Source organism: Rhodopila globiformis, assembly GCF_002937115.1.
In the GTDB taxonomy this organism is placed as follows: domain Bacteria; phylum Pseudomonadota; class Alphaproteobacteria; order Acetobacterales; family Acetobacteraceae; genus Rhodopila; species Rhodopila globiformis.
The window spans coordinates 1-49476 of sequence record NZ_NHRY01000156.1; the positions used below are offsets into that span (position 1 = coordinate 1).

The following is a 49476-nucleotide window of genomic DNA, read 5'->3' on the forward strand; positions in this document are numbered from 1 at the left end:
GCGGTGGCGGCTCGGTGGGCTGCGGCTTCGGCGGCTGGGTCACCGGCGGCGCGGGCGGCGCGGCCTCCTGCGACGGCGCGGGCTTCGGCGCAGGATTGGGCGCGCGCGTCGTCGGCCCGGTCTCGTTCTGAAAGACCATCGCCACAGTGGCTTCCGGCGGTTCCTCGTCCTTGGGCGGGCGCGTGGGCAGGCCGAACAGCAGCACCAGCAGGATCGTAACGTGCAGCGCCACCGAGATGATCAACCCGGTGCGCAGGCGGCGGTTCATGCCGGATGTGGACCGGCTGAGGGATTCCAGGCCGCGGGAAAGGTACTGCAGCACGGGCGGGTCACCGGCAGGGAAGGAAGGGTGGAACGGCCAGGGCAGGCGTGGCAGGAGGGCGTCGCGGCGTCATGGTCAGGTACCGTCGTATCGTCGTGGCCGGCCATGCGGGGAGAATGGCGCCCGGCCATGACGATAACGTGGCAGCAAGGTGGCAGCGCGACCTCGGCCCATGGTCCCGGGCTCCTTACTTGTGCGGCGTGGCGGCGGGCCTGGCCGCGGCGGGCGCCGGCTGCGCCGCGGTCTGTTCCGCCAGCAGCGCCACCTTGGTGAAGCCGCCGTCGGTGATCGTGCTCATCACCTCCATGATCCGGCCATAGGCCAGGTCCTTGTCGCCGCGCACGAATATCCGCCGTTCGGCATTGTTCTTCGAAAGTGCCTGCAGCTTCGCCACCAGGTCGGTCAGGTCGACCCCCTGGTCCTGCAGGAAGATCGTGCCGTCCGCCTTGATGGTGACCGTCAGCGGCTCACTGTCACTGTTCAGCGGCTGCGCGTTGGCCTTCGGCAGATCGACCGACACGCCGGAGGTCATCAGCGGCGCGGTCACCATGAAGATGATCAGCAGCACCAGCATCACGTCGACCAGCGGCGTGACGTTGATCTCGGCCAGCGGGCGATAGCGGCCGCGCCGCCCTCGACCGCCCCCGGTGTGCATGGCCATGGCCATCGGTCAGGCCCGCTCTTCGCTCTGGCGCGACAGGATGGCGCTGAATTCGGTGCCGAACGCCTCCATCCGCGCGGCAAAGCGGGCCAGGCTGGTGCTGATCTGGTTGTAGGCCAGCACCGCCGGGATCGCCGCGACCAGGCCGATGGCGGTGGCGAACAGCGCCTCGGCGATGCCGGGGGCAACGACGGCCAGGTTGGTGTTGTGCATGGCGGCGATGGCCGAGAACGAGTGCATGATGCCCCACACCGTGCCGAACAGGCCGATGAACGGCGCGGTGGCGCCGATGCTGGCCAGAAACACCATCCAGCGCTCCATCCGGTCCATCTCGCGCTGCACCGTCACGGTGATGGCGCGGTCGATGCGGTCGGTGACGCTGGTGTGGCTGATGTCGGCGCCGGCGACGCGCAGCGAGCGCCGCCACTCGCCCATGGCGGCGGCAAAGACCGAGGCCATCGGATGGTTCGGGCTGGTGCCTTCGCGGTCGTACAGGTCATCCAGGCTGCCGCCGGACCAGAAGCGGTCCTCGAACGAGTCGGCTTCGCGGTTGGCCTTGCGCAGCGTGCTCCATTTCTCGAACACGATGGCCCAGACCCAGATGCTGGCGCCCAGCAGGCCGATCATGACAAGCTTGACGACGATATCGGCTTGCATGAACAGGCCCCACAGCGACAGGTCGCCGCCGGTTGTTCCCAGGTTTATCGCATCCACTGCTCGATCCACTGCCCTAACCCCCTGTCATTCCATCCGCCGTTGACGTCTCTCCGGCCCGCCCGGCCGTGATTGCCGGCGGTTCAGCACGCATGGCCGCCAGCGCGTCCCGCCACCGGGGCGGAATGCGTGCCGGCCTATTCCCTCCGATTGCGACGCAGGCGAGCTTGATCCGCAATGCCGCGCAGATCCCGTCCGGGCCGCGCACCACCTGGCGCAAGACAACGGTTGCGCCCCGTACGTCCAGTGTTTCCGTCTCGACCACCAGATGGTCGTCGAGCGAAGCCGGCCGCACATAGTCTATTTCGGCGCGATGCACCATGAACATCACATTGCACCGTTCGACCAGTTCGGCATGTGGGATTCCCGCATCACGCAGGGCTTCGGTCCGGGCCCGCTCGGCATAGCGGAGGTAAGTGGCGTGATAGACGACGCCGCCGGCATCGGTGTCTTCATAATAGACGCGGACGGGGAAGCGGTGAATGGAGGGCGGGTGAGGATTCATTCATGAACCATAACGATGGCGGCGTGGGGCCGTCGTCCTCTCCTGGCGGGGCGCGCCGCCATGCCCGCCGGGAGCGGGAGACGGGCGAGGCCAGGTCGTCGTCCCCGCGTCATGGCCAGGCGTGTCCCCATGCGCATCAGGATAGGCGGAGCGGCGGAGCCAGGTCGTCTCCCTGTCGTCATGGCCGGGCGTGTCCCGGCCATCTGCGCTTCGACGGCGAGGGGTGGATGGCCGGGACACGCCCGGCCATGACGGAGAGAGCATGGTGCGGCCGTGACGGTGCAGTACATCCCCCCGCTCATTCCTCCGGCCCCAGCACATCGAGCAGCGGCATCGGCGCGCGCGGCGGCTTCAGGCCGAGGTGGCGCCAACCGGGTTCGCCCAGCATGCGGCCGCGGCTGGTGCGCAGGACCAAGCCCTCTTGGATCAGGTAGGGCTCGACCACATCCTCCAGCGTATCGCGCGCCTCGGCCAGGCCAGCGGCCAGGGTCTCGACGCCGACGGGGCCGCCGTCGTGGTGCTCGGCGATGCGGCGCAGGTAGCGGCGGTCCATGGCGTCCAGGCCCAGACGGTCCACCTCCAGCCGCAGCAGCGCCGCGTCGGCAACGGCGCGATCAACCGGATGGGCGCCCTGCACCGCGGCAATGTCGCGCACCCGGCGCAGCAGCCGCCCGGCGATGCGCGGAGTCCCGCGGGAGCGGCGGGCAATCTCGGCGGCGCCGTCCTCGGTCAGGGCGAACGCCAGCAGCCGGGCGCCGCGGCGGATGATCTGCAGCAGTTCCTCGGGCGTGTAGAACACCAGCCGCAGCGGGATGCCGAAGCGGTCGCGCAGCGGCGTTGCCAGTAGGCCAGCGCGGGTGGTCGCCCCCACCAGGGTGAACGGCGGCAGGTCGATGCGCACGCTGCGCGCGGCGGGGCCCGAGCCGATGATCAGGTCGAGCTGGAAATCCTCCATCGCCGGATACAGCACTTCCTCGATCGCCGGCTGCAGGCGGTGGATCTCGTCGATGAACAGCACGTCGCGCGGCTGCAGGTTGGTAAGAATCGCAGCGAGGTCGCCGGCCTTGGCGATCACCGGGCCGGAGGTGGCGCGGAAGCCGACGCCCAGTTCCCGCGCGACGATCTGCGCCAGCGTGGTCTTGCCCAGGCCGGGCGGGCCGTGCAGCAGCACGTGGTCCAGCGCCTCGGCGCGGGCGCGGGCGGCCTGGATGAAAATGCCCAGGTTCTCGCGCGACGCCGCCTGGCCGGTGAAGTCGGCCAGGGTCTGTGGCCGCAGCGAGGCCTCGGCGGCGTCGTCGGGCTGGCGGGCGGCGGACACCGCCCGGTCATCTGGCCGGTCCTCTGGCCGGTCCTCTGGGTCGCTCATCCGGCAGCCCTTTGCGCCAGTTCCTTCAGGCTGTCACGAATCAGGGCGTCGAGCGAGGCGGAATCCCCCAGCCGCTCAAGCACACGTGCGACCGCCTGCTGCGCCTCCGGCCGGCGGTAGCCCAGGTTGACCAGGGCGGAGATCGCGTCATCCGCCGGCGTAGCCGGGGCGGCGACCGGGGTGTAGGACACGCCGGGCGAGGACGGCATGGTGCCGGTCTTGTCGCGCAGCTCGGTCAGCAGGCGGACGGCGAGGCGCGGGCCGACGCCGGGGGCGCGAGTCAGGCTGGCCTTGTCGCCGGCGGCGATGGCGCTGATCAGGTCGCGCGGCGACAGCGCCGACAGGATGGCCAGCGCCACCTTGCCGCCGACGCCCTGCACCGTGGTCAGCAGGCGGAACCAGTCGCGCTCGGCGGTGTCGGCGAAGCCGTACAGGATGATGGCGTCCTCGCGGACATGGGTCTCGATCAGCAGCTTCGTCGTCGCCGGGGCTTGCGGCAGGGCGGACAGGGTGCGCGCGGACGCCTGCACCAGATAGCCGACGCCGCCCACGTCGAGGACGCAGGCGCCATCGGACAGAGCCTCCACGCGTCCGGTGAGTTGGGCGATCATACTGGTCCGGTCCCGGGTCCTGCCCGCGAATCGGGCGAGAGCGGCGAATTATACGCGATGCGTGGCAAGAAAAAGTACTTGCTGTGCCGAAAACGGCATCGTCATGCGCATGATGCAGGCCAGTAATGCCGATAGCGGATTTGAAACAAGCTTAAAACAGTCCGGTCGTGACAAGGCTTCGCCCGCACACCTCTGCGCCGGGCCGCCAGAGCCCGGGGCTGGCACCGTCCATTTGTGTTGGCGGATCTGCCCGATGACGGGCGCCGGCCGGTGAAGGTGGATCGCGCCACGCCGGCACGAAGCCGGTCACCGGTGCACTCCGTATCAAAACAGCTTGCCGCCGTTCGGCACCCGCAGGTCCGGGCGGACCAGCACCACGGCGCCGTCCTCGTCGGGCATGCCCAGCGTCAGCACCTCGCTGACGAACGGGCCGATCTGGCGCGGCGGGAAGTTGACGACGGCGCAGACCTGGCGGCCGATGAGCTGGTCGCACTTGTAGTGCACCGTCAGTTGCGCGCTGGATTTCCTGTGGCCGATGCCGGGGCCGAAGTCAATCGTCAGCTTGACTGCGGGCTTTTTCGCCTCCGGGAAAGGCTGCGCGCTGATGATCGTGCCGACGCGGATGTCGACGGCCTCGAAGTCGCTGATGGTAATCTGGTCCGGCATGTGAGTCTCCCCGCGTTTGGCCGGGCGGGCTGGCTGCGCTACCATCGGGTATTTCCAGCCGCGAGGATACCCCGATGCGCGATTTCCAGCTTCCCGGCCGCAGTCCCGTCTATGCCACTCATGGGATGGCGGCAACGTCCATGCCGGCGGCGACGCTGACGGCGCTGGATGTGCTGCGCGCCGGCGGCAACGCGCTGGACGCGGCGGTGGCGGCGGTGGCGGTGCAGTGCGTGATCGAGCCGCAATCCACCGGCATCGGCGGCGACTGCTTCTGCCTCTATGCGCCGTCCGGGACCGGGCGGGTGATCGCGCTGAACGGCTCCGGCCGCGCCCCGGCTGCCGCCGATATCGACTGGTATGAAGCCCATGGGATGCAGGCGCTGGAGAACACCTCGGCCCATGCGGTGACAGTCCCCGGCGCGATCGGCGCCTGGGAGACGCTGCTGAAGGCGCACGGCCGCAAGGGGCTGGACGAGTTGCTGCAGCCGGCGATCCGCATGGCCGCCGAGGGCTGGCCGGTGCATTCGAAAGTGTCCTGGGACTGGGGCCGCAGCGTGGACAAGCTGCGCAAGGGCGGCGCGACGCCGTTCCTGCCCAACGGCACGGCGCCGAAGGCCGGCGACCGGTTCGCCAACCCGGCGTTGGCGGAAACACTGCGGCTGGTCGCGAGGCACGGGGCGAAGGCGTTCTATGAAGGCCCCGTCGCCGCCGACATGGTGGGGACGCTGCGCGGGCGCGGCGGCCTGCACACCGAGCAGGATTTCGCCGAGGGCCTGGCCGCGGCTGAGTTCGTCGCGCCGATCACGCTGGCCTGGAAAGGCTACGACGTGTACCAGTGCCCGCCGAACGGCCAGGGCCTCCTGGTGCTGATGATCCTGGGCATGCTTGGCGGCCTGCCGCCCGCGCCGGACGGCGCCACCGGCGTGATCCGCGCGCACCGCCATATCGAGGCGGCACGCCTGGCCTATCGCGACCGCGACGCCTTCCTGGCGGATCCGCGGCATGCCGACGTTCCGGTGAAGAAGCTGCTCAGCGCGGAGTACCTGACGTCGCAGCGGGGGCTGATCACCGATGCCGGGGTGATCCGGGACCTGCCGACGGCCGGCGAGTCGGAACTGCCGCCGCACCGCGACACGGTCTATCTCTGTGTGGTCGACAAGGACGGCAATGCGTGCAGCTTCATCAACTCGCTGTACGAGAACTTCGGCAGCGGCATCCTGGCGCACGGCTCGGGGGTGATGCTGCACAACCGCGGCTGTGGGTTCCGCCTGCAGCGCGGCCACCGCAACTGCATCGCGCCCCGTAAGCGGCCGATGCACACGATCATCCCGGGCATGCTCATGAAAGACGGCCGGGCAGTGATGCCGTTCGGCGTGATGGGCGGGCATTACCAGCCGATGGGGCAGTCCTGGTTCCTGACCAATTTCCTGGAGTACGGGCTGGACATCCAGGAATCGCTCGACCTGTTCCGCGTCTTCCCGACCGGCGGCAAACTGCTGGTGGAGCGTGGCGTGCCGGACGAACTGGTGCGCGAACTGGCGGCGCTGGGGCACGTGCCGGAGGCGACCGAGCGGCCGCACGGCGGCGGGCAGGCGATCTGGATCGACCATGCGCGTGGCTGCCTGGTGGCCGGCTCCGAGCCACGCAAGGACGGCCTGGCGCTGGGGTACTGAGCCATGACCGAACCCTGCGACCTGGCCGCCGTCGAAGCCCGGCAGCTGATTGGCGCGAAGCAGCTGGCGCCGAGCGAGCTGCTGCAAAGCTGCATTGCCCGCATCGAGGCGGTGGACCACGCCGTCAACGCCATGGTCGCGCGCGACTTCACCCGCGCCCGGGCCACCGCCGCCGCGGCGGATGCGGCAGTGACGCGCGGCGACGACCTGCCGCCGCTGCACGGCCTGCCGATCGGCATCAAGGACCTGACCGCGGCCGAGGGACTGCGCACGACGCAAGGCTCGGTGCTGTTCGCGGATCATGTCCCGGCGGCGGATGATCCGCTGGTGGCGCGGCTGCGGCGGGCCGGGGCGAATGTCATCGGCAAGACCAACACGCCGGAGTTCGGCGCCGGCGCCAACACCCGCAATGCGGTGTATGGCGCCACCGGCAACCCGTTCGATCCGGCGAAATCCTGCGCCGGGTCCTCCGGCGGCGCCGCGGTGGCGCTGGCGACGGGGATGGCGCCGCTGTGCCAGGGCTCCGACACCGGCGGGTCATTGCGCAATCCGGCAGCGTTCTGCGGCATCGTCGGATTCCGCCCGACGCCGGGCATGGTGCCGTTTCTGGCCAGGGGCATGGGCTGGAGCGGACTGCCGGTGCTGGGGCCGATGGCGCGGACCGTGGCGGATACCGCCCTGCTGCTGGCGTCTATGGCCTCGGATGACGGCTACGACCCGCTGGCGACGACGATCCACGGGCGGACTGTGCGGCGGGCCGAGGACCTGTATCCGCCGGCGGCGCTGGATCTGGCGCGGCTGCGGGTGGCGCTGACGCCGGATTTCGGCTTCGCGCCGACCGAGCGGATGATCCGCGACACGTTCGCCGAGAAGACCGGGCTGTTCCGGCATGTCTTCGCGGTCGCCGAGGACGCCGCGCCGGATTGTTCCGGCACGGACGAAACATTCGAGGTGCTGCGGGCGGTGGCGTTCCTGGGCTCTCACGCGGACAAGGTGCGCGAGACGCCGGACCGCGTCGGCCCAAACGTGCGGGCCAACGTGGCGGAGGGGCTGCGCTATTCGGCCGCGGACGTGGCCCGGGCGATGACCGCGCAGACGGCGATCTACCGAAGCTGGCAGACGTTCTTTGAGCGCTACGACGTCATCCTGTCCCCGGCGATCACCGTCTCGCCGCGTTCCTGGCGGGAGCTGTATCCGGCCGAGATCGACGGCGCCGCGACGCGGACCTATTTCCACTGGCTGGCGCTGGCCTATGCCGTGACGGTTGTCGGCCATCCGGCGATCTCGCTGCCGGTGGGCCTGGACCGCGCGGGCATGCCGTTCGGGCTGCAGATCGTCGGACCGCGCGGCGGCGACGCGCTGGTGCTGCGGGTCGCGGCGGAACTGGAGGCGCTGCTGGCGGGGGATGCGCGGACCGCGCGGCCGGTGCCGGACATCGCGGCACTGAAGGCGGCGCCGGCGATCAGCGGGATGGAGGGGTTCCTGGGGTTCGGTTGACCGGTGCGCCGCGCGTGATACCGAGGCGCGATTCCTTGCCGTGACGCCGAACTGAGCCGCGCGCATGTGATGCCGGCGCGGGAACATCCCGCACATCTGCGATGTTAAGGCACCGTCAGCCCGACCGTATCACGAAGCGGTCCCGGGCCGATGAAATTGCGTGTGAAACATGAGCTGGAGCCGTTCCGCCCGGGGCGGAGAGGCTGCAGCCCGGCACAGCATCGCGCCGCGGGCTTCGCCTCCGGCACCGATCGTTCTGCGGAGCGTGCCATGTCCCTTGCCGTGGCGAACCGGCCAGCCGGACCAGAAGCGCCCCTGCCCCCGCGGGAGCCGCAAGCCGCAAGCCTGTCCGACCGGGCCTGGGTGACCGTGGTGACCGCAACCGATGCGGTGCTGCGCCGTATATACGGCGTGCAGACGTTCTCGGATCATCCGGCCTGCCTGCTGCGCATCGCGCGCGGCACCGCGCCGCACCGGATCACGCTGCGGGACGGCACCGCCGTGGCCGCCGGCGCGCCGATCGCGATGCTGCACTTCTGGAACGAGCATCTGCCCCATTTCCCGCCCGACGGACCGGATCTGGCCTGGGCCAGGTTGTTCCGGGAATGCATGGTGATCTCGTTGCAGGAGCTGTCTCATCATTTGCAGGCCACGCCGGCGTGGTACGACGTGCGGATCATCCATGCCTGCGTCAATTTCGGCAGCCGTCGCCGGCGCTGGCAGATTCAGCGCGCCGCCGCCCGCTTCGGCTTCGAGTTGCTGCCCACCGAGGTCCCGTGCGGCCTGCACGAATGGGGCGAGAACATGCTGATCTGGGCGTTCGTGCGCGCATTCAATCCGCCGGCCCTGCGGCGCCATGCGCTATGGCGCGACCGGACCGGGTTGTGGATATCGAAGGCAAGCCTGATCAGCCGCTACGGATGACGAACCGCCGCTCGCCGGTCGGGGGCTGGCCCATCGCAATCATCGGGATGGTGCTGCTTCTGCTTGTCTATACGCTGCGCTATGCGCTGATCCCGTTCCTGTTCGCCGGGATGTTCGGCTTCGTGCTGAATCCCGTCCTGCGCTGGCTGACGCCACGCATGGGCAACCGGCGCTGGCCCGGTGCTGTCGCGTTCAGCATCCTGATCATCGGCGGCGCCGGCTTCGCGCTCTACTGGGTCGGCAGCACGGCGTTCCAGGATGTGTCGCACCTGCTCGGGCGGTTGCCCGAGATGATCCGCACCGGCGTGGGATCGCTGGTCGGGCCTGACGGCATCCAGGTGTTCGGCACGCACTACAGCCCGCAGCAGGTTGCGAACAAGGTCATCGACGGCGCGACCAACCTGGGGAACGCGGCGCGGGTGCTGCTTGCCGTGAAGATCGGCGCCGGCCTGCTGGCCGAATTCTTCCTGACGATGGTGCTGATCCCCTATTTCCTGGTCTCCTGGCCGCGCCTGTCGGCTGGCGCCCTGTGGCTGCTTCCGCCCGAGCGGCGGGTCTCGGTGGAGCGGATGCTGCCCACGCTGGTGCCCATGCTGCGCCGCTACATGGTCGGCCTGATGTGCGTTGTCGTCTATACGACGACTGTTGCCTATATCGGCCTGGGCGCGATCTTCCATGTGCGGGGGGCGGCGCTGCTGTCCGTGGTGGTCGGGGTGCTGGAACTGGTGCCAGTGGTTGGGCCGATCAGTTCGATGCTGCTGATTGGCCTTGCCTCGGCGCAGCACGGGCTGTGGCACCTGCTGTCAGTCATGAGTTACGCGCTCGCGCTGCGGCTGTCGATCGACAACCTGGTGGGCCCGTTCGTGCTGGGGCGCGCCGCCACGATCCATCCGGTGATTGTAATCTTCGGCTTCGTGGTCGGGGTGATCCTGTTCGGCATTATCGGCCTGGTGCTGGCGGTGCCGACCGCGGCCTGCATCAAGCTGATCCTGGAGGAGTACTATGCCGAGCCGATCGCCCCGCGATCCCGCGCGCGATCGGGCGATCTCGGTCCGACCGAATCGTGAAGCGCGTTCAGGCGGATGAAATTTCACGCGAAACATGAGCCTGGGCGTTTCCGGCCGGGTTGGGAACGCTTCCCGCCCGCTGCCTCGTGCCGGTTTCCCGCGCCCCCAACCACCGCGCGCGTGCCAGCCGGCCCCGCGGGCCGTGGTGTCACAATCCGTTCTCGACCATCGCCAGCAGCCGCGGGATCAGCGCCTCGACCTGCTCCGGTGGCATGGCCTGCAACGGGCCGTCCAGCACCAGCATGGCCAGGCCGTGCACCGCCGACCACGCCAGGTATTCGGCGGCGGGGCGGCGTTGCGCCGGCAGGATGCCGGCCTCGACCATCCGGTTCAGCGCGACACCCAGCAACTGAAACGGATTGACGCCACTGTCGCCGGCCTCCTCGGCCGGATCGCCCCCTGCCTTGTCCACCGCCCCGGCGAAGGCGGTGCGGAACAGCCCCGGTTCGTTGCGGGCGAAACGCAGATAGGCCGCGCCGATGGCACGCAGGCTGGCCTTGGCATAGGCCGCCGGTGACTGCTCCGGCGACAGCGCGGCCAGGTCGGCTTCCATCGAAACCGCCAGAGCCGACAGCGCGGCTGCGCGCACCGCCGCCAGCAGGTCCTGGCGGTTGGCGAAGTGGCGATAGGCGGCGTTGGGCACCACGCCGGCCTGGCGCGTCGCCTCACGCAACGTGACCGCGTCCGGGCCGCCGCCACGCGCAAGCTGCAGGCCGGCGTCCAGCAGGGCATGCTTGAGATCGCCGTGGCGATAGGTCGAGCGGGGCAGGCGCACGGCGGCGGGCATGATCTCTCGAATGGTTTACCGGCATTTATGTGGACAGTGTCCACAAACAATACTAGCTTATGTGGACGGTGTTCACAAGCAGGAGCCGGCCGCCATGTCCATCCAGCCATACCTGTTCTTCGAGGGGCGTTGCGACGAGGCGATTGCCTTCTACCAGAAAGCGGCCAACGCCGAGGTGCAGATGCTGATGCGCTTCAGGGACGCGCCGGCCGAGGCGCAGCGGAACAGCCGCAGTGCCGACAAGGTTATGCACGCCTCGCTGCGTGTCGGCCAGTCCGTGGTGATGATGTCCGACGGGCGGTGCGGGGGCAGTCCTGCGTTCGGTGGCTTCGCGTTGTCGCTGACGGTGACGGACGTGGCCGAGGCGCAGCGTGTGTTCGCGGCTCTCGCGGACGGCGGACAGGTCGGCATGGCATTGGCGAAGACGTTCTTCTCGCCGCAGTTCGGGATGCTGACGGATCGGTTCGGCGTGATGTGGATGGTCATGGTGGATGCCTGACGGGCCATCGCGCCGCCATGTCCTTCCTGCCAAGAAACGTATGACGCGGGACAGTGACTTCCGCGGCATTCCGGTTGTTGCGCGCGGCAGCCTGGCCGGGCTTGTGTCGTCGCCGGGCGCATGACGGCACGGCGTGCTACGGATAGCATGGACGGTCCGGAGCGCTGCGCCCGCAACGATCGATGGCCGTTGCCGCAGCCTGCCGCGCAACGGTCTTCGGGTAGGCTCGATTGGCAACATATAGAAATGATTTGAGATGTGATGAGCCGTATGGCGCCACTTGCCAGGAGGCAAATCCTATGGATCCGCTCGTATTCGCAAGTCTTCCCTTGTGGCTGCCATATTTCAGGACGGCACTGCGGCATGCCCTGTTCCAGGCCAGGGCGCAGTGGCTGCAATGGCGCCGGCCCGCTGCACGGCCACGATGCGCTGTCTGCTGGCGGCTATCATGAGAAACATCGGCCGCCCGGGCTCTTTTTCCAGAACAGCGCAAGGCGTGGATGCCGGGCCTTCTCCCGGCATGACGAAGCGGCAACGACCACGGCTATTCTGACGCCTGTGCCGCAGGCCGGCCATTCGGGCGCGCCCTCCAGGCCTGCGGCCGATCCGGCGGTAGCCTTCCCGGCCGCAGATGGTCTGTGTCATGTCGCTCTCGCGCGCCGATCGGCCTGGTTGGCATGGGCGGCGGGCCACAGCACGAACGCTTCCACCGGCCGCTCGACATTCCAGAGCCACAGCGAGCCCAGTGCCTCCAGCATCAGGCCAAGCCGATCGGCGCCGCGATCGTGCACGGCGCGTGAGACGCAGACGCCGCCCGGCGGGCATATCGCCTGAAGCCGGGCCGCCACGATCACGCCATCGCCATGGAAATCCGTTCCATCGGCGAAGACGTCACCCAGGTCGATGCCGATCCTCAGGTGTATCTGCAGGTCGGTTGGCCAGAACTGGTTTCTTGCGTGCAACCCGTCCTGGATGGCCACCGCGCACCGGACGGCCTGGGCGACGCTGTCGAAGGTGATCAGCATCGAGTCGCCCGCGGTCTGCACTAACTGCCCGCGATGCCGGCGGATGGTTGGGGCGAACAGCGTGCGCCGCAGGTCGCGCAGGCGCGCCACCGTTCCGGTATCGTCCAGCGCGAACAGCCGGCTGTATCCGACGATATCGGTATGAACGGCCGCCAGCAGGCGACTGCCGCCGCCCTGCTGCGTCCGCAGCCGATCGGCCAGGGCCAGGGGCCAGCGCCTGGCGGCCGCCCACAGCCGGTGATCCCGGAGGCGCGATGCCATTCCGGAATCCGATCGGCCTGGCGGACTTGAATGATAGGGTAGTAAGGACTGCCCCGGCATGGTCGCCTCGTTCCGACGAGGTGAAGAGGGACGGGATCAGTTGAAATGAAAAAGCCCCGTCCAGGACTGGCGGGGCTATGGGTCGTCGCTGCAACCGGCAGCGAAAAGACACACTACCCCTGTGGCCTCCTCATGAAGGGGCCGCAATGCGCCTTTGCGGTGTATCGAATTCGGGACATGATTCCACGCTAGCAGGGATCGAACGGAGAAGTAAAGCCGATTTAAGGGAATTTTGCCGATCGGAGCGAAGACGAACGGGCAAGGCTACAGAGCTGGACTTGTGTTTTTGGAATGCTGCGCATCATTGCCGGCTGGCGTACGAAAAGGACATTCCGGAACGGATGCCGGAAACATGCTGAGGGAAGTCGGATCAATTCTAACGAAACTGTGTACGCCGCCGTGACGTGGCGGGTGTTGCGGGAGCCCAATCGGCCGGCCGCTGCAAATTGCAGTCGTTCCCGTTGGCTGGAAGGGGCCTGAGCCGAAATAACCCATCCACCGGAGCGGGCGCACCGGCCCTTCCGCGTCATAGCGGCCGCCCGGGACAAGCCCGGGCACAGGCTCCGGGCCGGCATCCACGCCTTTGCCGCGATCAGCACCGCATGGCGTGGATGGTCCGCCTTCGCGGACCATGACGCTGAGGGGTCGGTGCCCTGCACCGAATGACGCGGTTATTCCCTGACACTCCTTAAGTCAGCGCCTGTGCGGACAAGCCAGGCCATGACGTCATACGGCACTGGACGCCACCGGCCGTCACCCCGGCAACGCCGATGCGCCACCAGTCCGCGCTGGCGTCCGCCAACGATCCCGCATCCAAACGGTCCGCTCCGCACACCCTGGCAACCACTGTGCCCCCGCAGCGTTTACGCCGCCCGAATGGAGATGCCCATGTTGAAGATGCTGTGGACCGCCACCCGGCGCAGTGCCGAGGCGTTCATCGACAACGGCGACCTCAGCCGCGGCGCGGCGATCGCCTTCTATGCCGTCACCTCCATCGGTCCGGTGCTGCTGATCATCGTCGCCGTCGCCGGCCTCGTGCTGGGCGAGGACGCGGCGCAAGGCGCGCTGATGGGCAAGCTGCACCACTGGATGGGCGACCAGGCCGCCAGCTTCCTGCAGACCGCCATTGGCAGCGCCTCGAACACCCACGCCGGCATCCTGGCTTCCATCATCGGCGTCGTCTCGCTCATCATCACCGCCAGCGGCGTGTTCGGCGAAATGCAGACCGCGCTGAACGCGATCTGGCGCGCCCAGCCCGAGGGCGACTCGGTCACCCGCCTGATCAAGGTGCGGCTGACCAGCCTGGGCCTGGTGGTGGCGCTGGGCTTTCTGCTGCTGGTTTCGCTGGTCATCGGCGCCGCCATCGCCGCCGTCGGCCAGGCGCTGCACGCCATCCTGCCGTTCACCGAGGGGCTGCTGCACTTCCTGAACTTCATCGTCTCGCTGGCGCTGCTCGCCGCCATCTTCGCGGCGATCTACAAGGTGCTGCCGGATACCCCGCTGACCTGGAGCGATGTCATCATCGGCGCCATGGTGACCGCGCTGCTGATCACCATCGGCAAGCTGGCCATCGGCATCTACCTCGGCACCAGCGCAGTCATGTCCAGCTTCGGCGCCGCCGGGTCGGTGCTGGCGTCGCTGCTGTGGGTGTACTATTCGGCGCAGATATTCCTGTACGGCGCCGAGTTCACCCGCGCCTTCTCCGACCTGCGGCACGCACGGAAGCCGGCGTCAGTTGAGCGGGCGCAGGCGGGATAGCCCGGCGAAGGGGTGCTCGGGTTGTTTCGGCTCCGCCTCCTCCAGCGTCGCGCCCGGCTTGCGCGGATACGGGTCCAGCGCCAGGGCAAGCTGTTCGGCGGTGGCCTCGCCCAGGTCGATGACGTTGCCCTCATAGGGGATCTCGTCGTCCGACTCGGGATCGACGTCGTCGGTCTCGGTGCCCAGGGGGACAAAGCAGACCTGGAACACTTCCTCCACCGGCGCTTCGAAGTCCTCCAGGCTGACCACGCAGGTCTGGGTGACGCGGCCCTTCAGGTGACCGCGCGCCAGGATCGTGTCGCGGTCCTCACGCACCAGGTGGAAGGAGCACGACACCGCGTGCACCGCCGGAAGCTGCATGCGCGCGGTCAGCGCGGCGCATTCCGCCGGGGTGGCCTCCACCATGAAGTCGAGCCCGTTCGGGCCGATGCGGTCCAGCAGGATGGGGCGGTGCAGTTCCGGCGTCATCGGGCAGCCTCCTCGGCTGGAATGAAGGTGATCTCGCCGCGCAGCAGCGCCTCCAGCGGCTGCTCCGCCAGGCATTCCGCCTGCGCGCGCACCAGCCGCACCAGCGCGTCGGGCGAGCCGGCCGGCGCCTCCTGCCCGCGCCAGACGTTGCGGGCGATGGCTTCCGCCAGTTGCTCGCCATCCGCCCAGGCCGCGGCATAGGCGACCGAGCGGCCGTGGAACGCTTCCCACATCGCGCGGTTGCGCTTGCCGACGGACATGTCGCTGACGCCCATCTCCCGCAGGTTGACGTCCATGTCGGAGAACATCGCGTCGAACACCGCCTGCGCCAGTTCCGCGCCGGGCGGCGGCGCCATGTTCAGCCGGCGGATCACCAGGTAGGCGTGAAGCGCGACGGAGTCGAATCGGCCGTCCAGCGTGTCGGGCACGCCGAGAGTGACGTACAAGTACGGGTCACGGGCAGCGGTCACCGCCGCCGTGTAAAGCTGGAACCCGGCGCGCTCATGCCTGGCGCGTCTGCGAAAAAAACCGGCCAAACCTGCCTCTGACGAAAAAACCCGAGCGCTCATTGACACGGCCGGGGCGACCGTGACACGCACCGTGCTTAAATAGCACCGGCGGCGCCTTTCACCAGCCGGTAACCTGATGTCCCGGGGTACGCACCTTCATGCCACCGACCGTTCGCCGCCTGACGCTCATGACCTGCCTGCTGCTCGCCTCGTGCGGCTGGCTGGAGCCGCCGCCGCAGGTGCGCGGCAACAAGGTGGACCCGGACCTGCTGAAGGAGCTGACGCCCGGCGTGTCGTCCAAGGCGGACGTCACGGCCGTGATCGGCTCGCCCACCGCGCACGCCACGTTCGACGACAACACCTGGTTGTACATCAGCGAGGTGACGCAGCCGCGCGTCGGCCGCACCCTGGCCGAGCTGGACCAGAACGTCGTCGTGATGACCTTCGACGACAAGGGCGTGTTGCAGAAGATCGGCAAACTCGACAAGGAGGCTTCCCTGCCGGTGAGCGTGATGGCGCAGACCACGCCCTCGCCTGGCACCGAGGCGTCGTTCCTGCAGCAGCTGCTGGGCAATATCGGCCGCTACAATCCGATGGGCGGCATGATGGGCGCGATGGGCGGCGGGCAGGCGCCGAGCGGTGGCGCGCCGACTGCGCCCTGACGGTCCGGCCGGGCTGGACCGCATGGGCGCTGACACAGCGGAGCACGTTGCCTCCTCGTCATAGGCCACGGCGGATAGAACACGGCCTGTCGATGCGATCCGGCCTTGCGCCAGGCAGTGGCCCCCCTGCGCTGTCAGACCATGCGATCACGGCACCTCAGCCGCCCGCGCCACCTTCGGCTTCCGCATCCGCTCCTCCACCCCCTGCAGCAGCACGAAGAACGAGGGCACGAACAGCACCGCCAGGCAGGTCGAGGCCAGCATGCCACTGAACACGCTCAGGCCCAGCGACACCCGCGCCGCCGCCCCCGCGCCGGTGGCGGTCACCAGCGGCACCACCCCCAGGATGAACGCGAACGACGTCATCAGGATCGGCCGGAACCGCGTCTGCGCCGCCGTCACCGCCGCCTTCACGATGGTCTCGCCAGCCTGCCGCTGCTCCCGCGCCACCTCGACGATCAGGATCGCGTTCTTCGCCGACAGCGCGATCAGCAGCACAAGGCCGATCTGGGTGTAAAGGTTGTTGGCCATGCCGAGGCCGCTGAGCGCCAGCGCCGGGCCGATCAGCGACAGCGGCACCGCCAGGATCACCGACAGCGGCGCGATCCAGCTTTCGTACTGCCCCGCCAAGCACAGGTACACCAGCAGCAGGCCGAGCCCGAACACATAGACGATCTGGTTGCCGACGGCCTGCTCCTGGTACGACATCGCCGTCCACTCGAACCCCGTCCCGCGCGGCAGTTCCCGGTCGGCGATCTGCGCCATCAGGTTCATCGCCTGCCCGGAACTGTACCCCGGCGCCGCGCTGCCAACGATGGTGGATGACGGATACAGGTTGTACAGCGTGACCAGCGCCGGCCCCACCACCGGCTGGATCGTCACCAGAGAGCCCAGCGGCACCAGATTGCCGTCCTGGCTGCGCACCTCCAGCTTCTCGATATCCCGCGGCTGCAGGCGGAAGCGTGAGTCGGCCTGCACATACACCTGGAACGTGCGGCCGAAGTTGTTGAACTGGTTGACGTAGCTCGACCCGACATAGCTCGACAGCGCCGCGAACAGGTCGCCGACGGATACCTTCAGCGTCTCCGCCTTGGAGCGGTCGACCAGCACCTCGAGTTGCGGCACGTCGGCGCGGAACGAGGTGTTCAGCCGCCCGAGCGCGCTCTGCCCCATCGCATCGTGGATCACCGCGCGGGTGCTGCGGCCGAGCTTGGTGAAGTCGAAGTTGCCGTCGCGCTGCTCGATCTGCATGGTGAAGCCAGAGGCATTGCCGATGCCCTGGATCGGCGGCGGCACCAGCACGAAGCCCAGCGCATCCGGCAGCGTGTCCAACTGGTGCTGGATCGACAGCACGATGCTCCGCAGGTCCTGCCCCTTGGCCTTGCCGCGCACGCTCCAGTCTTTCAGCACCACATAGGCCACGCCCGCGTTCGGCAGCGTGGCGTTGTTGTCCAGCACCGAAACGCCGGAAACGGTGATGACCTGGTCCACCCCCGGCGTCGCCGCCGCAATGCGGTTGACCTCCTGCAGGGATCGCTGCGTGCGCTCCAGCGACGCGCCGTCGGGAAGCTGCACGCCAACCAGCACGTAGCCCTGGTCCTCTGTCGGGATGAACGCCGTCGGCAGCCGCGCCACGCCAAGGATGCCGAGCAGACCCAGGACCACGGCCAGCGCCACCGTCAGCGCGCCGTGCCGCGTCATCAGCCCGATCAGCCCGACATAGGCGCGTTCCAGCCGGTTATAGACGGCGTTGAAGCCGCGGTAGAGGACGTTGCGCTGCTCGGGCGGCGTCGCGGCGCGCAGCCACAGCGCGCATTGCGTCGGCTTCAGCGTCGCGGCGTTGATCGCGCTGATCAGCGCCGTCGCCGCGATCACCAGGGCGAACTGGGCGTAGATCCGGCCGGTCAGCCCGGGCAGGAACGCCGCCGGGATGAACACCGACATCAGCACCAGCGTGATGCCGATGATCGGCCCGAACAGCTGGTCCATCGCCTTGATCGCGGCGTCGTGCGGCGTCAGCCCGCGCTCGATGTGGTGGGCCGCGCCCTCGACCACCACGATCGCGTCGTCAACGACAATGCCGATGGCGAGGATGATGGCGAACAGCGTGGAGAGATTCACGGTGAAGCCCAGCGCCGCCATCGCCGCGAAGGCGCCGATGATGGTCACCGGCACGGTCGTCGCCGGCACCAGCATGGCGCGCCAGTCCTGCAGGAACACCAGGATCACCACCAGCACCAGGATCGCCGCCTCGAACAGCGTGCGGTACACCTCGTTGATCGAGGTTTTCACAAACGTCGTGGTGTCGAACGGCACGCCATAGGTCAGGCCCTGGGGGAAAGCCTTGGACAGTTCGGCCATCTTGGCGCGCACCCGGGTCGCCACATCCAGCGCGTTGGCGTTGGGCAACTGGTAGATCGCCACGCCGGCGGCCGGCTTGCCGTCCAGGTCGAAGCTCTGCGAGTAGGTCTGCGCCCCCAGCTCGACATGGCCGATGTCCTTGATGCGGGTGATCTGGCCGCCGTTGGCCGGATCGACCTTGACGATGATATTGGCGAACTGCGCTGGGTCCGTCAGGCGGCCCTCGACATTGACGGTGTACTGGAACGCCTGGCCCGCCGGCGCGGGCGGCGCGCCGATCTGGCCGGCGGTGACCTGCTGGCTCTGCTGCTGGATCACCTGCACCACGTCCTGTGGCACCAGGCCGCGGGCGTAGAGCTTCTCGGGGTCCATCCAGATCCGCATGGCATACTGCCCGACGCCGAATACGTTGACATTGCCGACGCCGGGCAGGCGCGACAGTTCGTTGACCAGGTTGATCGTCGCGTAATTGCTTAGATAAAGACTGTTGTAGCGCTCGTCCGGCGAGCTGAGCGTGACGATCTGCAGGATCGCCGTCGAGCGCTGCTGCACCACCACACCCTGCGCCTGCACCGCCGTCGGCAAGGAAGCCATCGCCGCCGAGACGCGGTTCTGTACCAGCACCTGGGCGAAGTTCAGGTCGGTGCCGATGGCGAAGGTCACCGTCAGCGTATAGGTGCCGTCGTTGGCGCTGGTGGACTGCATGTACAGCATGTCCTGCACGCCGTTGACCTGCTGCTCGATCGGCAGGGCGACGGTGTTCATCACCGTCATGGCGCTGGCGCCGGGATAGCGGGCGGTGACCTGCACCGTCGGCGGCACGACGTTCGGATACTGCGACACGGGCAGCGCATACAGCGCCACGGCGCCGATCAGCACGAAGACCAGCGCCAGGACGTTGGCCAGGACCGGCCGGTCGATGAAGAATTTCGAGATCATCGCGCCGCGCCCGCCGACGATGCGCCCGCCGCCTGAGTCGTCCCGGTCTTCGGCGTCGCCTCGGTCGCCGGCGCCGCACCCGCAGCCTGCGTCGCGCCGGGCGCCTGCATCGCACCCGCCGGTTGCGTCGCGTCCGCGGCTTTCTCAGCGGCGGGAATCGTCGTCGCCTGCGCCTCGACCTTCTCGCCCGGAACCGCCCGCGGCAGGCCGGAGACGATGACGCGGTCGTTGACGGTCAGGCCGGACCGGATCACGCGCAGGCTGCCGACGAGCTGGCCGGTGGTGACGGCGCGCTGCTGCACCACGTCGTTGTCATCGACCAGCAGCAGGTAGCGGCCGCCCTGGTTTGTGCCCAGCGCCTCGTCCGGCACCAGCAGCGCCTCGGTGGTCTGGATCGCGATCGGCACACGAATGCGTGCGAACATGCCGGGCAGCATGGCGCGGACAGGGTTCTGCAGCAGGCCCCGCACCTGCAGCGTGCCGGTCGCGGGATCCAGCGCCGGCGCAATGTAGTCGATGTTGCCGTGATGCGGATAACCGGTCTCGGTCATCAGCCCGACATCCAGCGGCACGTTGTGGAACTCCGACGGCTTCAGGCCCTGCTTCGCCAGCGCCGCCTTCAGGCGCAGCACCTCCTGCTCGCTGACGTTGAAGCTGACATAGATCGGGTCGAGCTGGACGATGGTGGCCAGCTTGGTCGGCCCGGTGACGCCGACAAGCTCGCCGACGGACTGCAGGTGCGCCGTCACCACGCCGTCGAACGGGGCGCTGACGCGGGTGTAGCCGAGGTTGATGCTCGCCAGGGCAATGCCGGCCTGCTGGTTGGTCAGGTCGGCGCGGGTCGAGTCCAGCTTCGCCTTCGCCTGGTCCACCACCGACTGGGAGGCGAAATCCTTTTTGCCCAACGTGGACTGGCGCAGGTATTCCGCCTGGGCCTGCACCAGTTGCGCCTGGGTGGAGGCAAAGCTGGCCTGCGCCTGCTGCAGCTTGGCGTCGTACGGCGCCGGCTCGATCACGAACAGCTCCGTGCCGTACTTCACGAAGGCGCCGTCTTTATAGTTGATCTGCTGCAGGAAGCCCTCGACCCGGGCGACGAGATCGACCTGATTGTAGGCGATCATGCTGCCGGTGGTTTCGAAGTACGGCGTCACCGATTGCCGCAGCGGATGCGCCACGCCGACCTGGGGCGGCGGCGGGGGCGCGTAGGCGGTCTGCCGCTTGCAGCCCGGCAGCGCCAGCAGCGCGCCCAGCGCCAGGATCGCCAGAGTGGCGTGCCGGCGGGTGCCGGTGGCGGGCGGCGTCAATGGCGCCGCGGCATTCGGCGTGGCGGGAGGCTGGGCGGCAGACGCGATCGTGCCGTTCATGACGCTGATCTCCTTCCGTGCCACAGATCGATGGCGCGCCGGCCTGTGTTCCGGGCGATGAATGCGTCGGCATGCCTGGCGGCAATACCGGGCGCCGCTCACGGAAATGAGCGTAGCGCGTGAACCTGACCTACGGGTTACCGACGGCGATCAACGTTTCGTTATAACCCGGCAACATCGAGCCGTCCGCCGCCCGGGCCGGCACTTCCGCCGCGCGGCATCAGGCTGCGGCTTGCCGTATCGGGTGGTTGCTCACGAGCCGGCGGCCGCGGCTGTTGCGCCGCAGATCCAGGGGCGCGGGTTGGTTCCCCTTATGCGCACCGCCAGCCGCATTGCCCGTCGCTGCTTAGCCAAAGCCACTGCCGCCGAGCGATTCTGCCGCCAAACGGCACCGCAAAGGCGTCCGGCAGATTGATTGACGAGAGGTCCTTGGATGTGTTGGCTTCAGGGGCACCGTGCCCCTGAAGTTGCATGAGGCGGACATGACGAATGAGGGTGAGAGTCCTGACACGGCGATCGATCGGCTCGAGAAGGCGCTGGAGCGAATCGCACGCCTAACAACGATGGCGCCTGCCGTGCAGCCTGAAGATGCTGTCACATCAAGCCGGGCAGAGTCGCTGGTAGGCGAAGTTGCGGAGGAACTCGATGCTCTGATCGATCATCTCCGGGCCAGTATACCCGCCAAATGAGGCGACGGTTGCGGAGCGATCGCGGATGGCGGCGGACCTGATGCGCCAAGTGCCGCGACGAGCCTGAGCCAAACAGGCCGCCGCCACCTGCCTTTGCCGATCGAAGCGCGGGTGCCCGGCCATAGTGAAGCAGAGGGCCGCCCGGGCGTGCGTCAGGCCGTGATCGATTCCCGCTCTTGCCGCGCATCCGCCTTCGCCGGCACGGTTTCACGTCCCATCCGGCTCTGCTGCCAGGACACATAGGCCAGCGCGGCGGAGAAGCCAGCAAACGTAGCCAGGCACATCAGCAGGTACCAGAAGTTGCCGCTCGTCATGGTCGTCTCCCTTGGATCGTTTTGTCCGGCAGGATGACGACGCGCTCACGGCGCGACATTGATGCAGGTCAACCCCTGCGGCAGCGCGCGGATTGCTCAGAACAGCTATAGCCGCAACGGCAAGCGACGTCCGCGGCACACCAGGCGGCCGTGATCGGGCGGCCGTGATCGGGCGGCCCGATATCAGCCCATCAGGTGGAAGCCCGCCTCCTCGGGCGGCTCCGCCAGGTCCTCATCGATCCGGGCAACCTCGGCCAGGCGCGGGCCGCGGCGGCAGGCGCGGGACATTTCCTCCACCGCGGCGACGTCGCCGGCGATCAACGCCTCCACCGCGCCATCGGCCCGGTTGCGCACCCAGCCCGACAGGCCGAGCGTCCGCGCCTTCTCCAGCATCCATGCCCGATAGCCGACCCCCTGGACCCGGCCGGTTATCACAAGCCGCTTGGCGATCAAGCATCCCTCCGTGTCAGCGCGATATACCGCTCGGCCAGCAGCACATCCGCCCGGATCGCGGCCCGCCGGCTGGCTGCTTCTTCGTCCTCGCCCCATTGCTCGACCTGGAACAGTTCGTCCAGCGCACCGAGCGCGTAGGCAGTTTCCCCGTCCAGCGCGCCGGCCGCAAGAGCCAGCCCCAGCACCAGGCTGCCCAGCGCCGGCACGGCGATGCCCAGGGCGGCCAGTGTATCCGGGGTCTGCGCCGCCACCGCCTGCTTCAGTGCGGTGATGCAGTCATGGTGCTGCTTGAGATAGCCAACGCCGGCGGTGACCCGCAGCGGCGCGTCCAGGGTCAGCGCCGCCCACTCGACCCACGGCGTCCATTGCTGCTGCTGGCGCTGCACCAGCGCCTGCGGCGTCTCGGCGCGGTAGCACAGCAGGTCGGTCTCGCCATAGCGGGCGATGGCGTCGATCGTCGGCGCCGGGTCCGGGGGGATGCGTTCCGCCGCGGTACCGGCCAGGCGGGTCAGCGGCGTGTCGGCGAAGCTCATCTCGCCGCCCTTGGCGCCGCCGGCGGCCTGCCATTCCGCGGCGATCGCCTCGGCCAGGCGGGGCGCCGTCACCGTCAGGGGCGCGCCGCTTGGCAGCCGCATCGGCTTGCCGTCGAGCAGGATTTCAAACCCGGCCGCGGTCGGATTGACCGACGCGACATCCCAGAAACGCTTCACGCTGCACGCCTCATCGAAACAGGTTCTTCAGGATCGCCTGGGGGTTTGCCGGCAAGGCTGGTCCCCGCTGTGTCGAGGCCTTGGGCGCAGCAGCCGCCGCCGGAGCCGCCTGGCCACGCACCGCAGCCAGGCCAGCCGGGCATGGATCTACTGGCTTCCCACCGCCGATGATGCCGTGGAACGGGCCGGGCAGGGTCGGGTTCTTGCCCAGCAGCGCCCCGGCAATGGTGCCGATGTTGGCCTCCGCCGCGCCGGCCTGGTTCACGCCGACCTTCGGATCGAGCATCGGGCCGTTGACGTCCACCGGGATCACCACCTCGGTGCCGCCCACCCGCGCCTGCGGCTGCAACTGCAGCGCCAACGTCTCCGTCCCCAGGTTCACCGTGCCGCTTCCGGTCATGGTCAGCAGCGACGAGGCCAGCGCCAGCGGCTGGATCGTGCCGATGCCGTGCCTGGCGTCCATCCGCATGGCGAAGCAGCGCAACTCGCTGGTGCCGCCCCGGCCAACGAGGTCCAGCGCATTCACCGCGTTCAGCACCTTGCCGAGCATGCTGCCCAGCAGCCGGTTGTCGATCGTCCCGCCCGCCAGCGCCAGGCCGAGCGTGCCGTCCAGCGACGCGGCAATGGCGTGCGGACTCGGCCCGGCGCCGCTGAGATCGGCCCGCACCTCCATGTTGCCGGAGGCCAGCCCCGGCTGCTTCGCCAGCGCCAGGAGCGTCTTCAGCGCCAGCCCGGGCGCGCGCAGCACCAGGTGCACCGGCGGCGCCGGCTTGGCGGCATCCGCCGACAGCGACCCGCTCAGCCGCCCGCCCGGCGTGTCGGCCGAGAACGGATCGACCGCCAGCTTGCCATTCGCCAGCACCACGTGCGTGGCGATCGCCTTGTAGTCGGCGCCGCCGAAGCGCAGCAGGCCGAAGTCCAGCCGCACGTCGGCATCCGCCGCGCGCAGCACGCCGAACGGCAGCGGCTGGTCCGGAATCAGTCCGTTGCCGCGCCGCCGCGGCGGCGGGCTGCCGGGGGCGGGCGGCGGCGTTGCGGCCTGCGGCGCCGGTTTCGCGGCGGTCTGAATCGCGTCAAGGTCGATCCGGTTGGACTTCAGCGCGGCGGTCAGCGCGGGGCGCGCGCCCAGGCCGATGGCGATGTCCCCGGCCAGGTCGCCTTCCGTGCTGGTCAGTGCCATGCCGCGAAGCGCCGCACCGTTGCGGAAGCCGCCAGCGGCATCGGTCAGGGTGCCGTGGAACGCCACGTTCTTCAGCGCCGGCAGCGGCCGCCGCGCCAGTGGCGACAGCGCCGCCAGGTCCGGCGCCTGCACCGCGAGCGCCAGGTTGGCGCCGGTCAGGGCGCGGACATCGGCGACGGTGCCCTTGGCGCCGATCGTCGCCCCGGCCACCTGTAACGTCGCGTCGATCGGGAACGGCGCCGGCGCGGCGCCCGGCAGCAGCGAGGCCAGCGGGCCGGTGGTGGCGGTCAGCGTCACCGGCTTGCCGTCCAGCGTGCCCGTGCCGTTCGCCTTCACCGGCTGGTCCGCCGCCGCGGCCGCAACGTCCAGCGACGCAAGCGCGAACCCGGGCATCTGTGCGCCCAGGTCGCTGGCGCCGACATGCAGGGTCAGGCTGGAGACGGCCGGGATTGCGCCGCCGCTGTCGGCGATCTTGGCGGCGAAGCGGACATCATGCAGCGGCGGCAGATTGCGATCCCGCAGCAGCGGCCCAAGCGCCGGCAGGTCTGGGATGGTGCCGTTCAGCGCCAGGTCGTAGCCCTTGCCTTGCAGCGGGTGCGTCAGCGCGCCATCGGCGGCCAGCGTTGCCCCGGCCGCCGACAGCGTCAGCTTCACCGGCCAGGGCGAGGTCGCCGCCGAATCCTGCAGCCGCGTCAGTGAGCCAGTGTCGGCGACCAGATGGAACGCCGTGGCGTCATAGCTGCCGTCGGCATCCAGGTGCAGCGGGGCGTCCGGCGAGGCGGCCCGGGCATCCAGCCGCGGCAGGCCGAGCGTGGTCTGCTTGCCGGATCGGTCATCGCGATACGCCAGCAAACCGTCCTGGACCTGCACGGTGTCGATGCTGACCACCGCCTTCCTGCCGCTTGGCGCGGCGGGCGCCTGGGGTCCGGCGGGCGCCTTCGGCGCGGCCTCCGGCGTCATCTGCCAGTTGGGGTGCCCGGCGGCGTCGGTCTCCAGCAGGATGTCCGGCTTGATCAGCACCAGGCGGTCGATCTCGTAGTGGCCGGACAGCAGCGGGAGCAGGGCGAGTTGAAGCTCCAGGCCCTGCAGGGTCGCCATCTGCGGGCGGGAGAAGCCGGGCGGGTTGGCGAACGCCACGTCCGCCGCCTGCACCGTCGGCCACAGCGACAGCTTCAGGCCGATGGGGCCGTTCAGCGCCAGGTCGCGGCCGGTGGCGCGCTTCACCGCCTCGATGATGCGCGGCTTCAGGGTGTTGGGATCGAAGCGGGCCAGGAACACGGCGCCGCCGCCGATCGCGAGGATGAGAAGCACGGCGATGGCGATCAGGGCAAGGCGCAGCGTCCGGGGGAAGGTCATCGGCGTCTCTCTGGTGGGCGGGGCGGCGGTGCGTGGAACCCCAGGGTCTTGAAGGTCGCCTTCATATGAGGCGCCAGATCGGCCTCCACCGCCAGCGTGCCGCCCGCCGGATGCGGCAGCACCAGCCGCCTGGCATGCAAATGAAGATCGCTTGACAGTCCCTCGATCAGAGCGGTGAAGGCGCGGTTCTGGTCGGGTTCCTCGTATTTCTCGTCGCCCAGGATGGGGGCGCGGAGGGCGACGCAGTGGACGCGAAGCTGGTGGGTGCGGCCGGTCAGCGGCTGCAGCTCCAGCCAGGACAGCTTCTGCGCGGCGTTGTCCAGGGTGCGGTAGTCGGTGATGGCACGCGCGGCCTCGGGGTCGTCGCGGTCGGCAGGCGCGGTGCGCTCGCCGCGGCCGCCGCCGACGCGCTTCAACGGCAGGTCGATGCGGCCCTCGACCGGGACGGGGCGGCCGGCGACGACGGCCCAGTAGGTCTTCTCCACGTCGCGGCCGCGGAACGCCGCCGCCAGCTTGCCGGCGGTGCCGGGGGTGCGGGCGAGCAACAGCACGCCGGTGGTGTCGCGGTCGAGCCGGTGCACGAGGCGGGGCCGGTGCTCGGCGCCGAAGCGCAGCGCGTCCAGCATGCCGTCGAGGTGGCGGGTGATGCCGGGGCCGCCCTGCACCGGCAGGCCGTAGGGCTTGTTCAGCACCAGAACGTGGTCGTCCTGGTAGATCACCGCCTGCTGCAGGTCCTTGGCGTCGTGCGGATCGACGCGGGAGGCGGGCTTCGGCTCGGCGGCGATGGGGATGGGCGGGATGCGGATGGTCTGGCCGGGCATCAGGCGGGTATCGGTGCCGGCGCGGGCGCCGTCCACGCGGATCTGGCCGGTGCGGCAGAACTTCTGGATCAGGCTCTGCTGCAAGCCGGGGAAATGGCGGCGGAACCAGCGATCCAGCCGGATGTCCGCTTCATCCTCGGTCACGACCTGCGATTGGATGCTCATGGGCGGGGGTTTGGAGCGGGCGGGGCCGTGGGTCAAGGCGGGTCTGGTGATGTGAGCGACGGCTGGTGATGCTTGCATTTGCTTGCAGATAGCATTACATCTAACCAGACAGCATCAGATTGAAGCCATGACGCGGACAAGCATCCAGAAGTCCACCCGGCGAGCCGGCAGTGCCGGCAAAATCGCGATCACGCTTCGCCTCGACCCTGACCGGGTCCAGCAGCTTCAAACGATTGCCGAGGCCGAGAATCGAACTTTGACCAATCTTGTGGAAACGACGCTGATCCGCGATCTCGTACGCCGCGACGAGGCGGCGCGGGTCATCACCATGCGTGCAGCCCCTGGCACGTCGAACCATGTGGCCCCGGAGGATATTGTGCGGGGGCATGACGAATCTGATGAAGCCTTCGCCAGGCGCCGGAACCTGCTGACGGAACTGTGGTCCATCCCCGACAGCGACTGAGGCGGCCGCACCATGCCGCCCGGCGCCTTCGTGCGGGTCCTGTTTCCCACGCGCGAGAAGCCCCGCCAGCCGGGGCTTCTTCATATCGGCTATGTGCTGGGCGTCACGGCGCAGGACGCGATGGTGGCGTACACCACCTCGCAGCCATGGCCACAAGGCACGCCGCTGCCGGCGGGCGCGCGGTTCTTCGATGCCGATGAAGCGCAGGCGCTGAACCAGTCCAGGCCGTTCATCCTGCGCCTCGACCTTCTCGCCAAGCTGCCGCGCACCGGCGCCTGGTTTCCTGACATCGACCGGGCGGATCAGGGAGTCATAGCCGTGGCGCCGGCACACTTGCAGGCGGAGATTGTGGATCTGGCAACGAATTTGGTTCGCCGGCGCAGGGCTGTGATGCAGATACGGGGCTTGTAGCACGGGAAACTTACCATCGGCGCAGGCATTTTCCGGAGGCGGTCGACGCCGAACCTGCCACGCCATCGCCGCCGCCGGCATCATTGCCAACTTCGCAGACGGCTACCGCCTCGTCAGCCGCTGATCGTCAATCCCAATGGTTGCGTTCCTGAATAGAGGTTGAAACGCCATAAGCCCGCATCCACTCAACCACACCGCACGACAGCCGCTTCCCGCGCTCCCTGCAACAGGCGGGAAGCAAATCAACTTCCATGATCTTCGGCCCATCAAACGGCGTGATCGTGCTCGCCAGGATGGCACCTCGCTGGATGCCTGGTTGATCACACGTCCAAGCGGCCGGTGCCTCGCCTGTTGCTGTTTCAACCTCGTTGCGGTGGCCACGCTGCCGATGCTGTCCGGGTTGCGGCCGATTGACGCGGCTCACCCTGCCCGCGCTTCGCTCCGGCTTCCCATGGCGGCGCGGCAGGGTGACGTCGTCACTGGCCGGGGGGCACGGGACGACGCGAAGGCCAGCAACCGACGATCCCGGCCGGATAAGCAAACGGCGGACCGAGTCGCCCCGATCCGCCGTTGCGGCGTTGTCACCTGGCAGCCCAAACCGAAGGCGACCGGCCCGAGGCCAGCCGCCCGTGGTGGTGCGTTACTTCGCAGCCGGCAGCGGCTCCGGCTTGGCCGCCAGCGTGCGCAGGTAGTCGATGATGTCCGCCCGCTCCTGCGGGTTCTTCACGCCCATGAAGGTCATGCGCGTGCCGGGCGCATAGGCCGACGGCTTGGTCAGCCACTGGTCCAGCTCCTCGAAGGTCCACGGCCCCTGCTTGCTCTTGATCGCGCTGGAGTAGTTGAAGCCCTCCATGTGCCCGTGCGGGGCGCCGACGACACCATACAGGTTCGGCCCGATGCCGGCCTTGCCGCCGTCGTTGAAGGTGTGGCAGGCGATGCAGCCCAGCTTCTTGGTGTCCGCCTCACCCTTGGCCGGATCGGCCTTGGCCAGCCGCTCGGCGATCGACGGCTCGCCGGCCGGCGCGCCACTGGCGGCAGCCGTCCCACCGGCCGCTGGCGCCGGCACCGCGGTCGCGACCGGCAGCGGCAGCGGCTTCGGCGACAGGCTGCGCAGGTAGTCGATCACATCGGCGCGCGTCTGGTTGTCCTTGATGCCGGCGAAGCCCATGCGCGTGCCGGGGGCATAGGCGCTGGGCTTGTACAGCCACTCGTTCAGCGCATCGAAGGTCCAGGGCCCCTTCTTGCTCTTGATCGCGTTGGAGTAGTCGAAGCCCTGCATATGAGCGTGGGGCCCGCCCACGACGTTGTACAGGTTGGGACCGATGATCGCCTTGCCGCCCTCGTTGAAGCTGTGGCAGATGCCGCAGGTCTTCTTCGCATACGCCTCGCCGGCCGCGACGTCGGCCTTGGCCAGGAACGGCTCGATCGCCGCCGGCCCCTCCGGCGCCTTCTGGGCGGCGGGCTTCGGCTGCTCGGTCGCGATTTCGATCGCGCTTTTTTCCGGAACGGTTTCGCGGACCAAATTGGCGCCTATCGATCCAAATAAAAAGAAGGCGATCCCGGCGACCAGTACCGCCGCTATGCCCTTGTTGATCTCCATCGAGTCCATTCAGCTCAGCTCCAATCCTTGGTCCACCACAGACCCTGCCTACACCAAACCCTACCGTCCACCTACCAGAAAGGCTTCAGAACGGTTTCCCATCCTGAAGCCTTCTGAACCCTGTCGGGAGCCCCGGGTCAAGGGCTCCCAAGCTAAATATTACCCGAAGTACCGCCCTACTGTGACACCTTGGTCAGTTCGGGGAAGGTCGTCACCATGCTTTTCCCGAACAACGGCTTGTAGACGCCGTTGTGGCAGGTGGCGCACCAGACCTTCGGCGAGTCGCCCAGAGGCCCACGCCGGTAGTCCGGGAACGTCGTCTTCAGCGGGTCGAGGAAGTTGTTGTTCAGGTCCCGCACCATGCGAATGCCATACCAGGCGGTCACGCGTTGCGGAGGCGCCATGTCCCAGCTCTCCCACAACCGGCTATCGTGGCAGTAGGTGCAGTTCACCCCAAGGGCCTGGGTGAAGCTGGCCATCAGCGCATAGGTCCAGTAGGTCTGCTTGATCGACGAATTGTCGGTACCGGGCAGAGCCTGCGTGGCCTGGACGCGGATGTTCTCGGCGTGCTCCAGGAACGGCGTGAACGGATCCAGCGGCAGCGACGAGTTGTTCGCGAACGGCGCCGGATGGTTCTTGCCGATCTCCGCCTCGGCATAACCCCCTGCCTGCAGCGGACCCGGATTGTTGAACCAGATGTTCTTCGGCACCGGGTTGCCCCGGTGGCAGGTGTAGCAGACCACCCCGGTCGGGGCGTTCGCCATCACGTGGACCTTCCAGTCCTGGTTGATGTGCTGCACCATCTGGATCATCCGGCGCGCCACCACCTTGGTGTATTTCGCGTCGGAGGCCATGTTGTTGGTATTATGGCAGTAGCCGCAGCCTTGCTGGGGCGCCACCCAGGTAGTCATCGACGCCATCAGCCGGGTGAAGTTGCCGACGCTCACGTCCTTCAGGACCTGCACGTTATGGTAGACTTCGCCGGCCTTCAGCCCGACGTCCGGCAGCCGCGGCAGCGAAGCGGGGACGACGTTCTCCGCGCGGGTCTCGGCCAGGAAGCGAGGGTTGTAGAGCTCGCTCATGGCCAGGCCGCGGGCGCCGCGCTGGACGGTCTCGATCGGCGGACGTTCGAATGTGCCGAACACTACGCCGGCCACGGCGACCGCCGCGACCGCGGCTGCGGCAAGGGCCGCTTGAACACCAGTGTTCATTTGCCAACTCCCGTAGCAAGCAGGGCGGGGTCGACGACGTGCGGGAAGACGTTGGGCCATGGCGCGGCGATGCCGTGCTTGACGCCCCACAGGAACCAGTTGTCGACAACCGTGCCGGTCAGAAGGATGCCGATGCCGCCAGTCAGCGTCACCAGAACCGCGAACCACCAGCCCCAGCGATGGATGGATTCAAAGGTCGCGTTGAAGCCCATCGTCCAGCGCCAGAACAGCATGGCGCGCTCGCCGGCCGTGCCGCGGTCGGTGATCTGCTCGACCTCACGCTCACCGCCGAAGCGGGTGGTCGCGAGAACCGTGCCGCCATGCATCGCGAACAGCACCGCGGACCCATACAGGAACGCGATCGAGAGCATGTGGAACGGGTTGTAGAACAGGTTGCCGTAGCGCAGCGAGAACGCGGCGGTCCAGTCCAGGTGCGGGAAGATGCCGAACGGCGGGGCTTCGCACCAGCAGCCCATCAGGATCGGGCGGATGAAGCCCAGCGACAGGTACAGGAAGATAGCCGACGCGAACGCCCAGGCGGTGTGCGTGCCCAGACCCAGCGCACGGGCCCGGCGATACATCCGCACCCACCACAGCAGGATGGACGCCGTCAGGAAGAAGCCGGCCATACCCCACCAGCCACCTTCGGCGAGCGGCGCAAGGCCCAGGCCGTACTTCGGCGCCGGCGGCTCAAGCGCCAGCCAGAAGAACTGGCGGAAGAACTCCGGCACGCTCCAGTCGACCGAGGCGAGCATGTTGAAGCCGATGATCTCGATCGCGATGAACCCGAAGATGATCGACGCAACGCCGGAAAAGCCCAGGTAGATCGGCCCGATCTGAGCGTCGCCGATCAGACCCAGCAGGTAGAGGTGGAATGGCTTTCCCGTCCGGGCCCAGCTGCCGCGTGGCAGCGGAACCCCCATATGGACCGGGCCTTTGACCTGGACCCGGGTGAATACATTCTGAAACTCTGGCATGATACCCTCCCCGTTTCCGGATCAGTGCGACCACATCGGAAGGTTGAGCCACCAGCTCCACCACTCCGGCCAGCCGCGGGTCCAAAACGGTCCGCTGATGATGATACAAACTGCGCTCCAGAACGCGGCCGAGACTGCCAGGAACACGCCCAGCCGGTGGATGCCCAGCGTTCCGATCGAGTAACCGATCACGTCGCGGAAGTAGCCGTTTTCCTGTTCGGCGCCTTTCACGACCTCACCCTTCGGCGGGTTCGCCGCGGACAGGATCAGCGAGCCATGCAGCGCCAGCGCCAGGGCGTTGGTGAAGAAGAAGCTGATCGCGATCATATGCGCGGGATTGTAGTGGAAGTGCAGGTACTGGTAGCCGGTGTTCGACACCCAGTCGAGGTGACTCAGGATGCCGTACGGGAAGCCATAGCCCCACGCCCCCATCAGCAGCGGGCGGAACACCACGAGCGTAAAGTACGCAAGAATGGCAAAGCTGAACGCAAAGGGAATGTGCAGCCCCATGCCCAGCTTGCGGGCAATCTCGACCTGGCGCAGTGCCCACGAAACGAATGCGCCACAGGCGCACACCGTGATCAACTGCCACAGGCCACCTTCACGCAGCGGCGCGAAAGCAAGACCATAACTGATGTCGGGTGGCGCTATGTTGATACGCCAGATGTTCCAGGTCGGACCGAGCGCCGCGGCCCAGACAATCAAAAGCGTGCCAAGAATAGCGAAAAACGCCGCTGTTACTCCGAAGAACCCGACCCACAGCGGCCCCACCCAGAAATCGAACAGGTCGCCGCCGATCAGGGTCCCTCCGCGAGTCCGGTATTTGGGTTCAAAACTGAGCATCGCCATCGCCAGGTTCTCCCGACGACCTCTCAGGCCGTCATACGCAAGGACAGAGAGGAATAACGGACGAGGCCTAACCACGGCCTCGCCCGCTACCCCGTTGAGGCAGAGTTACTTCACGGGCGCTGGCAGAGGAGCCATCTGCGCCGCGACAGCGCCGCGATGCGGACCATCCAGCCAGTTGAACCGGTCGGTGCTGAGCAGGATGAAGTGAATCAACAGCGCCAGGACGAACAGGAAAACGCCCAGAGCGACAAGGATGCGCCGCGGGTCGAACAGCAGCCACATTCTCCACATGATCGCTTCCTCCTTAGGCCAGCTGCGAGATGGTTGCGTGGATGAACGACACGGCGTCGTTCATCGCGGTGCCGTAGCCAGTCACAGCCGGCAGCCAGGGACGCCACTGCCAGGCCAGCAGGTGGGCGACAATGGCGATCACAGTGAAGACGATGAAGCTGGTGATGAAGATCCCGTGGAACTCCTTCGCCTCCGCCTCCGTCAGCCCTGTAATTGAGGGTCCTCCAGGGGTCATAGCCATAAGGTTACTCTCCGAAACAGCCTTGCGGCTCTTGTCGCGCCCATCCCGCGCGACTGGGATTGCCGTGGAAGGCGGGCCACGGTGCCCATCCCGGCCGGCGAGCCGGCGGAATCTCGTTGTGAGGAAGAACCGGTAAGATCATGCCGGCTGCCTTTCAGCAAGGGCCTGCACGACCCGATCCAAAGTAACGCGGTCTTCGCCGGCCTGGTGCACGCTCCGCTCAATGCGGTCGCGCAAGCGCTTGGCGGCGGAGATCCGGACCAGGAACGGTTCCGTCTCCAGGTATTCGTCGAATACTTGCTGCGCATCCTCGTCCCACGGACAGCTCGCAGACAGCTTCGCCGGCGTGGGCTGAACCTTGTCCAGGTCGCTGCCAAGCGGCAGGATGTTGAACAAAGCGTCGAACAAGGCATTGCAGTATTCTTGTACTATGTATGTTGCTCCAGCGTATCCCATGAAGGGCGTCCCGGTGGCGCGGCGTATTATAGCACCCGGGAAAGATGACGGAATATACATACTCCGATTCCCGGCTTCTGCCACATACATTCTCTCGTTATATGACCCAAACATCACCAGCGGCGTCTTGGTCCGGACGGCCTCACGCACGGCTGCGTTGTCCGGCTTCACGCCAGCGCAACGAGAGAACGAGAACGCGCACGGGATGCCCATCTCCCCCTCCAGGAAGTTGCGCAGGCCACGCGCATAGGTGTCCGTCGCCACCACGGCAAACGATGCCGACGCGAAAAAGTCCTGCGTCACGCTGCGCCACAGGTCCCACAGCGGCTTGATGGTGGTGTGCTTCTCCCGCTCGATGAACGGTTCCGGGTCAATACCGACCAGTTCGCCCAGCTTACGCAGGAAATTCGTCGTCGCGAACAGGCCGATCGGCGCCTGCAGATACGGGCGATCCAGCTCCTCGCACAGCTTGCGGCCGAATTCGCGATACAGGCAGATGTTCACGTCCGCGTCCGGCAGCCGCTGGATGTCGTCGACATGCGCCCCAAGCGGGAACACCATGTTGATTTCGCAGCCGACGCCTTCCACCAGGCGGCGGATCTCCGCCAGGTCCGACGGCATGTTGAACGTGCCGTAGATCGGCCCGATGATGTTGACCCGCGGCTTCTTGCCTTCCGGCCGCGGCGCGCGGGGCTTCGGCTTCACCCGCTTCGCCCCGAATTCGGTCCACAGCCAGTAGATGGCGCGGTCGGCCGACTGCCACTGGTCCTCGTCGATCGTGCGCGGAATGAACCGGAGAACGTTCGATCCTTCCGGCGTCACACCGCCGCCGATCATTTCTGCGATACTGCCGGTAACGACGACCGCCGGCAGGTCCGGGTCCTGGGTCGCGGCGGCGCGGCTCATGGAAGCTTCGGTGCCGTTGCGCGACAGCTCTTCCTCGGACAGGCCAGTAACGACGACCGGCAATTCATGCGGCGGCAATGCATCTGTGTAATGCAGTACCGCCGTTACTGGTAAATTCTCGCAGCCGACCGGCCCGTCGATGATGACGCGCAGGCCGCGCACCGCGGTGAAGGCATAGACGGCGCCCCAGTATCCGCCAGCCCGGTCATGGTCCAGTACCAGCATGGCGTCAGTTCCCCACAGCCTGGGCCGCCTTGGCTTTCGCCTCGCGGACCTTCCGATAGCGTTCCTTGAATCCCGGAGGATCCTTCGGCACGTCCTTCCAGCCGTAACCGGCCGTGTCGGGCGTGCCCACGCCCTCGAAGAAACTGACCATGCGGCTGAACCGCTCGCGTCCCTTGGTCTGGGCCGCGACGATCGCCGCCATCGACCCGGCACCGGCCGGGCCGAACAGCGGACGCGCCGAAACCATGTTGGTGAAGTAAAGCGCCGGGATGCCCTGCGACTTCGCCTTCTGCACCAGCGGCGTGGTGCCCAGCGCCAGGTCCGGCTTCACTTCCCGCATCGCCGCGACATCCTGCTCCAGCGACGCGCGGTACTGCACGTGTACCCCGCGCGACTCGAGCCAGTCGCGGTCCGCCGCGCTCCAGTCCGTGCGCGGGCAGGCGGTGCCGACATACGGCACTTCGGCGCCCGCTTCCATCAGCAGCCGCGCGACCAGCAGTTCCGAGCCTTCGTAGCCGGACACCGTAATGCGCGCGTTGATCGGATTGGCCTCGATGACGGCGCGGATCGCCGGCAGGAACTTCGCCTTCGCCGCGTCGATCTTGTCGGCGGATACATTCGCCGCCTTGCCGATGGCCGACAGCCAGGCCTCGGTGCCGTCGACGCCCACCGGCGCGGACCCGACAATCGGTCGGCCCGCGGCCTGCATCTCCCGCACCGATGCGGTGTAGAAAGGATGAATCGCCGCCGTCACGGCACAGTCCAGCGCGCCGTACAGGTCACGCCACTCGCGTGACGGCACCTGCGGTCCAACCGCCAGTCCCATCGGCGCCAGCAGCGCGCCGACGCCGACCGGATCGGCCGGGAACAGTTCACCGATCATCGTTACTGTCGGCAGTTCGGCCTTGTTGTTCGGCCGCTGCACCGGACCGGCCTCAGCTTCGAGGCGGGCATAGCGCAGCATCGCGCCAGACAGCACGTCCTTCGCCTCGGCATGCGTCGGCACGCCAAAGCCCGGCACGTCGATGCCGATGATCCGCACACCGTCGATGACTTTCGGCAGGCGATCCAGCGGCACGCCCGACGCCGTCGGAACGCACAGGTTGATCACCACCACGGCGTCGTAGTTCTCCGGCTTCGCCGTCTCATACACCGCGTTGCGGATGTCCTCGTACAACTGCCCGCGCACCAGCGTTTCGGAATTGAACGGCACATAGCCGACCGTCCGTTTCGCGCCGTAGAAGTGCGACGTAAAGGTCAGGCCGTAAACGCAGCACGCCGAACCCGACAGGATCGTCGCCGTCCGCCGCATCCGCAGCCCGACGCGCAGCGACCCGAAGGCCGGGCACATCGATTGCGGCTGGTCATGCGGCCCGCGCGGATAATCCTTGAGCAACTGGTCGAGCTGTTCGCTCTTGCCCGCTGCCCGCGCCGCTTCCAGCATCGTCTCCCGGCCGCCGTGGCAGCCTGATCCGCTCTGGGGAGGAATGACCGACCCGTCCATGCTACGAGCCTTCGTAAATCACTTCGAGCGACGGCTTTTCGAGCACCGTGGAGGCGCACATGTCCTCCATCGTCGCCGGATCGAGAACCACATCGCGGCCGACCGTATCGCCCGAGAACAGGCCCAGCAGCGCGTCCTGAGACAGCGGCGTCGGCCGCACCGGCGGCGCAATGACAACCTGTTCGGCCAGTTGCTCGAACACCGAGGCCCAGCGCCCGCCGGGCTTGCCGATGATTTCGTAGTTCGCGCTCTTGCGCCGGATGTCGTCGTCGGCCGGGATCGCCGACAGCACCGGAATGCTGGCTTTCGCGGCGAAGGCCTGTGCCTCGCCCGTGCCGTCGTCCTTGTTGATCACCATGCCGGCGACGCCGACATTGCCGCCCAACTTACGGAAGTAATCGACCGCCGAGCAGACGTTGTTCGCCACATATAGCGACTGCAAATCGTTCGAGCCGACGACGATCACCTTCTGGCACATGTCGCGGGCGATCGGCAGGCCGAAGCCGCCGCACACCACGTCGCCCAGGAAGTCCAGCAGCACGTAGTCGAAGCCCCACTCGTGGAAGCCCAGCTTCTCCAGCAGCTCGAAGCCGTGGATGATGCCGCGCCCGCCGCAGCCGCGGCCGACTTCCGGCCCGCCCAGCTCCATCGCGAACACGCCGTCGCGCTTGAAGCAGACGTCGCCGATTTTCACCGCCTCGCCGGCGAGCTTCTTCTTGGAGGATGTCTCGATAATGGTCGGGCAGCTGCGCCCGCCGAACAGAAGCGACGTGGTGTCGCTCTTGGGATCGCACCCGATCAGCAGCACGCGCCTGCCCTGCTGCGCCATCATGTAGGACAGGTTCGAGAGCGTGAAGCTCTTGCCGATGCCGCCCTTGCCGTAGATGGCGATGATCTGCGTTTCTTTCTTCACCGGACCGGTCGCGGGGGCCTCCGGTTCCATGGCGGCTTCGGCGCGGAGCTGGGCGGCGGCTGTATCAAATGGTGCGTTCATGAATGCGTCCTCCAGTCGAGAATCATTTTCAGGCAAGTCGAATCGCCGAATGCGGTCCGGTAGGCCTGATCCGCCTGCGAAGGTGTCATGCGATGGGTGATCAATCCGTCAAGAGAAAGAGTGCCGTCGGCAATCCGCTGCCGCACGGTTTCCAGGTCTGCCGGCTGCCACTGGGCCGCGATGCGAAATCTGGCCTCCTTGATGAAGGCCATGGGAAAAGCGAAGGAAACCCGGTCGGCATAGAAGCCGGCCAGGACGATCTCGCCGCCGAAGGCAAGGCGCATCACCAGCGTATCGAGAATGTTCGAGTCGCCGCTGGCGTCGCAGATACAGCGGTAATCCCGCCGCGTATCGGCATCGGGGTGCAGCACCTGGTAACCGGTGGCGCCGTCCTGACGCTGCGGGTTGGTTTCCCACACCGTTGGCGCCGGGCCGCCCGCGGCGATCACAAGCCGTGCCAGCAACCGGCCGACGACGCCATGGCCGACGATCAGGTCGGGCAGGACGGGGCCGACGATGGCATGCTGCGCGGTGGCCGCCAGGGCGATCAGCACGCCCTTCTCGGCCAGGGCGGGATCGATCGGTACCGCCCGCGCCGCCGGCATCACCACGCGGGACGAGGCGCCGCCGAACAGGCCGCGGATCTCGCCATAGCAGGTGGCGCCGGGAACGAAGACGGTTTCGCCGATGCGGTGCTGGTTGGCCGGGCCGGCGGCGGCGATGCGGCCGACCGACTCGTAGCCGGGAACCAGCGGGTAGCCCAGGCCAGGGAATGGCGGCATGCGGCCCTGGAACAGCAGGCGCTCGGTGCCGGTGCTGATGCCGCTCCAGTCGATGTCGACCACAACGTCAGCGTCGCCGGGCGCGGTCAGAGCCACGGTACGGACCGCAAGGTCCTCGGGGCTGTTCAGTACCACGGCTAACGCTTCCATACCGTAACCCCCTGACGGCCTGTCAGACCGTATCCCCCGCGAACCGCGTGTAAACCTAAATAGACCGTCATCTTTGTCAACCGTGATTTACACATCGCAGGGCAGTGTCATCTTAAGATTTCACGAATGAACCAGCGTTGCCGCCGCCTTGGCGCGAACCCGGCGCAGCAGCGGGATCATCGACACCAGCGTCGCCACCAGCAGCACGAACTCAAGCGAATACACGGTGACGTATCCCAGCCCCTGTTCGGGCGGGATCCACGGCAGCACGGCGTGGACCAAGTCGCGGATGATGCCGCCCAGCGCCACGGCGATGCCGGCCGCGGTAGCCTGCACCGCGCCCCACGCGCCCAGCGCCAGGCCGGTCTGGTCGTCCGTGGCCGACCGCATGGTCGCGGTCAGCGTGCCGTGGCCGAACAGGCCGGCGCCGAAGCCGATCAGCGCGGTGCCGCCACCGAACAGCAGGATCGACTGCGTCGGCGCCGCGAAGATCACCGCGGCGAAGGCCGGCAGCCCCACCAGCGCGCCCCACGTCGCCATGCGGAAGGCGTCATAGCCGCGCCCCAGCACGCGCGACGCCAGGCCGAAGCCGAACAGGCCGCCAATGGCCAGCGTCGCCGTCAGCCGTGTGGTCTGGCTGACCGCGAGGTGCAGCACCTGGCCGCCGTACGGCTCCAGCAGCACGTCCTCCATGCTGAAGGCCATCGTGCCCAGGCCCACCGCCACCAGGCGGCGAATCGCGTCGGCGTCCTCGGTGAAGGTCGCCCAGGCCTGGCGGAAGGTCGGCTGCTTGCGGGCTGTCTCGGTCTTGCGGCTGTGGCGGCTTTCCTGCTTCCACAGCGCCACCACGTTCAGAATCATCGTGGCGAGCGCACAGCCCTGGATCACCTGGATCAGCCTGGCCGGTGTGAAGTGCACCAGCAGCGCGCCGAAGATCAGGGCGCTGGCGATCATGCCGAACAGCAGCATGACATACATCAGCCCCACAACCTTGGGCTGCGACTCGGCGGGCGCGAGGTCGGTGGCGAGCGCCAGGCCGACGGTTTGGCAGGTGTGCAGCCCGGCGCCCACCAGCAGGAACGCCACCGCGGCGCCGGCGTCGCCGATCCACGCCGGCCATTGATGGGCGTTGCCGCCGCCGGACAGCACCAGCAGGGCGAACGGCATGATCGCCAGGCCGCCGAACTGGACCATCGTGCCCTTCCAGATGAACGGCACGCGCCGCCAGCCCAGGGCGGAGGTATGAATGTCGGATTTATAGCCAATCAGCGCGCGAAACGGCGCGAACACCAGCGGCAGCGAGATCATGATCGCCACCAGCGACACCGGCACGCCGAGCTCGACGATCATCACCCGGTTCAGGGTGCCGATCAGCAGCACCAGCGCCATGCCGACGGAAACCTGGAACAGCGACAGGCGCAACAGGCGGGACAGGGGTAATTCCGGAGTCGCCGCATCGGCAAAAGGCAGAAACCGCGGACCCAGCCTCGCCCAGGTACGCATCAATGCACGACTGACAATGTTCATTACTTGATCAGTTCCAGCTGCAATGCCGTTGACTAACCATCAAAACAGAACGGGGCCGGGACACGAAATCCCGACCCCGTACCGTCATCGAAACACGAACCGCTTGAAAAGCGATTACGCCGGAAGGACGAGTTCCACGGTCGGGAGCATCGCCGTCTTGGCCTTGCCGTTGTAGTAGGCCGGCAGCCAGGTGGTGTGCGTCAGCAGGGCGAGGTGGATGACCACCGACGTAACGGCAACCGCGCCGAGGAACAGCGGCAGGCCGACGCTCGGCTTCACAACGGTCCAGAGTCTACCTTGGTTCATGATTCACTACCCTCTTAGTGCAGCCAGGGCGAATAAACGAAAGCGAGCAGGTGCGCGACAACGGCGATCAGCCCGAAAACGCGGGTGCCGTCGATGACGTGCTTGTGCAGCTCTTCAGACTCGGCGATCGTGAGGCCGGTCGGCCATACCTTGTTGGGATCGTCACTCATCTCTGTAAACCTCCTTCGTGGACCTGTTGCAGTCCGTGCTGACCCGCACGTGGGGTATCGAGGCAGTCAAGCCGGTCCGCATCAAAACTGACCACCCGTTTCATGCACCCAACCTTCTTGACGACCAGATTCGCCAAGTTGCCTTGGCCTGTCCGGGCGAACGCGGTTATTCAGGTGCATAATCTTCCGTCCACCTCCTGTGTGTCAGCTTTGGTTGACACCAGCGATCGTCAATAATTGGTGACAGCGAGGCCCCTCGTTGTCAATAGGTGAAATCCAGGTAATGAACGACTTTGTCGTCACGAGCGTGTTGCCACCAGGATTCGCACCAGCATCGTTCGCCGGGTGGGCACCAGTCGCACGCCGTCGAACCCCGCCTGGCGCAGCATCGCCGTCAGTTCCTCGACCGTCCGAGGCCGGCCGCTGCCCATCGCGAGCAGGTAGAAATCGAAATAGGCCCCGATCGTCTCGGCCCCGGCGGTGCCCGCCATCGGTTCGGCCAGCAGCAGGGTCCCGCCGGGCGGCAGCGCCTTGCAGGCGGTGCGCAGGATGTCCAGCGCCACGTCGTCGTCGTGGTCATGGATGACCCGCACCAGCGAGATGATGTCGGCGCCCTCGGGCAGCGGCCCGGCGCGGAAATCACCGCCGTAGGCGTCCGCGCGGTCGCCCAGCCCGGCGGCGGCGAATCGGGCGCGCGCCCGTTCGGCCACCGCCGGCAGGTCCAGCAGCTTCAGCTTCAGGTTCGGCGCGGCCTTGGCCACCGCGCGCAGGAACGTCCCGTCGCCGCCGCCCAGGTCCAGCAGGCATCGGTGCTTGTCAAACCGGTAGGCGGCCAGGATGTCGGCCGAAACCTGCGGCTGCGACGACGACATCAGCGTGCTGTAATCGGCGACGTCGTCGGCCTTCAGCGATCGGCCGCGCGCGCCTCCGGGCTCGTGCTCGCCGGCGGCATAGGGCCAGAGATTCCCGATGGACGTCTCCGGCTGCTCGCCGCGCAGCAGCGCCACGGGGTCGCGCAAATCGGCGTAGAGCATGGCGTGATGCTCCACCATCGCGACGACTCCGGGCGCCCCTAGCGTGGCGGCGCCCAGAGCCCCCAGCCCGAACTGGCCGTTGCGCCGGCGCTCCACCAAGCGCAACGCCACGGCCGCATCCAGCAGTCTGGCCGCGGCATCGCGTGACAGCGACACCCGCTCGGCCAGGTGGTCGAGCGATTTCGGCCCCTCCGACAAAATATCGAACAGCCGGAGCTTGACGCAGGCGCCCAGCACCTGGCTGTAGACGAACCCCGCGCTCAGGTCGAACAGCGCCTTGGCCCGCCGCTTGGCGATCGGCCGGGTCAGCGGGAAGCGCACCGCCCAGTCCTGGAAACTGGCGTTGGCCAACAGCCGATCGCGCAGGCGTTGCCAGCGTTCGGTCAAAGTGAGGCCGGACCGGAACGGTACCATCGCAAGGCTATCGGCGCCGGACATGTCATGCCGCCGTCAGAGAGAGGTCTTTTGGCAGCAGGCGGCGCGCTTCGCTGAGCGTCAGCGCCTGCAACTGGGCCTGGCCCGGGCACGCCGGGATCGACGCCGCGGCGGCCTCGGCCAGGGTTTCCAGGTGGCGCATCGCGCCCTGGATGCCCATCGCCAGCGCGGCGTTCGGCCGGCCGTTCGCGGCGTCCTGGCCGATGTTCTTGCCGATGTCAGCCTGGCCGGCGAACACGTCGGCGATGTCGTCGGCAACCTGGTAGGCCTCGCCCAGACGCATGCCCAGTTCGCGCCAAGGCTCGGCTTCCACGCCCGCCGAGGCGGCGCCGGCTTCGGTGGCGGCGGCGAACAGCGCGCCGGTCTTCTCGCGCTGGTACTGCCCCAGATCCTTGGTCGGCTCGCATTCCCAGGCCTGCCCGGCGCAGATGCCGGACGGCATGCCGGTGGACTTGGCCAGGATGTCAACCAGCGGCCCGAGGCGCGTTGGCGACGCGGCGCAGTTCCAGACCACGGTCTGGAACGACAGCACGATCAGCGCGTCGCCGGCCAGCACCGCCAGCGGCTCGCCATAGGCGCGGTGCACCGTGGGGCGCCCGCGGCGCAGGTCTGCGTTGTCGAAGCAGGGCATGTCGTCGTGCACCAGCGAGGCGCAGTGCATCAGCTCGATCGCCGCCGCGGCTCCGTCGGCCGCGGCGGGATCGTCGCCCCCGCAGGCCGCGGCGACGGCCAGGCATAGACGGGGGCGGATGCGGGCGCCGCGCGGAAACACCGCATGGTGCATCGCGGCGGCTAACAACGGGGGGCCACCTTTGGTATTCACACGCTCAAGCGAGGCTGACAGGGTTCGCTCGATCCGGCTTATGGCATCCATGAAGTGGGAACCCCCTTGTGTGTAAACCCCGGTTGTCAACCCCCACTGTCAGATCATATTGACAGCCAAGTCAACATCGAAATTAGGACACCCACCTGTGCGAACACCGCGTGTGACGATTATCGGCGGCGGGGCCGGCGGCCTCGCTGCCTCCATTGACCTGGCCAGGCGCGGTGCGAACGTGACCCTGCTGGAAGCCGGCCCCTATTGCGGCGGCAAGATCCGCCAGCTGCGCCCCGGCGGCAACGTCGGCGTCGACGCCGGCCCGACTGTGGTGACCCTGCGCTGGGTGTTCGAGCAGCTGTTCCAGGACGCCGGCGCCTCGCTGCCCGACTACCTGACGCTGCACCGCACCGACGTCCTGGTGCGGCACGCCTGGACCACCGGCGGCGTGCTCGACCTGTACGCCGACAACGAGAAGTCCGCCGCGGCGATCGAGGCGTTCGCCGGCAAGCAGGAGGCGCAGGGCTTCCGCGACCTCTGCGTCCGCGCCCGCCGCGCCTACCGCATCCTGGAGGCGCCGTTCATCAAGGGCCCGCGTCCCAGCGCCATTCACCTCGCGACCGGATTCGACCCGCGCGAGATGCTGGCGGCGTCGCCGTTCACCACGCTGTGGAAGGCGCTGCAGAAGCACTTCCGCGACCCGCGGCTGCTGCAGCTGTTCGGGCGCTACGCGACCTACACCGGCTCGTCGCCGTACCTGTCGCCGGCCACGCTGATGCTGATCATCAACGTCGAGCAGCAGGGGGTGTACCTGCCCGAGGGCGGCATCATCAGCATCGCCCGGGCAATGGCGAAGCTCGCCGAGGAGAAGGGCGTCACCATCCGCACCAATGCGCCGGTGGCGGAAATCCTGGTGAAGGACGGCCGCGCCGCCGGCGTGACGCTGGCGAACGGCGAGCGGATCGAGTCGGACGCGGTGATCTGCGCTGCCGACTTCCGCGCCCTGGCGGCCGGCCTGTTCGGCAAGGCGGTGGCAAAGGCGGTGCCCTACTCGAAGCCGCAGCACCGCTCGATGTCGGGCGTCACCTGGGCCTTGCACGCGAAGACCAGCGGCTTCGACCTGACCCGGCACAACGTCTTTTTCGCTACCCAGCCGGAGTCGGAGTTCACCGACATCTTCCAGGGCGGCCGCCTGCCGCACAAGCCCACCATCTATGTCTGCGGCCAGGACCGCGGCCTGCCCGGCCAGGACCCGGGCGACGCGCCCGAGCGCCTGCTGGTCCAGGTCAACGCCCCCGCCAACGGCGACACCCACCCCTATACCGCAGCGGAGATCGACGAATGCGCGAAGATAACGTTCGGGCAGCTGGAACAGTGCGGCCTGAAGATCGACCGGGGCTCGGCGCAGGAGATCGCGACGCCGGCGGACTTCGAGAAGCTGTTCCCGGCGACGGGGGGAGCGCTGTTCGGCCACGCGCTGCACGGCTCGCTGGCGGCGTTCCGCCGTCCGGGGGCGCGGAGCGCGCTGAAGGGGCTGTACCTGGCGGGGGGCAGCGTCCACCCGGGGCCGGGCGTGCCGATGGCGACGCTGTCTGGGCGGCAGGCGGCCGACAGCCTGCTGCAGGACCTGACTTCACGCTGACGCCGCCGCCGGGCGGCTACATCTGGTGGTATGTCGATGCGCTGAGCGACGACGGCACGTACGGCATCACGCTGATCGCCTTCCTGGGCAGCGTGTTCTCGCCGTACTACGCCTGGGCGCGGCGCGGCGGGCTGGCAGATCCGGTGCGGCACAGCGCGCTGAACGTCGCGCTGTACGGCCGGGAGAAGCGCTGGACCATGACCGAGCGCGGCGCCGGGGCGGTGCAGCGCGGCGCGGACCACCTGGCCATCGGCCCGAGCAGCCTGCACTGGGACGGCAATGCGCTGACGGTGCAGATCGCGGAAATCGGCATGCCGATCCCCCGGCGGGTGCGCGGCACGGTGCGGCTATACCCGTCGGCGGTGGAAACCCGCGTGCAGACGCTCGACTCCGCCGGCCGGCACCGGTGGCGTCCCATCGGCCCGTGCTCGCGGGTGGAGGTGAAGCTGGAGCAGCCGGGGATTTCCTGGTCCGGGCCGGCCTATTTCGACACCAACTGGGGCGAGCGGCCGCTGGAGGACGACTTCGTCCTGTGGGACTGGGGCCGCGCGCCGCTGCCGGACGGGACGGCGGTGCTGTACGACCTGGAGCGGCGGGACGGCCCGATGACGCTGGCGCTGCGCTACAAGGCCTCCGGCGGGGTGGAGGATTTCGAACCGCCGCAGTCGATGGAGCTGCCGAAGACCGGCTGGCGGGTGCGGCGGCGGATCGGGCTTGGGTCGCCGTCGGTGATCGAGACGCTGGAGGACACGCCGTTCTATGCGCGCTCGATCCTTGGCGGCGAGATCCTGTGCCAGCCCGTGACCATGATGCACGAGAGCCTGGACATGAACCGGTTCACCATGCCGATGGTGCAGGCGATGCTGACCTGCCGGATGCCGCGGCGGGGGTAGCGTGCAGGCGGGTTGTGAGCAAGGGGGGTGGTGAGCAGGGGGTAGCGTGCAGGAGGTAGCGTGAGGATCTGGCGCCGCGACCGTTCTCTCTCCGTCATGGCCGGGCGTGTCCCGGCCATCCACCCCCAACCGTCGAAGCGCAGATGGCCGGGACCCGCCCGGCCATGACGATGGGAAGAAGCCCCTGCTCCGCCAGTTTGCTTACCCTGACCCACAAGGGGACACGCCCGACCACGACGAAAGGGCAACGGGCCTGGCCGCTCGACCTGCGGCCGCGCAGCCCTCAGGTCCGCGGACAGGCTTCGCTGATCGCCTTGTAGGCATTGTCGAAGCCGCCCAGGCTGAAGGTGTCCACCACCGTCTCCCTGCCTTTCGGCGCCGGAGAATGGGCGACGAGTTCGCCGGCTTTTTCCATGTCGGCGACGGCGGCTGCGCCGTCGCGGGCGAACGCGTCGCGGCCCGCGACGTAGAAGGCGACCGGCCTCTCGCCGGCCAGCACGCGCACCTCGGCATTGGCGTGGTAGGTGAAGCCGGCGCTGATCGCCACCTCGTCGCGTGCCGTCGGCCGCTCGGCCACGGTCAGGACCACCTGGCCGCGGCCCGGCAGCGCCGGCCTGGAATGCACCGCCCGGGTGAAGGCATAGCAGACGGTCTGCCCGGACTCATGCTCGGTGGCGGCGGTCCAGCTTCCGAATGTGCCGATCGCCTTCGGACCGCCGGCCGGGTGGGCGGCGGCTTCGTGGGCGGTGGGCCGGACCATGGTCTTCTGGCCGGCGACGGCCGGAACGGCGAGGACGACGGCGATCACGCATGGGATCGCCCGCAGGACATGATTGGCTGGCATAGGGCAACAGATACCGTCCCGAAACGCCACGAGCAAGCGCCGGATGCCGGCGCCTGCCATAATCCCGGCAAAATTTTATGCAACGTTTCAACGATCTGGACGAAGCATGACAAGCTGTCCAGCTTCCGCAGAAATGACTTTGAACCAACTGGGAGCACACTCATAATGCCACCCGCCGCTTCCCGACCTGTCCATTGCTGCGGCGCAACACCCAGGCAGGACTCACCGTAAGACAGGACTCATGCGCCGGCGCGGCCCGATAGGCCACGCGTACGGCAGGGGAAAGCGAAGCGTCATGGACGACCTCCAATTGCCGGCATCCGCAGCATCCTGCGATGCCGCTGCGGCGAAGCACCGGATCATCGGGCCCCGGCTGCGCCCCTTCGTGCTGCCACTCATCGGCATCGGCGTCTGCATCGCCCTGCTGCTGCTGCTGGAGCGGGCGACAGCAGCGCTCGATTACCATGCGGTGATCCGCTCGCTCACCCATCTCCCCACCCATGCGATTGGCCTGGCGCTGCTGGCAACCGCTCTGAGCTACGTGGGGATCGTCGGCCGGGACTGGCTGGCGCTGCGCCAGCTCGGCGCCCGGGTGCGGCCGGCGACGCTGCTCGTCGGCGGCATCGCCAGCGCCGCGCTCGGCAATGCCGCCGGCTTCGGCGCGCTGACCGGCGGCGCGGTCCGCTACCGCGTGTATGGCGCCGATGGAGTCGGCGTCGCCGCGGTCACTCGCGTCAGCGTGCTGGTCGCCGCCACCTTCGGCCTGGCGCTGGTCGGCTTCGGCGGCCTCGGCACGCTGCTCGCCGCCGCGCCGATGGCCGCGCTGTCTGGCCTGCCGGAGCGTGCCCTGCAGGTCGTCGGCGCCGCCGGCGTCGCGGCGACGCTGGCCGCCGTGGTGCTGTGCGGCCGGAACGGCCGGACGCTGCACTGGCGGTTGCCCCACTGGCGGTCGCTGCACTGGCGGTCGCTGCGGCTCGACCTGCCCGGGCGCGCCTTCCTGCTCGGCCAGATCGGCTTCATCGCGGTGGACGTGCTGGGCGCGGGCCTGGCGCTGTGGGCGCTGCTGCCGGCCGGCGGCGTGGCGTTCGGCACCTATCTTGCCGTCTACTGCGCCGCGCTGCTGCTGGGCGTCATCGGCCACACCCCGGGCGGCCTGGGCGTGTTCGAGGCATCGCTGCTGTTCATCCTGGGTTCGGCCGTGCCGCCGAACCAAGCGGTGGCGGCGCTGCTGGCCTACCGCGCGATCTATTTCGCCGCGCCGGTCGTGGTCGCCGCCGCCCTGCTCGCCGCCTTCGAGGCGCATGGCGTGCTGCCGCGGCTGGAAGCAGTGGGCCGCCGCGCCGCGCCGCATTTGGTCCGCCTGACGCCGTTGCTGCTCGGGCCGGTGTTCGTCACCATCGTCACCTTCGGCGTCGGCGTGATGCTTGTGCTGTCGGGCGCGACCCCGGCGTTTGCCCACCGCCTGGACCTGCTCCAGCGCGCCATCCCGCTGTGGGTGCTGGAGAGTGCCAACCTGCTGGGCAGCGTGCTTGGCGTGTTCATGCTGTTCGCCGCGCGCGGCCTCTCGCGCCGGCTGGACGGGGCCTGGTGGCTGGCGGTGGTGCTGACCCTGGCAAGCCTGGTGCTGGCCCTGGCCAAGGGGCTTGCCTTCTTCGAAGTCGGCGTGCTGAGCACCCTGCTGCTGCTGCTGCTGGCGACGCGGCCGAGCTTCAACCGCCCGGCCTCGCTGTTCGACCTGGAATTCTCGCCCGGCTGGTTGGCCGCCATCGCCGCCGTGGTGCTGTTCGCCGGCTGGGTGTTCCTGTTCGCGTTCCGCACGGTGCCCTACAGCAACGACCTGTTCTGGCAGTTCGCCTTCGACGAGAAGGCGCCGCGGGCGCTGCGGGCCACCTTCGCCGCGGGGCTGATCGCGGCCGTGATCGGGCTTTGGCAGATGCTGCGGCCGGCGACGGGACGGGTGGCGCCGCCCTCCAATGCAGACCTCGCCGACGCCGCGCGCATCATTCGCGCGCAGGAACGCAGCGACGCGATGCTCGCCATGATGGGCGACAAGAGCTTCCTGTTCTCGCCCGACCGCCGCGCCTTCCTGATGTATGCCAAGCGCGGGCGGTCCTGGGTCGCGCTGTACGATCCGGTCGGCCCGCGCGAGGCCTGGCCGGGCCTGATCGCCGAACTGGTGCGCCTCGCCCACGCCCATGACGGCCGCGCCGCGTTCTACCAGGTCCGTCCGGACAGCCTGCCGCTTTATCTTGAAGCCGGGCTGCGGCTGATCAAGCTGGGCGAGGAGGCACGCATCGACCTGCACGATTTCGGCCTCGACGGATCGAAGCGCACGCATCTGCGCTATGCGCTCAAGCGCGGCGCCCGCGAGGGCCTGACCGCCGAGATCATCGGCCCCGACGACATCCCCATGGTGCTGCCGCTGCTTCGCGGCATCTCGGATGCCTGGCTGCAGCACCGCCATGCGCGTGAGAAAGCGTTCTCGGTGGCCGCGTTCGAGCCGGCCTGGCTGGCGCCGCAATCCGTCATGCTGGTGCGCCAGCACGGCGTGCCGGTGGCGTTCGTCAGCTTCATGACCACGGATGTAGTCAGCGAGGCGACGCTCGGCGTCATGCGGCATATCGAAAGCGCTTCCGCCTATACCATGGACTTCCTGTTCACCCGCCTGGCGCTGCACCTGAAGGAGGCCGGATACGCCAGCTTCAGCCTCGGCATGGCGCCGCTGGCGGGAGTGGCGGCGACACCGCTTGCGTCCTCGTGGCACCAGGTTTCAGTGCTGCTGTGGCGCTATGGCGGACGGGTTTACAACTTCTCCGGGCTGCGCAGCTTCAAGAGCAAGTTCGGCCCGGTGTGGGAGCCGCGCTATCTGGCAGCCTCGGGCCCGCTCGGGCCGCTGCTTTCGCTGGCCGACGTCGCGCGGCTGTGCAGCGCCGGGGAGTCGTAAGTATGCCTGTGTCCGCTGCAGCCCATGGCCGCACGGCCGCGATCCGCCGCGCCGTGGTTGTCGTTGCCGCGGGTGCCATCCTGCTGGGTGTGCCCGCCGCCAAACTGTTTCTTGGCCGGATGACGCCGGCACGCGCCCCAGCGCCGCCCAGCTTCGTCGTCCCGCCCTCGCGCTACGGGACGTTGCACGTGGTCCCGCCGATTGGCGGGATGCGCGGCTTCGTCGTCCTGTTCTCGAAAGGCAATGGCTGGACCACCGAAGACCAGCAGGCGGCGACCCGCCTGGCGGAGCGCGGCGCGTTCGTCGCCGGCGTCGACACCGGCTATTACCTCTCCCACATCGACACCACGCCGGATTCCTGCAACCTGATGGATGGCGATGCGGAGACGATCGCCCACCAGATCCAGCGGGCGCTCGGCACCGAGCATTATTTCACGCCGATCATGGCCGGCGTTGGCGCCGGCGGCGCGCTGGCCGAGCGGGTGCTGGCGCTGGCGCCGGCGGTTTCCATTGCCGGCGCGCTGGCGGTGGACCCCGTGGCGAGTCCCGCCGTCACCGCCCTGCCCTGCGGCAACGATGCGACGCAACTGAACGGCTTCTGGGACATCGGCGCGACTCCCGGCTGGCCTGCCGCCGCCGCGGCCGAGGTGGCGGAGCGGCGCAAAGCCGGCGTCACCGCCGAGATCCACCCGCTGCCGGCGGGCGGCAGCGAGGCCGATCATCTGCTTGCGCTCGTCCTGCCGCACCTGGCGGCTGCCGACACCGGCGACAGCGTGGCCGACCTGCCGCTGGTCGAACTGCCCGCCGCCACGCCGGGCGACAGGCTTGCGGTCGTGCTGTCCGGCGACGGGGGATGGCGCGACATCGACAAGAGCATCGCCGAGACGCTTCGCCAGGACGGTGTCTCGACCATCGGGCTGGACAGCCTGCGCTACTTCTGGTCGGAGCGGACGCCGCAGCGCACGGCCGACGACCTCGCGCGGATCCTGCGGGCCTACATCGCCCGCTGGCATACCCGGCATGTGGCGCTGATCGGCTACTCCTTTGGCGCCGATGTGCTGCCGTTCGCATACGCCCGTCTGCCTACGGATCTGAAGACGCATATCGACCTGGTCTCTTTGATTGCCTTGTCCAAAGGCGCCGATTTCGAGATCCGGGTGGTCGGCTGGCTCGGCGCCCCGCCGAGCGCCAACGCCCTGCCGATACCGCCCGAGCTGGCGCGGATGCCGGCGGGGCGGGTGCAGTGCATCTATGGCGCGGACGATGACGAGGGTACCGCCTGCCCGGCGCTGGCAGGCACCGCGGCGGATGTGGAGCGGCTGCCCGGCGGTCATCACTTCGAGGGCGACTATGAGCGCCTGACCCGGCGCATCCTGGCGGCCTGGCGCGCGCGCATTGGGTAGGGGGCGGGTGATGT

Annotated in this window: 47 protein-coding genes and 1 pseudogene; 14 read left to right on the forward strand and 34 right to left on the reverse strand. The window is 68.2% G+C overall.

What is annotated here, in order from left to right; translation table 11 throughout:
• The 7 genes and pseudogenes from CCS01_RS15215 to CCS01_RS15245 all read right to left on the reverse strand — a co-directional run.
• Positions 1–322, reverse strand: a pseudogene (locus tag CCS01_RS15215) (cell envelope integrity protein TolA); the annotation flags it as partial.
• Between the two features lie 187 nt (positions 323–509).
• Complete coding sequence (gene tolR, locus CCS01_RS15220; RefSeq protein WP_104519690.1) at positions 510–983, reverse strand: protein TolR; 474 nt, start codon at positions 981–983, stop codon at positions 510–512.
• A 9-nt stretch (positions 984–992) separates the two neighbouring features.
• Entirely contained in the window at positions 993–1709 is a 717-nt protein-coding gene (tolQ, locus tag CCS01_RS15225; protein ID WP_104519649.1) for a protein TolQ, read from the reverse strand.
• Positions 1710–1713: 4 nt separating this feature from the next.
• On the reverse strand, positions 1714–2202 hold the full coding sequence (gene ybgC / locus CCS01_RS15230) for a tol-pal system-associated acyl-CoA thioesterase (protein WP_104519650.1): 489 nt from the start codon (positions 2200–2202) through the stop codon (positions 1714–1716).
• 298 nt (positions 2203–2500) lie between these two features.
• Positions 2501–3568 carry a Holliday junction branch migration DNA helicase RuvB gene (gene ruvB, locus CCS01_RS15235; protein ID WP_104519651.1) on the reverse strand — a complete coding sequence of 356 codons (1068 nt, stop codon included), beginning with the start codon at positions 3566–3568 and terminating at the stop codon, positions 2501–2503.
• Positions 3565–4179, reverse strand: coding sequence for a Holliday junction branch migration protein RuvA (gene ruvA / locus CCS01_RS15240; RefSeq protein ID WP_104519652.1), 615 nt, complete (start codon positions 4177–4179; stop codon positions 3565–3567). The genes ruvB and ruvA overlap by 4 nt, the downstream gene beginning before the upstream one ends.
• Before the next feature lie 324 nt (positions 4180–4503).
• Positions 4504–4845 carry a tRNA-binding protein gene (locus CCS01_RS15245; RefSeq protein WP_104519653.1) on the reverse strand — a complete coding sequence of 114 codons (342 nt, stop codon included), beginning with the start codon at positions 4843–4845 and terminating at the stop codon, positions 4504–4506.
• 74 nt (positions 4846–4919) lie between these two features.
• Here CCS01_RS15245 and CCS01_RS15250 point away from each other — a divergent pair, with 74 nt between their 5' ends.
• The 4 genes from CCS01_RS15250 (at position 4920) to CCS01_RS15265 (ending at position 10006) form a co-directional block, all read left to right on the forward strand.
• Positions 4920–6518: a gamma-glutamyltransferase family protein gene (locus CCS01_RS15250; protein ID WP_104519654.1), complete on the forward strand. Its 1599-nt coding sequence runs from the start codon at positions 4920–4922 to the stop codon at positions 6516–6518.
• Positions 6519–6521: 3 nt separating this feature from the next.
• Positions 6522–8015, forward strand: coding sequence for an amidase (locus CCS01_RS15255; protein WP_104519655.1), 1494 nt, complete (start codon positions 6522–6524; stop codon positions 8013–8015).
• Positions 8016–8285: 270 nt separating this feature from the next.
• Positions 8286–8939: a YkoP family protein gene (locus CCS01_RS33745; protein WP_158258409.1), complete on the forward strand. Its 654-nt coding sequence runs from the start codon at positions 8286–8288 to the stop codon at positions 8937–8939.
• Positions 8940–8986: 47 nt separating this feature from the next.
• Positions 8987–10006, forward strand: coding sequence for an AI-2E family transporter (locus CCS01_RS15265; RefSeq protein WP_158258410.1), 1020 nt, complete (start codon positions 8987–8989; stop codon positions 10004–10006).
• A 148-nt stretch (positions 10007–10154) separates the two neighbouring features.
• Here the strand turns inward: CCS01_RS15265 and CCS01_RS15270 are convergent, their stop codons facing one another.
• Positions 10155–10793, reverse strand: a complete 639-nt coding sequence (locus CCS01_RS15270) for a TetR/AcrR family transcriptional regulator (protein WP_104519658.1) — start codon at positions 10791–10793, stop codon at positions 10155–10157.
• Positions 10794–10887: 94 nt separating this feature from the next.
• Here CCS01_RS15270 and CCS01_RS15275 point away from each other — a divergent pair, with 94 nt between their 5' ends.
• A complete protein-coding gene (locus CCS01_RS15275) occupies positions 10888–11292 on the forward strand; it encodes a VOC family protein (RefSeq protein WP_104519659.1) in 405 nt (134 codons plus the stop codon).
• Between the two features lie 641 nt (positions 11293–11933).
• Here CCS01_RS15275 and CCS01_RS15280 read toward each other — a convergent pair.
• Entirely contained in the window at positions 11934–12578 is a 645-nt protein-coding gene (locus CCS01_RS15280) for an adenylate/guanylate cyclase domain-containing protein (protein ID WP_158258411.1), read from the reverse strand.
• Between the two features lie 948 nt (positions 12579–13526).
• Between CCS01_RS15280 and CCS01_RS15285 the strand changes: the two genes are divergently transcribed.
• The gene (locus CCS01_RS15285) at positions 13527–14396 is read left to right on the forward strand and encodes a YihY/virulence factor BrkB family protein (RefSeq protein WP_158258412.1); all 870 of its coding nucleotides are present in this window, start codon (positions 13527–13529) and stop codon (positions 14394–14396) included.
• Here the strand turns inward: CCS01_RS15285 and CCS01_RS15290 are convergent.
• Positions 14370–14864: a YceD family protein gene (locus CCS01_RS15290; protein ID WP_104519662.1), complete on the reverse strand. Its 495-nt coding sequence runs from the start codon at positions 14862–14864 to the stop codon at positions 14370–14372. The two genes, CCS01_RS15285 and CCS01_RS15290, sit on opposite strands and share 27 nt — an antisense overlap.
• Positions 14861–15400 (reverse strand): ubiquinol-cytochrome C chaperone family protein, encoded by a 540-nt coding sequence (locus CCS01_RS15295; RefSeq protein WP_239992175.1) that lies wholly within the window; start codon positions 15398–15400, stop codon positions 14861–14863. The genes CCS01_RS15290 and CCS01_RS15295 overlap by 4 nt, the downstream gene beginning before the upstream one ends.
• A gap of 131 nt (positions 15401–15531) precedes the next feature.
• On the opposite strand from CCS01_RS15295, the gene CCS01_RS15300 reads away from it, so the two are divergent.
• A complete protein-coding gene (locus tag CCS01_RS15300) occupies positions 15532–16035 on the forward strand; it encodes an outer membrane protein assembly factor BamE (protein ID WP_239992176.1) in 504 nt (167 codons plus the stop codon).
• A gap of 147 nt (positions 16036–16182) precedes the next feature.
• On the opposite strand, the gene CCS01_RS15305 is transcribed toward CCS01_RS15300, so the two are convergent.
• Positions 16183–19335 carry an efflux RND transporter permease subunit gene (locus tag CCS01_RS15305; RefSeq protein WP_104519665.1) on the reverse strand — a complete coding sequence of 1051 codons (3153 nt, stop codon included), beginning with the start codon at positions 19333–19335 and terminating at the stop codon, positions 16183–16185.
• Positions 19332–20699 carry an efflux RND transporter periplasmic adaptor subunit gene (locus tag CCS01_RS15310; RefSeq protein WP_104519666.1) on the reverse strand — a complete coding sequence of 456 codons (1368 nt, stop codon included), beginning with the start codon at positions 20697–20699 and terminating at the stop codon, positions 19332–19334. The genes CCS01_RS15305 and CCS01_RS15310 overlap by 4 nt, the downstream gene beginning before the upstream one ends.
• A gap of 482 nt (positions 20700–21181) precedes the next feature.
• Here CCS01_RS15310 and CCS01_RS32875 point away from each other — a divergent pair, with 482 nt between their 5' ends.
• Positions 21182–21388: a hypothetical protein gene (locus CCS01_RS32875; protein WP_146101781.1), complete on the forward strand. Its 207-nt coding sequence runs from the start codon at positions 21182–21184 to the stop codon at positions 21386–21388.
• 152 nt (positions 21389–21540) lie between these two features.
• Here the strand turns inward: CCS01_RS32875 and CCS01_RS33750 are convergent, their stop codons facing one another.
• The 5 genes from CCS01_RS33750 to CCS01_RS15335 form a co-directional block, all read right to left on the reverse strand.
• Complete coding sequence (locus CCS01_RS33750) at positions 21541–21702, reverse strand: hypothetical protein (protein ID WP_158258413.1); 162 nt, start codon at positions 21700–21702, stop codon at positions 21541–21543.
• Positions 21703–21885: 183 nt separating this feature from the next.
• A complete protein-coding gene (locus CCS01_RS15320; RefSeq protein ID WP_104519668.1) occupies positions 21886–22155 on the reverse strand; it encodes an acylphosphatase in 270 nt (89 codons plus the stop codon).
• The gene (locus tag CCS01_RS15325) at positions 22152–22865 is read right to left on the reverse strand and encodes an ATP12 family protein (RefSeq protein WP_104519669.1); all 714 of its coding nucleotides are present in this window, start codon (positions 22863–22865) and stop codon (positions 22152–22154) included. The genes CCS01_RS15320 and CCS01_RS15325 overlap by 4 nt, the downstream gene beginning before the upstream one ends.
• 10 nt (positions 22866–22875) lie before the next feature.
• Positions 22876–25401, reverse strand: a complete 2526-nt coding sequence (locus CCS01_RS15330; RefSeq protein ID WP_104519670.1) for an AsmA family protein — start codon at positions 25399–25401, stop codon at positions 22876–22878.
• Complete coding sequence (locus CCS01_RS15335; RefSeq protein ID WP_104519671.1) at positions 25398–26387, reverse strand: RluA family pseudouridine synthase; 990 nt, start codon at positions 26385–26387, stop codon at positions 25398–25400. The genes CCS01_RS15330 and CCS01_RS15335 overlap by 4 nt, the downstream gene beginning before the upstream one ends.
• Positions 26388–26514: 127 nt before the next feature.
• Here CCS01_RS15335 and CCS01_RS15340 point away from each other — a divergent pair, with 127 nt between their 5' ends.
• Both CCS01_RS15340 and CCS01_RS15345 read left to right on the forward strand, forming a co-directional pair.
• The gene (locus tag CCS01_RS15340) at positions 26515–26850 is read left to right on the forward strand and encodes a hypothetical protein (protein WP_104519672.1); all 336 of its coding nucleotides are present in this window, start codon (positions 26515–26517) and stop codon (positions 26848–26850) included.
• Between the two features lie 12 nt (positions 26851–26862).
• Positions 26863–27261 (forward strand): hypothetical protein, encoded by a 399-nt coding sequence (locus tag CCS01_RS15345; RefSeq protein WP_104519673.1) that lies wholly within the window; start codon positions 26863–26865, stop codon positions 27259–27261.
• A gap of 640 nt (positions 27262–27901) precedes the next feature.
• Here CCS01_RS15345 and CCS01_RS35245 read toward each other — a convergent pair.
• The 15 genes from CCS01_RS35245 to CCS01_RS15420 all read right to left on the reverse strand — a co-directional run bounded on the left by CCS01_RS35245 (position 27902) and on the right by CCS01_RS15420 (position 41793).
• On the reverse strand, positions 27902–28870 hold the full coding sequence (locus CCS01_RS35245) for a c-type cytochrome (RefSeq protein ID WP_239992177.1): 969 nt from the start codon (positions 28868–28870) through the stop codon (positions 27902–27904).
• A gap of 167 nt (positions 28871–29037) precedes the next feature.
• Entirely contained in the window at positions 29038–30072 is a 1035-nt protein-coding gene (gene pufC, locus CCS01_RS15355; RefSeq protein ID WP_104519674.1) for a photosynthetic reaction center cytochrome PufC, read from the reverse strand.
• A complete protein-coding gene (gene pufM / locus CCS01_RS15360) occupies positions 30069–31049 on the reverse strand; it encodes a photosynthetic reaction center subunit M (RefSeq protein WP_104519675.1) in 981 nt (326 codons plus the stop codon). Before pufM ends, pufC begins: the two co-directional genes overlap by 4 nt.
• A 21-nt stretch (positions 31050–31070) precedes the next feature.
• Positions 31071–31898: a photosynthetic reaction center subunit L gene (pufL, locus tag CCS01_RS15365; RefSeq protein WP_104519676.1), complete on the reverse strand. Its 828-nt coding sequence runs from the start codon at positions 31896–31898 to the stop codon at positions 31071–31073.
• Positions 31899–32003: 105 nt separating this feature from the next.
• Positions 32004–32180: a light-harvesting antenna LH1, alpha subunit gene (gene pufA, locus CCS01_RS15370; RefSeq protein ID WP_456307603.1), complete on the reverse strand. Its 177-nt coding sequence runs from the start codon at positions 32178–32180 to the stop codon at positions 32004–32006.
• 22 nt (positions 32181–32202) lie between these two features.
• Entirely contained in the window at positions 32203–32430 is a 228-nt protein-coding gene (gene pufB, locus CCS01_RS15375; protein ID WP_204848295.1) for a light-harvesting antenna LH1, beta subunit, read from the reverse strand.
• A gap of 138 nt (positions 32431–32568) precedes the next feature.
• Positions 32569–34017, reverse strand: a complete 1449-nt coding sequence (gene bchZ / locus CCS01_RS15380) for a chlorophyllide a reductase subunit Z (protein ID WP_104519679.1) — start codon at positions 34015–34017, stop codon at positions 32569–32571.
• Between the two features lie 4 nt (positions 34018–34021).
• Positions 34022–35521, reverse strand: coding sequence for a chlorophyllide a reductase subunit Y (bchY, locus tag CCS01_RS15385; protein ID WP_104519680.1), 1500 nt, complete (start codon positions 35519–35521; stop codon positions 34022–34024).
• 1 nt (position 35522) lies between these two features.
• Positions 35523–36515 carry a chlorophyllide a reductase iron protein subunit X gene (locus tag CCS01_RS15390; protein WP_104519681.1) on the reverse strand — a complete coding sequence of 331 codons (993 nt, stop codon included), beginning with the start codon at positions 36513–36515 and terminating at the stop codon, positions 35523–35525.
• Positions 36512–37432 (reverse strand): chlorophyll synthesis pathway protein BchC, encoded by a 921-nt coding sequence (gene bchC, locus CCS01_RS15395; protein WP_456307604.1) that lies wholly within the window; start codon positions 37430–37432, stop codon positions 36512–36514. Before bchC ends, CCS01_RS15390 begins: the two co-directional genes overlap by 4 nt.
• Before the next feature lie 135 nt (positions 37433–37567).
• Positions 37568–38974: a PucC family protein gene (locus CCS01_RS15400; protein ID WP_104519683.1), complete on the reverse strand. Its 1407-nt coding sequence runs from the start codon at positions 38972–38974 to the stop codon at positions 37568–37570.
• Positions 38975–39088: 114 nt separating this feature from the next.
• Entirely contained in the window at positions 39089–39280 is a 192-nt protein-coding gene (locus CCS01_RS15405) for a light-harvesting protein (protein WP_104519684.1), read from the reverse strand.
• 14 nt (positions 39281–39294) lie between these two features.
• The gene (gene pufB, locus CCS01_RS15410) at positions 39295–39450 is read right to left on the reverse strand and encodes a light-harvesting antenna LH1, beta subunit (RefSeq protein ID WP_104519685.1); all 156 of its coding nucleotides are present in this window, start codon (positions 39448–39450) and stop codon (positions 39295–39297) included.
• Positions 39451–39749: 299 nt separating this feature from the next.
• Complete coding sequence (locus CCS01_RS15415; protein WP_204848296.1) at positions 39750–40922, reverse strand: methyltransferase; 1173 nt, start codon at positions 40920–40922, stop codon at positions 39750–39752.
• A gap of 1 nt (position 40923) precedes the next feature.
• Positions 40924–41793 (reverse strand): polyprenyl synthetase family protein, encoded by an 870-nt coding sequence (locus CCS01_RS15420; protein WP_104519686.1) that lies wholly within the window; start codon positions 41791–41793, stop codon positions 40924–40926.
• 97 nt (positions 41794–41890) lie between these two features.
• Here CCS01_RS15420 and crtD point away from each other — a divergent pair, with 97 nt between their 5' ends.
• Positions 41891–43378: a 1-hydroxycarotenoid 3,4-desaturase CrtD gene (gene crtD / locus CCS01_RS15425; protein ID WP_104519687.1), complete on the forward strand. Its 1488-nt coding sequence runs from the start codon at positions 41891–41893 to the stop codon at positions 43376–43378.
• 92 nt (positions 43379–43470) lie between these two features.
• Positions 43471–44271: a carotenoid 1,2-hydratase gene (locus tag CCS01_RS15430; protein WP_239992178.1), complete on the forward strand. Its 801-nt coding sequence runs from the start codon at positions 43471–43473 to the stop codon at positions 44269–44271.
• 283 nt (positions 44272–44554) lie between these two features.
• Here CCS01_RS15430 and CCS01_RS15435 read toward each other — a convergent pair whose 3' ends face one another.
• Positions 44555–45079 carry an invasion associated locus B family protein gene (locus CCS01_RS15435; RefSeq protein ID WP_239992179.1) on the reverse strand — a complete coding sequence of 175 codons (525 nt, stop codon included), beginning with the start codon at positions 45077–45079 and terminating at the stop codon, positions 44555–44557.
• Between the two features lie 331 nt (positions 45080–45410).
• Between CCS01_RS15435 and mprF the strand changes: the two genes are divergently transcribed.
• Positions 45411–48059: a bifunctional lysylphosphatidylglycerol flippase/synthetase MprF gene (mprF, locus tag CCS01_RS15440; RefSeq protein ID WP_104519689.1), complete on the forward strand. Its 2649-nt coding sequence runs from the start codon at positions 45411–45413 to the stop codon at positions 48057–48059.
• Between the two features lie 2 nt (positions 48060–48061).
• Positions 48062–49462, forward strand: coding sequence for a virulence factor family protein (locus tag CCS01_RS15445; protein ID WP_204848297.1), 1401 nt, complete (start codon positions 48062–48064; stop codon positions 49460–49462).
• The last annotated feature ends 14 nt before the right edge of the window (positions 49463–49476 follow it).

Excerpts from the sequence above, each read along its gene's own strand:
- tolR (WP_104519690.1), bottom strand. The coding sequence starts at position 983 with ATGGCCATGCACACCGGGGGCGGTCGAGGGCGGCGCGGCCGCTATCGC.
- ybgC (WP_104519650.1), bottom strand. The coding sequence starts at position 2,202 with ATGAATCCTCACCCGCCCTCCATTCACCGCTTCCCCGTCCGCGTCTAT.
- ruvB (WP_104519651.1), bottom strand. The coding sequence starts at position 3,568 with ATGAGCGACCCAGAGGACCGGCCAGAGGACCGGCCAGATGACCGGGCG.
- ruvA (WP_104519652.1), bottom strand. The coding sequence starts at position 4,179 with ATGATCGCCCAACTCACCGGACGCGTGGAGGCTCTGTCCGATGGCGCC.
- CCS01_RS15245 (WP_104519653.1), bottom strand. The coding sequence starts at position 4,845 with ATGCCGGACCAGATTACCATCAGCGACTTCGAGGCCGTCGACATCCGC.
- CCS01_RS15250 (WP_104519654.1), top strand. The coding sequence starts at position 4,920 with ATGCGCGATTTCCAGCTTCCCGGCCGCAGTCCCGTCTATGCCACTCAT.
- CCS01_RS15255 (WP_104519655.1), top strand. The coding sequence starts at position 6,522 with ATGACCGAACCCTGCGACCTGGCCGCCGTCGAAGCCCGGCAGCTGATT.
- CCS01_RS33745 (WP_158258409.1), top strand. The coding sequence starts at position 8,286 with ATGTCCCTTGCCGTGGCGAACCGGCCAGCCGGACCAGAAGCGCCCCTG.
- CCS01_RS15265 (WP_158258410.1), top strand. The coding sequence starts at position 8,987 with ATGGTGCTGCTTCTGCTTGTCTATACGCTGCGCTATGCGCTGATCCCG.
- CCS01_RS15270 (WP_104519658.1), bottom strand. The coding sequence starts at position 10,793 with ATGCCCGCCGCCGTGCGCCTGCCCCGCTCGACCTATCGCCACGGCGAT.
- CCS01_RS15275 (WP_104519659.1), top strand. The coding sequence starts at position 10,888 with ATGTCCATCCAGCCATACCTGTTCTTCGAGGGGCGTTGCGACGAGGCG.
- CCS01_RS15280 (WP_158258411.1), bottom strand. The coding sequence starts at position 12,578 with ATGGCATCGCGCCTCCGGGATCACCGGCTGTGGGCGGCCGCCAGGCGC.
- CCS01_RS15285 (WP_158258412.1), top strand. The coding sequence starts at position 13,527 with ATGTTGAAGATGCTGTGGACCGCCACCCGGCGCAGTGCCGAGGCGTTC.
- CCS01_RS15290 (WP_104519662.1), bottom strand. The coding sequence starts at position 14,864 with ATGACGCCGGAACTGCACCGCCCCATCCTGCTGGACCGCATCGGCCCG.
- CCS01_RS15300 (WP_239992176.1), top strand. The coding sequence starts at position 15,532 with ATGCCACCGACCGTTCGCCGCCTGACGCTCATGACCTGCCTGCTGCTC.
- CCS01_RS15305 (WP_104519665.1), bottom strand. The coding sequence starts at position 19,335 with ATGATCTCGAAATTCTTCATCGACCGGCCGGTCCTGGCCAACGTCCTG.
- CCS01_RS15310 (WP_104519666.1), bottom strand. The coding sequence starts at position 20,699 with ATGAACGGCACGATCGCGTCTGCCGCCCAGCCTCCCGCCACGCCGAAT.
- CCS01_RS32875 (WP_146101781.1), top strand. The coding sequence starts at position 21,182 with ATGACGAATGAGGGTGAGAGTCCTGACACGGCGATCGATCGGCTCGAG.
- CCS01_RS33750 (WP_158258413.1), bottom strand. The coding sequence starts at position 21,702 with ATGACGAGCGGCAACTTCTGGTACCTGCTGATGTGCCTGGCTACGTTT.
- CCS01_RS15330 (WP_104519670.1), bottom strand. The coding sequence starts at position 25,401 with ATGACCTTCCCCCGGACGCTGCGCCTTGCCCTGATCGCCATCGCCGTG.
- CCS01_RS15335 (WP_104519671.1), bottom strand. The coding sequence starts at position 26,387 with ATGAGCATCCAATCGCAGGTCGTGACCGAGGATGAAGCGGACATCCGG.
- CCS01_RS15340 (WP_104519672.1), top strand. The coding sequence starts at position 26,515 with ATGACGCGGACAAGCATCCAGAAGTCCACCCGGCGAGCCGGCAGTGCC.
- CCS01_RS15345 (WP_104519673.1), top strand. The coding sequence starts at position 26,863 with ATGCCGCCCGGCGCCTTCGTGCGGGTCCTGTTTCCCACGCGCGAGAAG.
- CCS01_RS35245 (WP_239992177.1), bottom strand. The coding sequence starts at position 28,870 with ATGGACTCGATGGAGATCAACAAGGGCATAGCGGCGGTACTGGTCGCC.
- pufC (WP_104519674.1), bottom strand. The coding sequence starts at position 30,072 with ATGAACACTGGTGTTCAAGCGGCCCTTGCCGCAGCCGCGGTCGCGGCG.
- pufM (WP_104519675.1), bottom strand. The coding sequence starts at position 31,049 with ATGCCAGAGTTTCAGAATGTATTCACCCGGGTCCAGGTCAAAGGCCCG.
- pufL (WP_104519676.1), bottom strand. The coding sequence starts at position 31,898 with ATGGCGATGCTCAGTTTTGAACCCAAATACCGGACTCGCGGAGGGACC.
- pufA (WP_456307603.1), bottom strand. The coding sequence starts at position 32,180 with ATGTGGCTGCTGTTCGACCCGCGGCGCATCCTTGTCGCTCTGGGCGTT.
- pufB (WP_204848295.1), bottom strand. The coding sequence starts at position 32,430 with ATGGCTATGACCCCTGGAGGACCCTCAATTACAGGGCTGACGGAGGCG.
- bchZ (WP_104519679.1), bottom strand. The coding sequence starts at position 34,017 with ATGCTGGTACTGGACCATGACCGGGCTGGCGGATACTGGGGCGCCGTC.
- bchY (WP_104519680.1), bottom strand. The coding sequence starts at position 35,521 with ATGGACGGGTCGGTCATTCCTCCCCAGAGCGGATCAGGCTGCCACGGC.
- CCS01_RS15390 (WP_104519681.1), bottom strand. The coding sequence starts at position 36,515 with ATGAACGCACCATTTGATACAGCCGCCGCCCAGCTCCGCGCCGAAGCC.
- CCS01_RS15400 (WP_104519683.1), bottom strand. The coding sequence starts at position 38,974 with ATGAACATTGTCAGTCGTGCATTGATGCGTACCTGGGCGAGGCTGGGT.
- CCS01_RS15405 (WP_104519684.1), bottom strand. The coding sequence starts at position 39,280 with ATGAACCAAGGTAGACTCTGGACCGTTGTGAAGCCGAGCGTCGGCCTG.
- pufB (WP_104519685.1), bottom strand. The coding sequence starts at position 39,450 with ATGAGTGACGATCCCAACAAGGTATGGCCGACCGGCCTCACGATCGCC.
- CCS01_RS15415 (WP_204848296.1), bottom strand. The coding sequence starts at position 40,922 with ATGTCCGGCGCCGATAGCCTTGCGATGGTACCGTTCCGGTCCGGCCTC.
- CCS01_RS15420 (WP_104519686.1), bottom strand. The coding sequence starts at position 41,793 with ATGGATGCCATAAGCCGGATCGAGCGAACCCTGTCAGCCTCGCTTGAG.
- mprF (WP_104519689.1), top strand. The coding sequence starts at position 45,411 with ATGGACGACCTCCAATTGCCGGCATCCGCAGCATCCTGCGATGCCGCT.
- CCS01_RS15445 (WP_204848297.1), top strand. The coding sequence starts at position 48,062 with ATGCCTGTGTCCGCTGCAGCCCATGGCCGCACGGCCGCGATCCGCCGC.